Origin of the sequence: Bradyrhizobium sp. 33ap4, from assembly GCF_032654765.1 — a bacterium.
GTDB lineage: Bacteria > Pseudomonadota > Alphaproteobacteria > Rhizobiales > Xanthobacteraceae > Bradyrhizobium > Bradyrhizobium australafricanum.
Map to the genome: position 1 here is coordinate 57,672 of NZ_JAUMTJ010000025.1, position 57,671 is coordinate 115,342.

The 57,671-nt window shown below is 58.0% G+C and carries 52 protein-coding genes and 2 pseudogenes; 43 read left to right on the forward strand and 11 right to left on the reverse strand.

Features of this window, described 5'->3' with window-relative positions:
* Window positions 1–359 precede the first annotated feature (359 nt).
* The 16 genes and pseudogenes from Q2M23_RS20525 to Q2M23_RS20600 all read left to right on the forward strand — a co-directional run bounded on the left by Q2M23_RS20525 (window position 360) and on the right by Q2M23_RS20600 (window position 16,354).
* Complete coding sequence (locus Q2M23_RS20525) at window positions 360–554, forward strand: 4Fe-4S binding protein (protein WP_057018034.1); 195 nt, start codon at window positions 360–362, stop codon at window positions 552–554.
* 190 nt (window positions 555–744) lie between these two features.
* Window positions 745–2,241 (forward strand): Fe-S cluster assembly protein SufB, encoded by a 1,497-nt coding sequence (gene sufB, locus Q2M23_RS20530; RefSeq protein ID WP_316396813.1) that lies wholly within the window; start codon window positions 745–747, stop codon window positions 2,239–2,241.
* A gap of 69 nt (window positions 2,242–2,310) precedes the next feature.
* Window positions 2,311–3,063: a Fe-S cluster assembly ATPase SufC gene (gene sufC / locus Q2M23_RS20535; protein WP_057018191.1), complete on the forward strand. Its 753-nt coding sequence runs from the start codon at window positions 2,311–2,313 to the stop codon at window positions 3,061–3,063.
* Window positions 3,064–3,082: 19 nt separating this feature from the next.
* On the forward strand, window positions 3,083–4,402 hold the full coding sequence (gene sufD, locus Q2M23_RS20540) for a Fe-S cluster assembly protein SufD (RefSeq protein ID WP_316396814.1): 1,320 nt from the start codon (window positions 3,083–3,085) through the stop codon (window positions 4,400–4,402).
* Entirely contained in the window at window positions 4,402–5,649 is a 1,248-nt protein-coding gene (locus Q2M23_RS20545) for a cysteine desulfurase (RefSeq protein ID WP_316396815.1), read from the forward strand. The genes sufD and Q2M23_RS20545 overlap by 1 nt, the downstream gene beginning before the upstream one ends.
* A gap of 62 nt (window positions 5,650–5,711) precedes the next feature.
* Complete coding sequence (locus tag Q2M23_RS20550; RefSeq protein WP_316396816.1) at window positions 5,712–5,849, forward strand: hypothetical protein; 138 nt, start codon at window positions 5,712–5,714, stop codon at window positions 5,847–5,849.
* Between the two features lie 273 nt (window positions 5,850–6,122).
* The gene (gene nifD / locus Q2M23_RS20555) at window positions 6,123–7,625 is read left to right on the forward strand and encodes a nitrogenase molybdenum-iron protein alpha chain (RefSeq protein WP_092084247.1); all 1,503 of its coding nucleotides are present in this window, start codon (window positions 6,123–6,125) and stop codon (window positions 7,623–7,625) included.
* Between the two features lie 89 nt (window positions 7,626–7,714).
* Window positions 7,715–9,271: a nitrogenase molybdenum-iron protein subunit beta gene (gene nifK, locus Q2M23_RS20560; protein WP_316396817.1), complete on the forward strand. Its 1,557-nt coding sequence runs from the start codon at window positions 7,715–7,717 to the stop codon at window positions 9,269–9,271.
* Window positions 9,272–9,378: 107 nt separating this feature from the next.
* Complete coding sequence (gene nifE / locus Q2M23_RS20565; protein ID WP_316396818.1) at window positions 9,379–11,025, forward strand: nitrogenase iron-molybdenum cofactor biosynthesis protein NifE; 1,647 nt, start codon at window positions 9,379–9,381, stop codon at window positions 11,023–11,025.
* A 9-nt stretch (window positions 11,026–11,034) separates the two neighbouring features.
* A complete protein-coding gene (gene nifN / locus Q2M23_RS20570) occupies window positions 11,035–12,444 on the forward strand; it encodes a nitrogenase iron-molybdenum cofactor biosynthesis protein NifN (RefSeq protein ID WP_316396819.1) in 1,410 nt (469 codons plus the stop codon).
* Window positions 12,441–12,836 carry a nitrogen fixation protein NifX gene (gene nifX, locus Q2M23_RS20575; RefSeq protein ID WP_057018197.1) on the forward strand — a complete coding sequence of 132 codons (396 nt, stop codon included), beginning with the start codon at window positions 12,441–12,443 and terminating at the stop codon, window positions 12,834–12,836. Before nifN ends, nifX begins: the two co-directional genes overlap by 4 nt.
* A 6-nt stretch (window positions 12,837–12,842) precedes the next feature.
* Window positions 12,843–13,313, forward strand: coding sequence for a NifX-associated nitrogen fixation protein (locus Q2M23_RS20580; RefSeq protein WP_253588065.1), 471 nt, complete (start codon window positions 12,843–12,845; stop codon window positions 13,311–13,313).
* Between the two features lie 8 nt (window positions 13,314–13,321).
* The gene (locus Q2M23_RS20585) at window positions 13,322–13,522 is read left to right on the forward strand and encodes a CCE_0567 family metalloprotein (RefSeq protein ID WP_316396820.1); all 201 of its coding nucleotides are present in this window, start codon (window positions 13,322–13,324) and stop codon (window positions 13,520–13,522) included.
* Between the two features lie 13 nt (window positions 13,523–13,535).
* Window positions 13,536–13,835, forward strand: a complete 300-nt coding sequence (gene fdxB / locus Q2M23_RS20590) for a ferredoxin III, nif-specific (RefSeq protein ID WP_092084232.1) — start codon at window positions 13,536–13,538, stop codon at window positions 13,833–13,835.
* Window positions 13,836–14,456: 621 nt separating this feature from the next.
* Window positions 14,457–15,296 (forward strand): host specificity protein, encoded by an 840-nt coding sequence (locus tag Q2M23_RS20595; protein ID WP_316396821.1) that lies wholly within the window; start codon window positions 14,457–14,459, stop codon window positions 15,294–15,296.
* 663 nt (window positions 15,297–15,959) lie between these two features.
* Window positions 15,960–16,354, forward strand: a pseudogene (locus Q2M23_RS20600) (Rieske (2Fe-2S) protein).
* A gap of 7 nt (window positions 16,355–16,361) precedes the next feature.
* Here the strand turns inward: Q2M23_RS20600 and Q2M23_RS20605 are convergent.
* Window positions 16,362–16,952 carry a hypothetical protein gene (locus Q2M23_RS20605; protein ID WP_316396822.1) on the reverse strand — a complete coding sequence of 197 codons (591 nt, stop codon included), beginning with the start codon at window positions 16,950–16,952 and terminating at the stop codon, window positions 16,362–16,364.
* 273 nt (window positions 16,953–17,225) lie between these two features.
* Between Q2M23_RS20605 and Q2M23_RS20610 the strand changes: the two genes are divergently transcribed.
* The 15 genes from Q2M23_RS20610 (at window position 17,226) to Q2M23_RS20680 (ending at window position 27,497) form a co-directional block, all read left to right on the forward strand.
* A complete protein-coding gene (locus tag Q2M23_RS20610; protein WP_069277623.1) occupies window positions 17,226–17,546 on the forward strand; it encodes a HesB/IscA family protein in 321 nt (106 codons plus the stop codon).
* Between the two features lie 319 nt (window positions 17,547–17,865).
* A complete protein-coding gene (nifS, locus tag Q2M23_RS20615) occupies window positions 17,866–19,059 on the forward strand; it encodes a cysteine desulfurase NifS (RefSeq protein ID WP_092084227.1) in 1,194 nt (397 codons plus the stop codon).
* Entirely contained in the window at window positions 19,056–19,280 is a 225-nt protein-coding gene (gene nifT, locus Q2M23_RS20620; RefSeq protein WP_069277625.1) for a putative nitrogen fixation protein NifT, read from the forward strand. Before nifS ends, nifT begins: the two co-directional genes overlap by 4 nt.
* Window positions 19,277–20,140: an SIR2 family protein gene (locus tag Q2M23_RS20625; protein ID WP_316396823.1), complete on the forward strand. Its 864-nt coding sequence runs from the start codon at window positions 19,277–19,279 to the stop codon at window positions 20,138–20,140. The genes nifT and Q2M23_RS20625 overlap by 4 nt, the downstream gene beginning before the upstream one ends.
* A gap of 345 nt (window positions 20,141–20,485) precedes the next feature.
* Complete coding sequence (gene nifB, locus Q2M23_RS20630; RefSeq protein ID WP_316396824.1) at window positions 20,486–22,045, forward strand: nitrogenase cofactor biosynthesis protein NifB; 1,560 nt, start codon at window positions 20,486–20,488, stop codon at window positions 22,043–22,045.
* Between the two features lie 9 nt (window positions 22,046–22,054).
* Window positions 22,055–22,279 (forward strand): 4Fe-4S binding protein, encoded by a 225-nt coding sequence (locus Q2M23_RS20635; RefSeq protein ID WP_316396825.1) that lies wholly within the window; start codon window positions 22,055–22,057, stop codon window positions 22,277–22,279.
* A 158-nt stretch (window positions 22,280–22,437) separates the two neighbouring features.
* Window positions 22,438–22,821, forward strand: coding sequence for a hypothetical protein (locus Q2M23_RS20640; RefSeq protein WP_316396826.1), 384 nt, complete (start codon window positions 22,438–22,440; stop codon window positions 22,819–22,821).
* On the forward strand, window positions 22,814–23,137 hold the full coding sequence (locus tag Q2M23_RS20645) for a nitrogen fixation protein NifZ (RefSeq protein ID WP_057018208.1): 324 nt from the start codon (window positions 22,814–22,816) through the stop codon (window positions 23,135–23,137). Before Q2M23_RS20640 ends, Q2M23_RS20645 begins: the two co-directional genes overlap by 8 nt.
* Complete coding sequence (locus tag Q2M23_RS20650; protein ID WP_057018209.1) at window positions 23,130–23,369, forward strand: nitrogen fixation protein NifZ; 240 nt, start codon at window positions 23,130–23,132, stop codon at window positions 23,367–23,369. The genes Q2M23_RS20645 and Q2M23_RS20650 overlap by 8 nt, the downstream gene beginning before the upstream one ends.
* 13 nt (window positions 23,370–23,382) lie before the next feature.
* The gene (locus tag Q2M23_RS20655) at window positions 23,383–23,742 is read left to right on the forward strand and encodes a DUF3024 domain-containing protein (protein WP_316396827.1); all 360 of its coding nucleotides are present in this window, start codon (window positions 23,383–23,385) and stop codon (window positions 23,740–23,742) included.
* 34 nt (window positions 23,743–23,776) lie between these two features.
* Window positions 23,777–24,046 carry a hypothetical protein gene (locus tag Q2M23_RS20660; protein ID WP_316396828.1) on the forward strand — a complete coding sequence of 90 codons (270 nt, stop codon included), beginning with the start codon at window positions 23,777–23,779 and terminating at the stop codon, window positions 24,044–24,046.
* Between the two features lie 5 nt (window positions 24,047–24,051).
* A complete protein-coding gene (locus tag Q2M23_RS20665; RefSeq protein ID WP_316396850.1) occupies window positions 24,052–25,245 on the forward strand; it encodes a DegT/DnrJ/EryC1/StrS family aminotransferase in 1,194 nt (397 codons plus the stop codon).
* A gap of 248 nt (window positions 25,246–25,493) precedes the next feature.
* Complete coding sequence (locus tag Q2M23_RS20670; protein ID WP_057018212.1) at window positions 25,494–25,715, forward strand: hypothetical protein; 222 nt, start codon at window positions 25,494–25,496, stop codon at window positions 25,713–25,715.
* Window positions 25,712–26,185: a Rieske (2Fe-2S) protein gene (locus Q2M23_RS20675; RefSeq protein WP_316396829.1), complete on the forward strand. Its 474-nt coding sequence runs from the start codon at window positions 25,712–25,714 to the stop codon at window positions 26,183–26,185. Before Q2M23_RS20670 ends, Q2M23_RS20675 begins: the two co-directional genes overlap by 4 nt.
* A gap of 964 nt (window positions 26,186–27,149) precedes the next feature.
* Entirely contained in the window at window positions 27,150–27,497 is a 348-nt protein-coding gene (locus tag Q2M23_RS20680) for a (2Fe-2S) ferredoxin domain-containing protein (RefSeq protein WP_316396830.1), read from the forward strand.
* A gap of 561 nt (window positions 27,498–28,058) precedes the next feature.
* Here Q2M23_RS20680 and Q2M23_RS20685 read toward each other — a convergent pair.
* Together Q2M23_RS20685 and Q2M23_RS20690 are read right to left on the reverse strand one after the other, a co-directional pair.
* Window positions 28,059–28,790, reverse strand: coding sequence for an OmpW family protein (locus Q2M23_RS20685; RefSeq protein ID WP_316396831.1), 732 nt, complete (start codon window positions 28,788–28,790; stop codon window positions 28,059–28,061).
* A 473-nt stretch (window positions 28,791–29,263) separates the two neighbouring features.
* Complete coding sequence (locus tag Q2M23_RS20690; RefSeq protein WP_316396832.1) at window positions 29,264–29,677, reverse strand: ArsC/Spx/MgsR family protein; 414 nt, start codon at window positions 29,675–29,677, stop codon at window positions 29,264–29,266.
* An 842-nt stretch (window positions 29,678–30,519) separates the two neighbouring features.
* On the opposite strand from Q2M23_RS20690, the gene nifH reads away from it, so the two are divergent.
* From nifH to Q2M23_RS20725, 7 genes are all read left to right on the forward strand, one after another.
* On the forward strand, window positions 30,520–31,404 hold the full coding sequence (gene nifH / locus Q2M23_RS20695) for a nitrogenase iron protein (protein WP_057018216.1): 885 nt from the start codon (window positions 30,520–30,522) through the stop codon (window positions 31,402–31,404).
* A 141-nt stretch (window positions 31,405–31,545) separates the two neighbouring features.
* Window positions 31,546–32,262, forward strand: a complete 717-nt coding sequence (locus Q2M23_RS20700; RefSeq protein ID WP_316396833.1) for a nitrogen fixation protein NifQ — start codon at window positions 31,546–31,548, stop codon at window positions 32,260–32,262.
* A gap of 376 nt (window positions 32,263–32,638) precedes the next feature.
* Window positions 32,639–33,826 carry a homocitrate synthase gene (nifV, locus tag Q2M23_RS20705; RefSeq protein WP_316396834.1) on the forward strand — a complete coding sequence of 396 codons (1,188 nt, stop codon included), beginning with the start codon at window positions 32,639–32,641 and terminating at the stop codon, window positions 33,824–33,826.
* A 152-nt stretch (window positions 33,827–33,978) separates the two neighbouring features.
* The gene (nifW, locus tag Q2M23_RS20710; protein WP_092084212.1) at window positions 33,979–34,320 is read left to right on the forward strand and encodes a nitrogenase stabilizing/protective protein NifW; all 342 of its coding nucleotides are present in this window, start codon (window positions 33,979–33,981) and stop codon (window positions 34,318–34,320) included.
* A 958-nt stretch (window positions 34,321–35,278) separates the two neighbouring features.
* Window positions 35,279–36,388, forward strand: coding sequence for an electron transfer flavoprotein subunit alpha/FixB family protein (locus tag Q2M23_RS20715; protein WP_057018220.1), 1,110 nt, complete (start codon window positions 35,279–35,281; stop codon window positions 36,386–36,388).
* A gap of 13 nt (window positions 36,389–36,401) precedes the next feature.
* Window positions 36,402–37,709 carry an FAD-dependent oxidoreductase gene (locus Q2M23_RS20720; RefSeq protein WP_092084210.1) on the forward strand — a complete coding sequence of 436 codons (1,308 nt, stop codon included), beginning with the start codon at window positions 36,402–36,404 and terminating at the stop codon, window positions 37,707–37,709.
* A 39-nt stretch (window positions 37,710–37,748) separates the two neighbouring features.
* Complete coding sequence (locus Q2M23_RS20725; RefSeq protein WP_316396835.1) at window positions 37,749–38,045, forward strand: ferredoxin family protein; 297 nt, start codon at window positions 37,749–37,751, stop codon at window positions 38,043–38,045.
* 225 nt (window positions 38,046–38,270) lie between these two features.
* On the opposite strand, the gene Q2M23_RS20730 is transcribed toward Q2M23_RS20725, so the two are convergent.
* From Q2M23_RS20730 to Q2M23_RS20750, 5 genes are all read right to left on the reverse strand, one after another.
* Window positions 38,271–38,819 (reverse strand): carboxymuconolactone decarboxylase family protein, encoded by a 549-nt coding sequence (locus Q2M23_RS20730; protein WP_316396836.1) that lies wholly within the window; start codon window positions 38,817–38,819, stop codon window positions 38,271–38,273.
* A gap of 6 nt (window positions 38,820–38,825) precedes the next feature.
* On the reverse strand, window positions 38,826–39,380 hold the full coding sequence (locus Q2M23_RS20735) for a peroxiredoxin (RefSeq protein WP_057018224.1): 555 nt from the start codon (window positions 39,378–39,380) through the stop codon (window positions 38,826–38,828).
* A gap of 361 nt (window positions 39,381–39,741) precedes the next feature.
* Window positions 39,742–40,419, reverse strand: a complete 678-nt coding sequence (locus Q2M23_RS20740) for a DUF2478 domain-containing protein (RefSeq protein ID WP_316396837.1) — start codon at window positions 40,417–40,419, stop codon at window positions 39,742–39,744.
* Window positions 40,420–40,451: 32 nt separating this feature from the next.
* Complete coding sequence (gene modC, locus Q2M23_RS20745) at window positions 40,452–41,600, reverse strand: molybdenum ABC transporter ATP-binding protein (protein ID WP_410469744.1); 1,149 nt, start codon at window positions 41,598–41,600, stop codon at window positions 40,452–40,454.
* A 28-nt stretch (window positions 41,601–41,628) separates the two neighbouring features.
* Complete coding sequence (locus Q2M23_RS20750; RefSeq protein WP_316396839.1) at window positions 41,629–42,240, reverse strand: hypothetical protein; 612 nt, start codon at window positions 42,238–42,240, stop codon at window positions 41,629–41,631.
* Window positions 42,241–43,569: 1,329 nt separating this feature from the next.
* Between Q2M23_RS20750 and Q2M23_RS20755 the strand changes: the two genes are divergently transcribed.
* Window positions 43,570–45,903: a S9 family peptidase gene (locus Q2M23_RS20755; protein WP_316396851.1), complete on the forward strand. Its 2,334-nt coding sequence runs from the start codon at window positions 43,570–43,572 to the stop codon at window positions 45,901–45,903.
* A 469-nt stretch (window positions 45,904–46,372) separates the two neighbouring features.
* Here Q2M23_RS20755 and Q2M23_RS20760 read toward each other — a convergent pair whose 3' ends face one another.
* Window positions 46,373–47,443 (reverse strand): cytochrome-c peroxidase, encoded by a 1,071-nt coding sequence (locus Q2M23_RS20760; protein ID WP_316396840.1) that lies wholly within the window; start codon window positions 47,441–47,443, stop codon window positions 46,373–46,375.
* A 2,667-nt stretch (window positions 47,444–50,110) separates the two neighbouring features.
* Between Q2M23_RS20760 and Q2M23_RS20765 the strand changes: the two genes are divergently transcribed.
* From Q2M23_RS20765 to Q2M23_RS20780, 4 genes and pseudogenes are all read left to right on the forward strand, one after another.
* The gene (locus Q2M23_RS20765; RefSeq protein WP_316396841.1) at window positions 50,111–51,772 is read left to right on the forward strand and encodes a hypothetical protein; all 1,662 of its coding nucleotides are present in this window, start codon (window positions 50,111–50,113) and stop codon (window positions 51,770–51,772) included.
* Between the two features lie 124 nt (window positions 51,773–51,896).
* Window positions 51,897–52,142 carry a hypothetical protein gene (locus Q2M23_RS20770; RefSeq protein WP_225648923.1) on the forward strand — a complete coding sequence of 82 codons (246 nt, stop codon included), beginning with the start codon at window positions 51,897–51,899 and terminating at the stop codon, window positions 52,140–52,142.
* Between the two features lie 830 nt (window positions 52,143–52,972).
* Complete coding sequence (locus Q2M23_RS20775) at window positions 52,973–54,811, forward strand: NEL-type E3 ubiquitin ligase domain-containing protein (protein WP_316396842.1); 1,839 nt, start codon at window positions 52,973–52,975, stop codon at window positions 54,809–54,811.
* 195 nt (window positions 54,812–55,006) lie between these two features.
* Window positions 55,007–55,727: pseudogene (locus Q2M23_RS20780) on the forward strand (IS5/IS1182 family transposase); the annotation flags it as partial.
* Window positions 55,728–55,906: 179 nt separating this feature from the next.
* On the opposite strand, the gene Q2M23_RS20785 reads toward Q2M23_RS20780, so the two are convergent.
* Together Q2M23_RS20785 and Q2M23_RS20790 are read right to left on the reverse strand one after the other, a co-directional pair.
* Entirely contained in the window at window positions 55,907–56,626 is a 720-nt protein-coding gene (locus Q2M23_RS20785; protein ID WP_316396843.1) for a hypothetical protein, read from the reverse strand.
* Between the two features lie 60 nt (window positions 56,627–56,686).
* Window positions 56,687–57,436, reverse strand: a complete 750-nt coding sequence (locus Q2M23_RS20790; protein ID WP_057018235.1) for a hypothetical protein — start codon at window positions 57,434–57,436, stop codon at window positions 56,687–56,689.
* Window positions 57,437–57,671 lie beyond the last annotated feature (235 nt).

The window sequence follows — 57,671 nt, forward strand, 5'->3', positions numbered from 1 at the left end:
TAGCGCGCTGTCGCTAAATCCGCCGCCGTCCGTCAGCAGAACCGATATGATTGGCACTGGCGAACCTGACGCAGTAGCGGAGCACTCGGAGGGGACGGTGCCGATCTGTAGCTGCGCTACCGCGGCCATCTGAAAGATCAGCCGGTGGACGCGGTTGACCTCGTTGGTCGACTGCCGCCGGATCGACCATGGGCTCAAGCTAAGGCGTCCTGCCGTCATGCACATTGTCGCATTTGCGACAACCGTTGAGGCGGCGACAAGTGCTTTGGAAAATAACCGAGACAAATCAAGCCCAGGCTCTTTGGCATAAGACTTGAACGCAAGAAGCGGTCCCTCACTTTTGCTATGGAATCGCAGTGATGCCCTACAAGATAATCGCGTCTCAGTGCACTGTCTGCGGCGCGTGTGAGTTCGAATGTCCCAACGCCGCGATCAGCCTGAAGAACGACATATACGTGATCAATCCGGCCCAGTGCACCCAATGTGAGGGGCATTTTGAGGCGCCGCAATGCGCTGTCGTTTGCCCAGTGCCCGACACCTGCGTGCCGGCATAAGAGACTAGCCGATGAGTGGGGCTCCGGCACACATGATGAAGACACCAGCGAAGGCGGTGTCTATCTGGATCGGTCACCCGGTTTTCTCACTCGCTGGTCCCCCGTTGGCTGTGACTTGCGCGATCGGCTCGGAGGGGACGCAGGCGGACCGTCGTCGGCCGGAGTTGTTCGTGCGCGAGCGGAGGGGGCAATGGTAGCTGTACAAGAGACGGTCGAGCGCGTCCGGCGCATCGACGTTGACCAGTATCGATATGGGTTTGAGACGCTGATCGAGTCCGACAAGGCCCCGAAGGGGCTGTCGGAAGACACCGTCCGCTTCATCTCCGCAAAGAAGAATGAACCGGCCTGGATGCTGGAATGGCGCCTGGAGGCGTATCGCCGCTGGCTGACCATGACCGAGCCGACCTGGGCGCGCGTCGACTATCCGAAGATCGACTACCAGGACATCTACTACTATGCGGCGCCGAAGCCGAAGAAGACGCTGTCCTCGATCGACGAGATCGATCCGGAAATCCTCAAGACCTACGAGAAGCTCGGCATCCCGCTGCGCGAGGTCGCTATCCTCGAGGGCGTCCAGCCGCCGCCCGGTGGTGAGCAGACGCCGAACCGCAAGATCGCGGTCGACGCCGTGTTCGATTCGGTTTCTGTTGCGACTACCTTCCAGAAGGAGCTGAAGGCGGCCGGCGTGATCTTCATGCCGATCTCGGAGGCGATCCGCGAGCATCCCGAGCTGGTGCAGAAATATCTCGGCACCGTGGTGCCGACCTCGGACAATTACTTCGCGACATTGAATTCGGCTGTGTTCTCCGACGGCTCGTTCGTCTACGTGCCGCCGGGCGTGCGCTGTCCGATGGAGCTGTCGACCTATTTCCGCATCAACGAGCGCAACACCGGCCAGTTCGAGCGCACGCTGATCATCGCCGACAAGGCCTCCTACGTCTCCTATCTCGAGGGCTGCACCGCACCGCAGCGCGACGAGAACCAGCTGCACGCCGCCGTGGTCGAGCTCGTCACGCTCGACGATGCCGAGATCAAGTATTCGACGGTGCAGAACTGGTACCCGGGCAATTCGGAAGGCAAGGGCGGCATCTACAATTTCGTCACCAAGCGTGGCGACTGCCGTGGTCGCAATTCGAAGATCTCCTGGACCCAGGTCGAGACCGGTTCGGCGATCACCTGGAAATATCCGAGCTGCATCCTGCGCGGCGACAATTCGAGCGGCGAGTTCTACTCGATCGCGATCTCGAACGGCTTCCAGCAGGTCGACAGCGGCACCAAGATGATCCATCTCGGCAAGAACACGTCGAGCCGGATCATCTCCAAGGGCATCGCCGCCGGCAAGTCGCAAAACACCTATCGCGGTCTCGTCAGCGCCCATCGCAAGGCCACCGGCGCACGCAACTACACCGCCTGCGACTCGCTTCTGATCGGCGACAAATGCGGCGCGCACACCGTGCCCTATGTCGAGGCCAAGAATTCCTCGGCGATACTCGAGCATGAAGCGACAACGTCGAAGATCTCAGAAGACATCCTGTTCTTTTGCGCGCAAAGAGGCTTGAGCGAGCAACACGCCATTGGCCTCGTGGTCAACGGTTTCGCGAAAGACGTGCTGCAAAAATTGCCGATGGAATTTGCGGTGGAGGCGCAGAAGTTGATCTCGATCTCGCTCGAGGGATCCGTCGGATAATTAATCGTTCCGCGAGCCCTCCTGATCGCGGCGCGCGTTCCGGATCACGCATTTCAGGATCAGATCACAATGGCGCTACTTGAAGTCCGAGATTTGCATGCCGGTATCGAGGGCTGCGAAATTCTTCGCGGCCTCGATCTTACGGTCAATGCGGGTGAAGTGCATGCTATCATGGGGCCGAACGGCTCCGGAAAGTCTACGCTTAGCCACGTTATCTCCGGCAAACCCGGCTATCAGGTGATCGCTGGCCAAATCCTGTTCAAGGATGACGACCTGCTCGCGATGGAAGCAGACGAGCGCGCTGCCAAGGGCGTATTTCTTGCCTTCCAGTATCCGGTGGAAATCCCTGGCGTAACCACCATGAACTTCCTGCGCGCGGCGCTAAACGCCCAGCGCAAGGCGCGCGCACAAAAGGAATTCTCCACTCCCGATTTTACGAAACGAGTCCGCGAGGTCGCTAAGTCGCTCAACATCCCGCAAGGCATGCTCAAGCGCGGCCTAAATGTCGGATTTTCTGGCGGTGAGAAGAAGCGCAACGAGATTTTGCAGATGGCGCTGTTCGACCCGAGCCTGTGCATCCTGGACGAGATCGATTCCGGTCTCGACATCGATGCACTGCGGATTGTCGCGGGCGGCATCAACGCGTTGCGTTCGCCGCAACGAGCGATGATCGTGATCACTCACTATCGGCGGCTGCTCGACTACATCGTGCCGGACGTTGTCCACGTGATGTCGAAAGGGCGGGTAAGAAAGAGCGGCGGCAAGGAACTCGCACTGGAGCTTGAGGCTTCTGGCTATGCCCAATTCGAGGACGTGGCGTGACGGCTCAAAGGGTTTCCAGATGAATCAGGTTGTAGTCAAAGCCGCCGCTGGGCGCACAATGGACAATGTCTTCGCCGCGGCGCATGGACGGCTGCCTGGCTCTGGGCCCGTCGCTCATATCCGTGCAAGGGCATTTGAGGCCTACAAGTGCGCCGGCCTCCCGCATCGGCGCGTTGAGGCTTGGAAATACACCGATCTGCGCGCCCTGATTGGCGAGGTCCAGCCACTCGCTCCGCAACCGAATGCGGCTGCACTGGTGCACGCAAGGACGTCAGTTAAGCGAGCGGCAGTCGAGCAGGCGGTCAAGCTCGTCTTGGTGGATGGCATATTCGCCCCCGAGCTATCCGACGTAGGTAGGCTGGAAAATGGGGTCGATGTGCGGTCGCTCCGAGAGGTCCTGGAGAATTCCGCCGACAGCGCGATGGCCGGGCTGATACTCTCGACGACGACTGATGCGATGATTTCGCTCAACGCGGCAATGGCGACCGATGGCTTGGTGATTACGATCGCTGAGGGCAAAGCGGTAAAGCGTCCGATACAGATCGTTCACGTCGCGACCGGATCGTGGGCGTCCAACTTCACGCGTTCCTATCTGCATCTCGGCCAAGGCGCAGAAGCGGTCGTGCTGGAAAGCTTCGTCTCGAACGAAGGCGCGAGCGGCTATCAGACTAACGATGCGACAATCGCCCTGATTAGTGAGGAGGCGCGCTTTTCGCATATCCGACTGGCAGCCGATGCCGCTGACGCGGTGAATATCTCGTCGGGGATCATCGCGGTCGGCGCCAGGGCGAGGCTTGATCTCTTCGGCATGATCTGCGGAGGCTCGGTCAGTCGCTATCAGGGATTCATCACGCTAGCCGGCGAGGGATCCAAGCTCTCGGCGAACGGGGTCAATCTCATCAGGCACAAGCAGCACGTCGACACGACAATCGTCGTCGAGCACGCTGTGCCCCACTGCGCCAGCCGGGAGAAGTTCCGTGCGGTTATAGATGATTGCGGCCATTCGGTGTTCCAAGGCCGGATTGTCGTGCGCCCTGCCGCGCAGAAGACGGACGCCACGCTGACGATGCGAGCGCTGCTTCTGTCTGACGAGGCCGGCGCCGACAACAAGCCCGAACTTGAAATCTTGGCCGACGACGTGACTTGCGGCCACGGATCGACATCAGGCGCGCTGGATGACACTCTCGTATTTTATCTGCGCGCTCGCGGTCTATCCGAGAAGGAGGCGCAGGCGTTGCTGATCAGAGCGTTCCTGGGTGAGGCGATTGAGGAAATCGGTATCGAGGATCTGCGCGATTTTGTGACCGCGCAAGCTGAACACTGGTTGCAGGCGCGGTGATGAGCGTGCATCCCGCGATGAAGAATGGCCGGTACGAGGTTGACCGTCTGCGTACGGACTTTCCTGCGCTGAGCATGACAGTTTATGGAAGACCGCTGGTCTATCTCGACAATGCCGCCTCGGCGCAGAAGCCTAAGGCGGTACTTGACCGTATGATGCAGGCGTACTCCAGCGAATATGCCAACGTGCATCGCGGTTTGCACTACCTCGCTAACGCGGCGACCGAGGCGTATGAAGGTGCCCGTGCCAAGCTGGCGCGATTTGTAAACGCCCGTCTAAACGAAGAGATCATCTTCACCCGCAGCGCTACCGAAGCAATCAATCTGGTCGCCCAGACCTTCGGCCGTGAACGCGTCACTCCAGGGGATGAGATCATTCTCTCGATGATGGAACACCATTCCAACATCGTGCCGTGGCACTTTCTCAGGGAACGGAACGGTGCAGTGATCAAATGGGCGCCAGTCGATGATGACGGCAACTTCCTGCTCGATGCATTCGAGCAGCTCCTGACGCGACGCACCAAGATGGTTGCCATCACGCAGATGTCGAACGTGCTCGGGACCGTTGTGCCGGTGAAGGATGTGGTGAGTATCGCGCACGCGCGTGGTATCCCGGTGCTGATCGATGGTTCGCAAGGAGGCGTCCATCTGAACGCCGACGTCTGCGATATCGATTGCGATTTCTATGTGATGACGGGCCACAAACTCTATGGTCCGACGGGTATCGGACTGCTTTACGGCAAATCTGAGCATCTGGCGTTGATGCCACCCTTCAATGGCGGCGGCGAGATGATCCGTGAGGTGTCACGTGCCGGCGTCATCTATGGTGATCCGCCGCACCGGTTCGAGGCGGGTACGCCACCGATCGTTGAGGCGGTCGGTTTCGGGGCGGCTGTGGATTACATCAATTCCATAGGCAAGGAGCAGATCCGCGAGCACGAGAGTGCGTTGCTTGCCTACGCACAGCAGCAGCTGGGGGACATCAACTCCCTGCGCATGATCGGGACACCGGCCGATAAGGGGCCAATTATCTCCTTTGATATGAAGGGTGCGCATGCGCATGATATTGCCACCGTTGTCGACCGCGCAGGTGTAGCGGTGCGGGCGGGGGCCCATTGCGCGATGCCGCTGCTCAAGCGCTTCGGCGTTCTGGCGACGTGCCGTGCGTCCTTCGGCCTCTATAACACATACGAAGAGATTGATACGCTCGTAAGCGCGCTCACCAAGGCGCGGCAGCTATTATCGTGAACCGGCGAGCTTGCCACGTCTAGGCGTAGGCAGCTTGCGTCGATCTCGGGGGCGATGACGTCATGCACAAGGACGTCATCGTCATTGCTGAGGGTAAAGCTTCTGCAGTCTCTGCAGACATGGATGGTATTGGCAAGCCGGAGCCGCTCAGCCTGCCTGTTTTCCGTGTTAGCGGCTGTCCCGGCGAGCGTGATCGCTAGGTACTGCAATCGGCGGCACTTCGTGCCGTCCAGAATTGTGCGACGCAATTTCGCGCATAACCGGCACTTGTTCCATTTCGAACAGGGCTAACGAAGAAGTCCCCGTGCAAAGTGCGATGTCGCGTTCGCAACAACAATCAGCCCCACGGGGCGAAGTGCGCTAACCGCTTTTATTTACTCCAGTTTTTGCGCACGCGACGGGCTGGCATGCTCGTTGCAAAAGTCTTGGACAGCAAGCCGCTCTCCAACAGCTAACCCTTGAAGGACATAAGCATGAGTCTCGCTACGACCCAGAGCATTGCAGAAATCAAGGCTCGCAACAAAGAGCTGATCGAGGAGGTGCTGAAAGTCTATCCGGAGAAGACCGCGAAACGGCGTGCCAAGCACCTCAACGTTCACCAAGCCGGCAAGTCCGACTGCGGGGTCAAGTCCAACATCAAATCAATACCCGGTGTGATGACGATCAGAGGTTGTGCCTATGCAGGATCCAAGGGGGTGGTCTGGGGACCGATCAAGGATATGGTCCATATCAGCCATGGCCCGGTTGGCTGCGGCCAGTATTCGTGGGGCTCGCGTCGTAACTATTACGTTGGCACAACGGGCGTCGATAGTTTCGTGACCCTGCAATTCACCTCCGACTTCCAGGAAAAGGACATCGTATTTGGTGGCGACAAGAAACTGATCAAAATCCTTGACGAAATCCAAGAGCTGTTTCCGCTCAACAACGGCATCACAATCCAATCGGAATGCCCAATCGGACTGATCGGGGACGACATCGAGGCCGTATCGAGAGCAAAATCCAAGGAATACGGCGGCAAGACCATCGTGCCCGTCCGCTGTGAGGGCTTTCGCGGCGTGTCGCAATCGCTTGGCCACCACATTGCCAACGACGCGGTGCGCGATTGGATTTTCGACAAGCTCGAGACCGACGACAAACCAAAGTTCGAATCGACCCCCTACGATGTTGCGATCATCGGAGACTACAATATCGGCGGCGACGCCTGGTCGTCGCGAATTCTGCTGGAGGAAATGGGCCTGAGGGTGATTGCGCAGTGGTCCGGCGATGGTTCACTCGCTGAGCTCGAAGCGACGCCGAAGGCAAAGCTCAATATTCTGCATTGCTACCGTTCCATGAACTACATCTCCCGCCACATGGAAGAGAAATTCGGTATTCCCTGGTGCGAGTATAACTTCTTCGGACCGTCAAAGATCGCAGAATCGCTGCGCAAGATTGCGGGCTATTTCGACGACAGGATCAAGGAAGGCGCCGAGCGGGTGATTGAAAAATACCAACCGCTGGTGAACGCTGTGATCGCGAAATATCGCCCCCGCCTAGAGGGCAAGACGGTGATGCTGTACGTCGGCGGGCTTCGGCCGCGTCATGTGATTGGCGCGTACGAGGATCTCGGCATGGAAGTCGTGGGCACCGGATACGAGTTCGGCCACAACGACGACTATCAGCGCACCGCTCAGCATTACGTCAAGGACAGCACGCTCATCTACGACGACGTCAATGGCTATGAGTTCGAGCGCTTCGTCGAAAAGCTCCAGCCCGATCTGGTTGGATCGGGCATCAAGGAGAAATACGTTTTCCAAAAGATGGGTGTCCCGTTCCGGCAGATGCATTCCTGGGACTATTCTGGCCCATACCACGGCTATGACGGCTTTGCGATCTTCGCGCGGGACATGGACATGGCGGTCAACTCGCCGATCTGGAAGAAGATGAAGGCTCCTTGGAAGGAAGCTGCGAAGCCGAAGCTCTTGGCTGCAGAATAACAAGCACTTGGTTCCAGAGTAGAGCAACCGATCCCGCTCTCTGGGGAGAGTTGGGGCGACATCAATTTCGATAGTAAAGGATCTTAACAATGGCGCAGAGTGCAGAACATGTGCTCGATCATGTCGAACTGTTCCGTGGTCCAGAGTACCAAAAAATGCTGGCCGACAAGAAGATGTTCGAAAATCCCCGCGATCCTGCCGAGGTCGAACGTATCAAGGAATGGACCAAGACGGCTGAATACCGCGAAAAGAATTTTGCGCGGGAGGCGCTCACGGTAAATCCGGCCAAGGCCTGCCAGCCGCTTGGGGCCGTATTCGTCTCGGTTGGTTTTGAGGGTACGCTGCCTTTCGTCCACGGTTCGCAAGGCTGCGTGGCGTACTACCGCAGCCATCTGTCGCGGCACTTCAAGGAGCCGAGCTCCTGCGTGTCTTCATCTATGACGGAAGACGCCGCTGTATTCGGCGGGCTGAATAACATGATCGACGGGCTCGCCAACAGCTACAACATGTACAAGCCCAAGATGATTGCGGTCTCGACGACATGCATGGCGGAGGTGATCGGCGATGACCTCAACGCCTTCATCAAGACATCGAAGGAAAAGGGCTCGGTTCCGGCAGAGTTCGACGTGCCGTTCGCTCACACGCCGGCGTTCGTCGGCAGCCACGTCACTGGCTATGACAATGCGCTCAAGGGCATCCTGGAGCATTTTTGGGACGGAAAGGCAGGAACAGCGCCGAAGCTGGAGCGCGAGCCAAACGAGGCAATCAACATCATCGGCGGTTTCGATGGCAATACCGTTGGAAACCTTCGCGAGATCAAGCGAATCTTGGCATTGATGGACATCAAGCACACGATTCTCGCCGATAACTCTGAAGTTTTCGATACCCCGACCGACGGCGAGTTCCGAATGTATGACGGCGGTACCACGCTGGAAGATGCGGCTAACGCGGTTCACGCCAAGGCGACAATCTCCATGCAGCAATGGTGTACGGAAAAAACGCTGCCGTTCGTATCCCAGCATGGCCAGGACGTTGTGTCTTTCAATTACCCGGTCGGGGTATCTGCAACCGATGATTTTCTCGTGGCGTTATCGCGCATCAGTGGCAAGGAGATCCCGGAGGAACTTGCGCGAGAGCGTGGCCGCCTGGTTGATGCCATCGCGGACTCCAGCGCGCATATCCATGGCAAGAAGTTCGCGATCTACGGCGACCCGGATCTCTGCTATGGGTTGGCTGCCTTTCTGCTCGAACTCGGTGCCGAACCGACTCATGTGCTGTCCACCAACGGCAACAAGGCGTGGCAGGAAAAAATGGAGGTGCTGTTTGCAAGCTCGCCATTTGGACAGGCTTGCCAAGCCTATCCGGGGCGGGACCTCTGGCACATGCGTTCGCTCTTGTTTACCGATCCGGTTGACTTTCTGATTGGCAACACCCACGGCAAGTATCTGGAGCGCGACACAGGAACGCCATTGCTTCGCATCGGATTTCCGATTTTCGATCGACATCACCATCACCGCTCCCCTGTATGGGGCTATCAGGGCGGCTTGAATGTGCTGGTGAAGATCCTCGACAAGATCTTCGACGAAATCGACAAGAAAACAAATGTTCTAGGCAAAACCGACTACAGCTTCGACATCATTCGTTGATGGCAGACAATGCGCTGCGACATCGCCGAGGACTTCGGCGATGTCGCAAGGGGCATGTGGTTGGCCATGATGGCCTTGCATTTGATTTCGATCGAAAGGAAAAACGAATGAGCTCGCTAGCGGCCAGGGTCCAGAGTATTTTCAACGAACCGGGCTGCGCCAAGAATGGTAGTAAGTCGGAGGCTGAGCGCAAAAAGGGCTGCACCAAACAGCTGCAGCCTGGCAGCGCTGCGGGCGGCTGTGCGTTCGACGGCGCAAAAATTGCGCTGCAGCCCTTTACCGACGTCGCTCACCTCGTACATGGTCCGATCGCGTGCGAAGGCAATTCGTGGGACAATCGCGGCGCGGCGTCTTCCGGCTCTAGTCTGTGGCGCACCGCATTCACGACCGATATGAGCGAAACCGATATCGTATTTGGAGGCGAGAAGCGGCTCTGCAAAGCGATCAAGGAGATCATCGACAAGCACGACCCGCCCGCCGTCTTCGTCTATCAGACCTGCATCCCGGCCATGATCGGCGACGATATCGACGCGGTCTGTAAGGCGGCGTCTCAAAGGTTCGGCAAGCCGGTGATCCCGATCAATTCCCCGGGGTTCGTTGGTTCGAAGAACCTCGGTAACAAACTCGCCGGCGAGGCCTTGCTCGACTATGTGATCGGAACGCAAGAGCCGGACTACACCACACCGTACGATGTCAACCTCATCGGAGAATACAATCTCTCCGGAGAGCTCTGGCAAGTGAAGCCTCTGTTGGATGAGCTTGGAGTACGGATACTCTCCTGCATCTCGGGCGATGCCAGATATCGCGAAGTCGCTTCATCCCATCGGGCACGAGCGGCGATGTTGGTGTGCTCGAAAGCCATGATCAACGTCGCACGCAAGATGGAGGAACGCTACGGCATTCCGTTCTTCGAAGGCTCGTTCTACGGTATCCAGGATTCGAGCGAATCGCTGCGCCAGATTGCCCGCTTGTTGGTTGAGCGCGGCGCGCCGATGGATTTGCTTGGACGCACCGAAGCTGTGATCGCCCGCGAGGAAGCGAGAGCATGGGCCGCGATCGGACCGTACAAGCCACGATTCAAAGGCAAGAAGGCTTTGTTGATCACCGGCGGCGTCAAGTCCTGGTCGGTTGTTGCGGCACTCCAGCAGGCCGGTCTCGAACTGGTCGGAACCAGTGTGAAGAAATCGACGAGGGAGGACAAGGAACGCATCAAGCAGCTGATGGGGCAGGATGCCCACATGATCGAGGATATGACGCCGCGCGAAATGTACAAGATGTTGAAGGACGCCAAAGCGGACATCATGCTTTCGGGCGGCAAATCGCAGTTCGTTGCGTTGAAGGCGGCGATGCCTTGGCTGGATATCAACCAGGAGCGGTGCCACGCCTATATGGGCTATGTCGGAATGGTCAAGCTGGTGGAGGAGATCGACAAGTCGCTCTCCAACCCGATGTGGGAGCAGCTACGTCGACCGGCGCCATGGCAGGCCTTGGCCAAGGCGATGGTGCAGATGCAATCGCCGGTGGCCGCGATCGCCTGCGATCCGGCAGTCACGGAGCGGGCGCGGCGCGCGAGGAAGATCTGCTTCTGCAACACAGTCGATCTCGGCACAATTGAGGATGCGATCTACGCTCATGGCTTAAGCAGCGTCGATGCAGTCAGAGACCACACCAATGCAGTCGGTGGTTGCTGCAAGCAACGCATCGAGGACGTTCTGTCGTCTTCGCCGCCTGCCGGGCTGCAAGCCGCCGAATAGGGACGTGTCATGGCCATTGCCACGGTGCCGACAAAAGCATGCGCGGTTAACCCGTTGAAGATGAGTCAGCCGATCGGCGCCGCTTTTGCCTTCATGGGGCTAAGTGGAGCGATGCCGCTTCTGCACGGCTCACAAGGTTGCACCTCCTTCGGGCTCACCCTCTTTGTGCGGCATTTCAAGGAAGCTGTACCACTGCAGACCACCGCGATGAGCGAGGTCGCGACCGTGCTCGGCGGCTACGAGAATCTCGAGCAGGCGATACTCAATATCTATAACCGGACCAAGCCAAAAATCATCGGAATCTGCTCGACGGGCGTCACCGAGACCAACGGCGACGATGTGGATGCCTACCTCAAGCTGATCCGCGACAAGCATCCGCAGCTCGCGAAATTACCGCTGGTCTATGTCTCCACGCCTGATTTCAAAGGTGCGTTCCAGGACGGCTGGGAGAAGGCTGTGACGCGCATTGTGGATTTGCTGGTGGAAAGGCCAAACGTCAGCGGCCTGCGCGATCCATCGAGGGTGAATGTTCTTCCAGGATGTCACCTCACGCCCGGTGACCTTGATGAACTCCGCACGATCCTGGAGGATTTTGGGTTGCGGCCGTCGTTCCTGCCTGATCTGGCGAGGTCGCTCGATGGGCATATTCCCGACGAGTTTACGGCAACGACCATCGGCGGCATAGGCGTCGACGAAATCGCGAGCATGGGGCGTGCCGGATGGACCATCGCGGTCGGCGGGCAAATGCGGCGAGCAGCGGAGGTCATGCAGGCCAAAACGGGCGTGCCCATTCGCTTGTTCGAACGGCTGTGCGGTCTCGATCCGAACGACGACTTGATGACTTTCTTGAGCGAGATCAGCGGTCGCCCGGTCCCGTCGAAGTATCGGCGCCAGCGTGGCCAGCTGGCCGATGCAATGCTGGATACGCACTTCCATATCGGCGGTCGCAAACTTGCGATCGCGGCGGAGCCCGACCTGCTGTTCGACCTGTCCAGTATGCTGCACGACATGGGGGCGGAGGTGGCCGCGGCGGTGACGACTACGCAGTCGGCCGTGATCGAGCGGATCAAGACCGAAGAGGTGCTGATTGGCGATCTCGAGGATCTGGAAGAGCTTGCCAAAACCAGGCGTTGCGACCTGTTGATCACGCATTCGCATGGTAGGCAAGCGGCGGCCCGGCTGAAAATTCCGTTCTATCGAGCCGGCTTTCCGATGTTCGATCGGCTTGGCGCAGGACACCAATTATCCATCGGGTATCGTGGTACGCGCGATCTGATCTTCGACATCGCCAATCTCCTGATCGCGGACCGCGAGGAGAATCATCAGCCCACGCCCGATAGCTGGCGGGGTCGGGCCGCACTGCCCGCGGCGGCCGCCAACCGCAGCTCCAAGGGAGCGACTGAGAGGTCGATTGCATGAAGGTCGCGTTCGCCACACAAGACCTAAGACAGGTCGATGCCCATTTTGGTTGGGCAAAGAATATCGCTATCTACGATGTCGCGCCAAGCGGACACGTGTTTCTCAAGGCGGTTGAGTTTGAGGGAGATCTCAAGGAAGACGGCAACGACGATAAGTTAGCGCCGAAGATCGAAGCGATTAAGGATTGTGCAATCCTGTACGTTGCCGCAATCGGCGGTGCTGGCGCCGCGCGGGTGGTAGCCAACAACATCCATCCCATCAAAGTGAACAAGCCAGAGAACATCCTTGTGCTGCTCGAAAAGCTCGAGCACGTCCTGAAGGGCACGCCGCCGCCTTGGCTCCGCAAGGCCTTGGCGAAGGACCAACGCCGCACATTCGAGTTCGACGAATGAGGTGAGATGACCGAGGCCGTAGAAATGGAGCAGCCGCGTGGCGACCTTGATGCGCCGTTTCTCAAGGAACTCGTCAAGATATGGCGCGCTCAGGATGCCAATGGAGCGTGGGAGGCAAAGAGCGATTTCGACCTGCTCGAACCCTATATCTTGGACAAGGAGAAGCGGCGTGCGCTGCCGATCGTCGGCGATCCTGATCCCGATACGCTGTGGCGGCTGGAGCTGTTCTTCAATGCGGTTGCACTCTCGATTGAGAAGGCCACCGGCGTGATGATCCAGCCGATGCTGAAGATGCATCATGAAGGCTTTGGCCGCATGGTGCTGATCGGAGGTCGGCTGATTGCGGTGAACAAACAGCTGCGCGATGTGCATCGCTTTGGTTTCGACAACCTCGCAATGCTCGCACAGGAGGGAGACAAATATGTCAGGAGCGGGATCGATTTGATTCGTAAATTTCCGGACGTGGCGAACTATTGAGGGCACTCATGAGCGATCGTGAAACACTGAAGGCAGAACTAAAGAAACTGTCGGCTAAAGCGTTACAAGCGAAAATGGATCTGCACGATCTTTCGGAAGAGCTTCCTATCAACTGGGCATCAATCATGGCGGTGGCAGAGAAGGCGCACCGTGCCTACGCCGAACTCGAACGCAAGAGTCTGGATTTGAAGGCGCTGGAAAATATCTAGAGGGTTTCGACTCATGTCGTTTGCAACGCGCGATGGCCGCGACTGGACGCCGGACTACCTGATCTCGATCGATGCCAAGAAGTGCATCGGCTGTGGCCGCTGTTTCAAAGTGTGCGGTCGGGACGTCATGACGTTGAAAGGAATCAACGAGGAGGGCGAACTTGTCGATCTCGACGATGACGAGGACGATGAGATCGAAAAAAAAGTCATGGTTCTGAGTGATCAGGGCGCCTGCATCGGCTGCGGCGCCTGCAGCAGGGTTTGTCCGGCCAACTGCCAAACCCACGTTCCGGCCGAAGCTGAAGCTGTCTGACCCGCCGCCGTATCCCTCCCCCGCAGGGCGTTACGGTCAAAAATACAGCCATCGTTGAACTTCCTGAGCAGTGACCGCAACAAAGATCGGACCGGAACGTGGCTGTAACGCGAACCGTTTTAGGTCGTAACGAATTACGAAATGCTGTTTCCGATGCAGCGGCACGCTTGTTCGGTTGGGGATCAGGAGGAGCGTACGTTTGGTCATGGTATGACCGTGGACAGATCCCCTTCCGTCCCCGACCGACTTGCGCTTCATTTGGTCTCTAGCTTTAGTCTCTAGCTCCGAACCGACGTGATCACGGCCAAAGCCTCGGCCGTTGGTGGCTGACAATAACCCTTGCTAGGAACGGTGCCAGCGGTCGGATCAGACCTGCAGGACGCAGAGAGCCAGCTCAGGCGCGACCAGTCTAGCGCAATAGGAGTGCAGTTCCTCAACAGGAGAAAACATATCGTCGAATCGCAATGCGCTGCTGATGGCTTAGCGTTCGCGTGAAAGTTTCGGACAGGCGCCTTGCCTGTGCGTCAGGTTGTGGTCAGCTGGTCTGGATATCCTCACCCGCAGAGCTTGCGCGGCACGAGCTCAACAACATGCAATTTTGCCGATAGGAGAGCGAAGCTGATGTATGGCAGAATCGTTGGTGCGTCCGATCAGTCGGCAAGCGGTAGCCAGGCCGAATGGGAAGAGGCGGGAGACAGCTCCCGCTTTTCGGAGGCGGTGGCGGGTATGGATCCGGGTGAGTCCTCATCAATGACGCGATACACTCTCACTTCCAGTCCTCCGATCATCGAGATTAACCGATCTTCCTTCATGGATGGAGTAAGAAGATATTTGGGTAGCGACATCATGCAAATCGCAAGTAACCCAGAAGAGTACTCGGATTTCGTATCCGAGAAAGCGGAGCGCGCGGCAACGGTTGCTGGAAGCTATGCCAGCACTTACGATGATCCGAACAAACAGGCAAAATTCTACAGCTATCAACTGGGTGACGAAAGTGTCGGGCTTCTAAGGGCAGGTGGCCCCGCCACGATCAAAGGAGAACGTTTTCTGCGGCAGTTTGGGCGTAGCGACGTCACGTCCGTGGTAGATCTCCGCATTACTCATCCGCTGGTCGAGAATGCTGGGGATATTTTGCTGGAGCATCAGTTGCGAATGGACGGCAAATATCCGCTGGTCTTGTCACGTCCTGCCGTAGAAGGCATGGAACCACGTCTGGCGGAAATGGGTTTTGTCCACTTCGGCCGGAATTACTGGGTGCTTGATCCTCACGAGCATCCCGAGGTGTGGACGAAGAACGAGAACGATCAGTGGCAGCGAACGGACAAGCCTACAAAGTATCTTTCCAATTCTGATGGTAATGATGTCGGCAATTTCGAGACGGTATCCTCCGACGATGATCCTGCGTTCTATTTGGAGCGCGCCATGGAAAGAATGGGTTTGGCGCAAGACGATTCGGAATGACGAGACTGGCTCGAAAATGACTGGTCCTTCCTCATTGCTAGCGCAAAAGTATTAACCTCCAGAAGGGAGCGCATGCTCGCTCGCGCTCCCTCTCGTCTGGATCTCGGGCTTGCGGTCCTTGCCGGAAGTAGCCTAGCGTTGTGCTTCGCCGAATCGGCAGGACCTAGATACCCGGCCGGTGGACCGAAAGGAGCGGGCACCCGCGAGCTGCGATCGTAAGTTGTTGCAACATGCTTGGCGGTCGCAACCGTGAAGTTTGAGCCGGAACAACTCGAATACCACCGGCGACGGCTAAGTGTGGTTTCGCGGTTGCAATCCTGCCCCCAATCGCATCAGCGTGTCTTGGCATAAACACCAAAATCCAGACGCTTCACTCATTCAAAAGTATGCCAAGATCACTTGTCGTGGCATTCACGTGCGCAATCTGGCTTATTCGGTGCTGTCGGAAGGCATTGATGTTCTGCGAGCGACAGTGCGTTTGATGGGCCGGCAAGTAGTTCCAGAACGGTGGCGAAGGCTGTGCCGCGTAGTGATGTCGCAGCGCAAAGCCAAATGTTCGCGTGGATTGGCCTTGACCCGTAGAACCGTGTCAACAAGGATCTTGCACTGTATGGTTGATTGCACAGCGACAGTAAAAGACGTCTAACATTAAGCGAGCAGCGAATGCAGCCAGATGCCGTCTACGCGATTTGCGGCTTTAAAGATATTCCAAGCTGCCGAGCCATGGGATTCCATCTTATGGTCATAGATGACGAGGGTAATCGACGGCCGTGGTCCATCGTTGTGATCCGATGGGGAGGAGCGTGCTTGGCTATGTCAATAAATGCCCGCACAACGGCGTCAATCTGGACTGGGAGCGGAACGAATTCCTCGATCCATACGGCGTTCGACTGATGTGCGGCAAGCACGGATCGACATTCGAGCTCGGCACCGGCCAATGCGTCGAAGGTCCTTGTAAGGGTGGAACGCTCACGCCGATCGCGTTGATAGTCCTGGATGGAGATATCTGCGCCGTCGGCGTGAGTCTTGTCGAAGACGATGCTTCCCGCAGCGAATGAAGCTTGTTCAGACGGGCCGGTTTTCGTTGCGGTTTTTCACGGGGGCCATCCTCTTAAGTCCATCTTCGTACGAGATCTCGTCATCGGACAGATCGAGATCCTTTGCCGCATCGAGCAGGTAATCGAGCTTGCCACCTGAATCGAGTTTCTTGATGTCATCCTTGTTGACCCCGACCAGGTCCATCATCTCCTTCCAAACCGTGGATTCATCGCACGGCAGGACGTGAAAGATAACGTCACCCAGCTTGATTCGGTATTTCGCGAGCAGGTCTATGTTGTTGCAGAACATGAAGTAGCTGCCGTCTGGGCTTAACGCGCCGTCCAGCACGCCTGCAACGTCGGCCAGATACGCGAATGAATGCAGATAGCCGGCCAGCACCGGAATGACCCGTTCTCCGCTCTGCGCAATCGTCAAAACCTGCTCGATCGAATAGTCCGGCGGCCGTTTCTCGTCCGCGACCTGGGTCTGGAATTTCAGTGCGATGTCGCCGCGAAAGCCGAACCGGCCAGGCTTAATGGTCCCGCCTTTGAATACGGCATTGAGCAGGCGGCCCTCCCTCTCAAGTCTGCCGAGCGCGGTGTTCTCGATTGTAGTCATAAAAATCGTCCTCGATCTAAGCGTTTCACCGACGCCTTGGCCGGTGTGAGACGCACTGCAAATTGCTTGCCGTCCACGCACAGCAGTCTTCGACGTAGCTTGGAAGGAAAAGGCGTAAATGGGCTCAGGCCGCCTCAAGCAGTCTTGTCGGAAATTCGACGCGAGTGCCAAAGCCAACAGGCACGATCCGAAAAGGCAAACATCATCAATCCTCTGCACGCTGGCACATGACTTGCCATAAGCAAGTGGTCCGAAGCAGATGAAGGATAAGCCATGATCAACCTGACGGATAGCGCGGTGAATGCGGTCAAGAGCGCGATTTCATCATCGGCCCAGCCAGCAAGCGGGCTGCGCATTATGGTCGAGGCAGGCGGCTGCAACGGGTTCAAATACATGATGGGTCTTGAAGAGCAACCGAAGCCCGACGACAAAGTGATCGAGTGCGGCGGCCTGAGGGTGTTTGTCGACAACAAGAGCCATGAGCATCTGGTCGGCACAACCATCGATTTCGTGATGGCGCTGGAGAGCCCAGGCTTCACCTTTCATAACCCGAACGCCACTTCGAGCTGCTCGTGCGGAAAATCGTTCAGCTAACAAAAAAGAGACGTCAAGCATGCTGACCGAATCAGAGCAAATGAGGCAATTACCGGCCGCCACGACCGACCGGCCGAGAACTATCCATTCGTGTCGTAATCGAAGATGTCCGACCCATTCTGCAACGAGGCAGCGACAGTCGGCTGCACCGGATCGATCGCAGCAGTGTCGTGGTCAGCCTTGGTGCCTGCGCGTTCTGCAAGCTTTCAAGGGGGCGCTTGAAGACATTCAGGGGTGGCTTGTCAATAGGCTCTGCGAATTCGTCCGCTTATTCCCGGTAGCTGCCGCAGCCAAGGCGTGAGATTAAGCGAGGGATCAAGTGCCGATTTATCTCGACAACAACGCGACGACGCGGACCGATCCGTCCGTTGTGCAAGCCATGTTGCCATTCTTCACCGAACAATTCGGCAATGCGTCATCCAGCCATACGTTTGGCGGCGAGGTCGCAGTCGCGCTGAAGCAGGCGCGCCGTAGCTTGCAGGATCTGTTGGGCAATGCCCACGATCATGAGATCGTTTTTACCTCCGGTGGGACCGAGGCGAATAATGCCGCCATCCTCTCGGCGCTTGCGATCCAAGAGGACCGCGACGAGATCGTCACCACATCGGTTGAGCACTCCGCCATCCTTTCCCTGGTTGAGCAGTTGGCGACGCGAGGCGTCAAGGCGCATATCGTACCGGTAGATTCCCGCGGCCGGCTGGACATCGAGGCGTTTCGCTGCGCGCTCGGGCCCCGTACGGCGGTCGCCTCGATCATGTGGGCCAACAACGAGACCGGTACGATTTTTCCGGTGGAATTTCTGGCCGGATTGACCCGTGAGGCAGGCGCCCTGTTCCACACAGATGCGGTCCAAGCCGTTGGAAAGGTACGTGTCGACTTACAGGACAGTGCGATCGACATGTTGTCGCTTTCAGCACATAAACTACATGGCCCAAAAGGGATCGGTGCGCTCTATCTGCGCAAAGGAACAAAATTCCGGCCGCTGATCTGGGGCGGATTACAGGAACGTCGGCGCCGCGGCGGAACTGAGAATATTCCCGGCATCGTCGGTCTTGGAAAAGCGGCAGAGCTGGCGCTGGAGCGGCTCGAGCCGGAACGAGTTCGCATTGGTGCGTTGCGAGACCGCCTGGAGCAGGGGATTTTGCATAATGGCGAGTGCGCGGTGCTCGGCGATGTCAGCAACCGGCTAACGAACACGGCTAATATCGCTTTCGATGATCTCGACGGCGAGGCAATCGTCCATCATCTCAATCGCGCGGGCATTGCCGTGTCGCTGGGATCAGCTTGCAACTCCGGCTCAATGGAGCCATCGCATGTTCTGCGCGCCATGCAGGTACCGGAGCGGAGCATGCGCGGCGCGGTGCGCTTCTCTCTGTCGCGTGAAACCTCCTTCGCCGAGGTCGATGAGGTCGTGTGCGTACTGTCAGAAATCGTGGCTCGATTGCGCGCCAACTTGCGGGAGTCTGCCAGTCTGGCCAACTATGCGCCGCAATCGAGGGAGTTGAACTCTTGAAGATCATGATCCGCCGCTCTCCGGACGCGGGCCTATCGATCTATGTGCCGAAAAAGGATCTCGAAGAACCGATCGTGGAATCCGAGCACGAAACGCTGTGGGGCGGCTGGATCAAAATAGCGAATGGCTGGGTGCTCGACTTGCCGGAGATGGCAAGCGATACACGATTGCCGGTGACAATCAACGCCAAAAAACGGGGCGAGAACGGTGACGATCCGTGAAGGCGACTCCACAGATCGATTTTGTCAATGGGACCGATGCCAAGGCCATTCTCGCGGACGTCGCTGCCGGGCTCAGGGCCGCGCGCGTCGTTCCTTATCTTGGTCCTGGCCTCGTCGAATTGTCCAGACCCGATGTGCCGACGACACCTGAGGCGTTATCTGAGTTCTTCGCCAGCAAGGTTGCGCTGCCGCGGCGGGCAAAGGGCAATGCATGGGCCGCGGCACAGCACATCGAGATCAGCAAACATCGCTCCACCGTGACGGCATTGATGGCGCAGGCCTTCGCTCGGCCGGTCGAGCCGACCAGGTTGCACGATCATCTTGCGTCTCTGTCGCTGCCCATCATAATCGACACATGGTATGATGGGGCGATGCGCGCGGCGCTGGATAAGCGCGATGGATGGGGCGAAGTGCAGGGTATCAGCCGCGTCGGCATTGGTGAGAATCGCTGGTATCGCTTTTATGACTCGGTTGGCCGAGAGGTCCACAGTGTCGTGGCGGACAGCTGGGCGACGGTATTGTACAAGCCGCACGGCGGCGTGCAGCCGGCAAATAACTTCCTGATTGCCGATGCCGACTATGTCGAGGTGCTGACCGAAATCGACATCCAGACACCGATTCCGGACATCATCAAGGAAAGGCGGATCGGACAGAGCTTTCTCTTCATCGGTTGTCGCTTTAACGATCAGCTGTTGCGTAGCTACGCCCGGCAAGTCATCAAGCGATCGGCCAATACCCATTATGCAATCGTCGATCTGGATGCGATCTCGCGCAATGAGCTCCGTTTTCTGCGCGAGCAAGGCCTGATGCCGCTTGCGATTGGTCTGCCTCGCGCGGTCGAGATACTGCTCACCCATTAGCGGCGTTGCGAAGCCGGATTCCCCAGCTCGTATTGCCCGTTGTGAGGTGGCCGCATCGCATTAAGGCCAACAGAGATGGCGCCGGGGAGAGCGCGACCTTGGTGCGTGAATGAACGCAACAGCCGTGGGGCTCTGCGCCAAAAGCACGACGTGCTTGTCGCGCTTCCTACATTCGCGCCATTGCTGGTCCTGCATGCCTGGGCGTTGATGCTCCCCCTAACCCTTTGGCGTATAGCTGCAACGTCATCGTCTCCGCGATGGCATGTGAGTTGCTACTGCTCTTCTTGCGGGTCTCTCGGGGGTAGTCCAGGGAGGCCGATGATTGCCTGCAGGGAGAACTGGAAAATGAACGCGGTCGTCGGACGCGGGAAATATGCCGAAGCTGCGGTAGGTGCCGGAAAGATGGTGCAGACGGCCGCCGAGCATAAGGGCTGCCGCACCTCGTCCAACATTGGCCAAGCGCGTTGCGGCTCGCGGGCGGGACAAGGCGATCTGCCGACCGAGATCTGGGAAAAAGTGAAGAACCATCCCTGCTACAGCGAAGAGGCGCATCATCACTACGCCCGCATGCACGTCGCTGTGGCGCCAGCCTGCAACATCCAGTGCAATTACTGCAACCGCAAATACGACTGCGCCAACGAATCGCGCCCGGGCGTAGCGAGCGAGAAGCTCACGCCTGAGCAGGCGGTCAAGAAAGTGCTTGCGGTTGCGGCCACCATTCCCCAGATGACCGTGCTTGGCATCGCCGGTCCGGGCGACCCGTTGGCCAATCCAGAGAAGACGTTCAAGACGTTCGAACTCGTCGCCAAAGCGGCTCCGGACATTAAGCTGTGTCTTTCAACCAATGGGCTGAGCCTGCCCGATTATGTTGACATCATCGCCAAGTCCAAGATTGACCATGTCACGATCACCATCAACACGATCGATCCCGAAATCGGCGCCAAGATCTATCCATGGATCTTCTTCGACCACAGGCGCCACACCGGCATCGACGCGGCAAGGATACTCACTAATCGTCAGCTGCAAGGCCTGGAGATGCTCAGCGAACGGGGGATCCTGTGCAAGGTCAACTCTGTGATGATCCCGCATATCAACGATCATCACCTGGTCGAAGTCAACAAGGCGGTGAAGTCGCGAGGCGCCTTCCTTCACAATATCATGCCGCTGATCTCCGCACCCGAGTACGGAACAGTATTTGGCTTCAACGGTCAGCGCGGGCCGACAGCGCTGGAATTGAGGGCGCTGCAGGATGCTTGTGAAGGGGAGATAAACATGATGCGCCACTGCCGTCAGTGCCGGGCCGATGCTGTGGGTCTGCTCGGAGAGGATCGCAGCGCGGAGTTTACCACTGACAAAGTCATGAAGATGGACGCCGAATATGACCTCGACGTGCGCCAGGCTTATCGCGACCAGGTAGAGGATGAGCGTGCCGCCAAAGGCAAGGCCAACAACGAGGAACTCGCGAAATTGGCTGGGGAGACGAGTGAGATCTCGCTTCTGGTGGCAGTCGCAACCAAAGGCTCGGGGATAATCAACGAGCACTTTGGACATGCAAAGGAATTCCAAATCTACGAACTTTCCACTTCCGGCACAAAATTCGTCGGCCACCGCCGTGTGGACGTCTACTGCCAGGGCGGTTATGGGGAGCAGGATAGGCTGTCCACCATCATCCAGGGCATCAATGACTGCCACGCGGTGTTCGTGGCCAAGATCGGCGGCGGCCCGAAAGGCAATCTGATCAAGGCTGGAATCGAGCCGGTCGATCAATACGCGCATGAGTTCATCGAGAAGTCGGCAATTGCCTGGTTCCGGTCCTATCTCGACCAGGTGAAGAGCGGTGAGATCCAGCACGTGACGCGCGGCGATGCTTCGATTCGACAGGGAGCCCTGAACTCTGCGGCGTGAGGAGGTTGTGTGCCATTCAAGATCATCGCCTCGCAGTGCACGAGCTGCTCAGCCTGCGAGCCATTGTGCCCGAACGTTGCAATCTCGGAGAAGGCTGGGATCTTCGTCATTGAGCCGGCAAAATGCACCGAATGCGTTGGCCATTTCGACGAGCCGCAATGTGTTGCTGCCTGTCCGGTCGACAATACCTGCGTCATTGACACGTCCTGGCCGCGCTACCACGCGCCAGCCTGAAGGGTGAGCTCCATGAACGGATTCCCGCCGCCGCTTGATGATGTGGACCAAACTGTACCCGGGAACGCGGCGCAAGGCCATGCCCTGTTTCTGCGGCGGCGGAACGAGGGCCATCGCAGCCTTGCCAGCCGAGCTGGAACTCCATTTGATGCAACCGAGTGACGCTGATGCTGGCTGACCATACCTATGAGCTTAGTCGCGCCGTGGCGCACCGCATCGCGCCGCAGCAGCTCGGCCAATTGATGAGCGACGAGGAGCTCGAGTTCCGCCACATCGTGGCACGCGGTGTCTCCAATGAGCGGCCGCTAGCCACAGCGAACGACCTAGACGCCCCTGTGCGGGTCGAGAACATACAGCGCCCGTTGCCGGGGCCGCTAACTGCTCCACAGCGTGCCCCTGGCCCACACGTCTACCATGCAGTGGCGCGCTGCATTGCCGCGGGTGAACCGGCAGATGGAGATAAGGACGAATTGATGCGGGACCTCGCATGCGCCGGTATGGCGGCGTCCCTGCGTGTCCACGAGGGAGTGGTGCATGAATAAAATCGTTCGCGATAGCGACGTCGTCGAGCTCAGTGGGCCGCCGGTCTTCAGTTTTAGCGAAAAGGTCCGCGCCAATCGCACTATCCGCAACGATGGCACATATCGCGGCAAGGAGATCGGCGAGATTTTGGTCAAGAAGGGAGATGTCGGTTACGTCGTTTCGATCGGCACGTTCTTGCAGCAATTCTACATCTACGGCGTCGAGTTCCTCGAAAGCGGCTGCCGCGTTGGCATGAAGCGCAAGGAGCTTGAGTCGGTGGACGCATGCGAGGAGATCGATGATCTGCCATTGCCGGAAGAGACTGTGTATGACTGAGGTTCGCTTTCCGAAGTATCGGCGGGGCCAGCGCGTCAAAGCTGCAGTTGACCTCATCAACGACGGCTCTTTTCCCGATACCGAGCCCGAGGGTCTCGTGCTCGGCGCCGGAGCAACCGGCGAGATCGTAAGGGTCGCTATCCATACGGAGGCGGACGTACCGATCTATACTGTCGATTTTGGCGAGCGGCGGCTCATTGGCTGTCTTGAAGAGGAAATCACCGCGCTTTGAGGGGGCTTTCGCGATGAATGCCGGGCTGATGAGGAAGGTAAAGACCGGGCTGGTCCCTCACCCGAACGAGCTGGATCGCAAGCGGATCGAGCGCGGCTTGAGCTCGCGCAATCGCTATCTCTATGTCTCGCCGAACGTGACGCCGGTGAAGGGCGGCTATCTGGTCGAAAGTCCATGCTGCTCGCGCAATATCGACACGGATGGCGGCCTCATTGATGTCGCGCTGATTCTTTATGATGCCGTGAGCGGGATCTGGAAAGTGTTTCGCAAGAACCACGCGCAAGGTATCTGGGAGTTTTACAGCCTTTACCACCGCCTGAGTTCAGCAATCGACGAATTGAACGCGGATCCCGAGCGCTTGTTCTGGCAGTGACGAATTGCCGTTGACGAATCATGGAGAAGTCACGATGGCGCTCACTGCGGAGGAACTGATCGAAATCGAGCGACTGCTTGCGGTCGATGACGCCGACACCGGTCCCTTCGTCGAGCTGCGGCGCCGCTTTCCGCGGCTTGCATGCGTTCGCTGCGATGCGTCGGATGTGACGGATCCGCCGTTTCGGCAATTTCCTAGTTTCGATCTGCATTTGCTCGATGGGTCGGATCACTGCGTGCAGATTACAGCCGATCCGAAGCGGGCGACCGCTATCGTGTTAGCGAAGAGGAATACTGTAGGGTGAACGGAATTGAACTGGCAGAGCATCGGCTTGATGGCCCGGACGGGAAGGAGGCAAATACATCCTTCATTCCACTGTCCGATCCCGATATCAGCTTCGCCGAGCTCTCCGCCGTGGAAGCGCTTCTGTGCTCGCCGCAGATCTCCAATGGGCGGATCACCGAGGCGTTCGAGCAGGCGTTTGCTGTCTATCTTGGCCGCAAATATGCGGTAGCAGTATCGAGCGGCACCATCGGGCTGCTGCTGGCGCTCAAGGCACTCGGCGTCGGGCCAGGACAGGAGGTCATTGCCTCGCCGTATTCCTTTCGCGAGACGGTCCATGCGATCGGTCTCGCAGGCGCGCGGGCGGTATTTGCCGACATCGACTATTGGTCGGGAACATTGCTCCCAGAGAAAGCCGAAGAGCGCATCACGGCCAACACGCGGGCGATTGTCGCCGGTAATCCCAACGGCCATCCCGCGCCGTGGTCAGAACTGCGTGTGATCGCGCAGCGCCATCATCTGGCACTTTTGGAGGATTCCACCGAAGCAATCGGATCGCGGTACAAGGGCGAACTCGTCGGCCGGTTTGGCGATCTGGCGGTTTTCGACTTTGCCCAACCCCTGGCCCTAAGCTGCGGCGAAGGCGCAATGGTGGTAACGGACGATATCGACCTTGCGGTTGGCGTGCGCCGCTATCGCGCCCACCGCCTGGACGAGCGCTCTTCCGTGATCGTCGGCGCCACAGCACCGTACCAGGCCGGCATGAGCGATCTCACGGCAGCCTTGGGGCTGGCGCAGCTCCAGCGTCTCGATGAAATCCTGGAGCGTCGTCGCCTGGTGGAGCAGCTCTACAGCGCGCATATGCAATCATTTGAAGGTATTAAGCCGCCTTACGTAGGCCCTCATGTGACCGAGGTTAACTGGTTGCTCTATCTCGTCCATCTGGGAACGCGCTTCACGCGATCCGGCCGCGACGCTATCGTCGAGGATCTGCGCGCCGCCCAAATTGAATCCGTCGCCTATAGCCATCCTCTGCACTTGCAACGCCATTATTTCGACCTCGGCTATCGCCGTGGCGATTTGCTGGTTACGGAAAAGATCGCCGATCGCGCCCTGGCACTGCCGTTTCACACTCATCTTTCGAACGACAAGATCGAGTTTATTGTCGAGACCATGAAAGATGCGTCGATCAACGTGGGCGCGGGTGCAGCGATCTACTGAGATGCGAATCATCCACCACACGGAAGGACGAGCATTTGAATAGCGATGATCGTAGTTGTGCTTCATCGCGCCGGATGAGCAAGGTCGAACGACCAAGGGCGGGCCCGTGAGCACGACCTGCTCGAAGGTAGCGAGGCGCGGTCTGAAATCCACGGCTCGAGGCCACGCGCGAGGCTGCTGGAAACCGAGCTATTTGAGATCCTCAGTCTCGGCTCGGGTCTTTAAAGTCGGCTAAATAGGGAATTGCAATGGACCCGCAACAAGTCATCATTCACGTCCGCTTCGGTCCGAACGGGAGGGTGATCCAAATCAGCGAGCGCCCGGCGAAGCTCACGCCGGACCAGTGGTTTGATGTGCTCAACACCCGTGTCGGTTCGAATTATCGACCGCTCGCTCGTGGCCGCGGCGCTTTCCGGCTGGCCCGGACTACGGTCGAAGCCTTCAAGCAGGAAACTGCGAGGCCCGGATGAGCAAAGGGATGATTGGCAACCCGATGAGTGACCAGATCGCGGTTTTCGCCGTCTGTCCCGCCGATGCCATCGAGCGAAGTGGCGCCAGGGGCTTCAACTTGTCGCGAGTCGACGACCGCGGCGAAAGCCGCCCGTTTCCAATTATTGTGGTTCGCACGTTCGGCGACGACTATTTAGGGTACGTCAATCGCTGTCCGCATGATAGCTTATGGCTCAACATCGGCTCCGGCGAGTTTTTCTCCTCTGACCGCTCCTTTCTCAGATGCGGCAGGCACGGTGCCAGATTTGAGATCGACACTGGGCTATGCATCGATGGTCCCTGCAATGGACAAGCGCTTGAACCGGTCGCGCTCGCCATCATCGACGGTGACGTCTGCCTGTGCGGCGTCAGGTTACTGGAGGACGATCGGTTGTGCGACTCGTTTGAGGACAGCGACGAAACCATGGATATTACGATTCATCCTGATTAACAGGCGTATCACTTGGCCGCTAATCAAGTCGCTTTAGCGCGCATCGCCGAATAGAGCCATCGGACTCACGAGTACTGTCCCGGACCCGCGTCAATACGTGTGAACTGAGAGTGAAAGCTGGCGGGTCTTGCCGGAGTCCGAACAGCAACCGCGATCTTGGCGGCACCAACGAGGTTTCTGGCGCTAGCTCACCGAACGGAGCGAGCAAGGCCATTAGTTGCCGGTGGATAGAATTTTCGAGAAGGAAATGCCCTCGGCGGCTACAAGCTCGCCGAGGGCACCGTCTGGGCTGTATGAAATGGGGAGGCCCAGACTGACAGGACCGTTTGGTCTGGAGGAATGACGATCCTGTGTCCCGATTTTCCTATGTTCCGATTTTTTGGCCGACCGCTGAAGCGGGCGTAGCAATTGCAATGCCAAGCCTCCGTTCATGCGATGGCCTAGCGGTCGCCGCCATCTCGTCAGCCGACGGCGTCGGCCAAGGTCGATGCATTAACGGGGACATGGGCGCGCTACGTACGAACTGCGAATGGCTGAGGCGGAAGAGTGTCGAACGCGATGCAACATTTGTCATGCACGAAACAGAGGCGGGCGACATTGTCGCGAGCTCGGCATAATTGTCGGTCGTCTCGGAGCGAAGAATGAGATTGTTGGAGAAACAAGCGCTGCGCAATCTGGTGCGGAACTTGCTTTGGGGAGTTGGATGGTCGCGTAAGTGATGAGGGAAAAGAAGATCACGACGCTGAAATTGATCATGGCGGGTTGTTTCATATGGCAAGCATCTGTGGCTGATCGGTCAGCGATGATCATCAATATGTCGCCCGCTCATTTCGCCTGCCTTCGCAAGCACGAGTGTAAATTGGTTATGGCCGATACGGCGTTCGAATGAAGAGAAGACGTTTTGGGCGGATGCGCCCGGATCTTGTCTCTTCTCAGATGAAGCCGTTGATTGCAGGATAGACGCATGAACGCAGAAACCGAATTCGAGCTTCCTCAACTTTATCGGCATCACGTCTTTGCCTGCCACACGCAGCGTCCGCCCGATCATCCGCACGGCAGCTGCGGCGCTTCTGGGGCGCAGGCCCTCTGGGATCGGATGGGTAAGGCAGTCGAAGCCCAAGGCCTCACCGATGTCGGTTTCACCGTGGCGGGCTGCCTTGGCTTTTGTAACTCCGGTCCTTTGATGGTCGTCTATCCAGACGGGATCTGGTATCGCGCCACCACGCCCGAAGACGTTGATGAAATCGTAGACTCCCATCTCAAGCAGGGCAAACGTGTCGACCGCCTCGTGATGGTGCTGAGGCGAAGCTAAAGGCTCCGTTTTAGCGCCGCTTGCCCGGGCGTCGTCTATATGGGCAGCTTATACGCCCAGCCAGCTGGCATCTCGGCATGTTTCCGATGATCGGGGCGCCCTAACGCTTCCAGTACGTGCGCAGCGGCGGACTACTGAACCGTCGTTATGGCCCTGGATCCGGATCATCTGGTGAGAGGGAAGCCTCGACCGGAGTCCTGCTCATGATCGGGGCCGATGAGCCCTGAACTCAAGTCTGTTGCAGGCGCGATCGTTCTCACACGGTGGCGTTCGGGCTTGAATTCTCGGCTCCGATAAGCAGGGTGACCGCTTCTGCTTCCGCCGAGAAGGAAACACGATTAGGATTTTATTGACCGCTATTGGCTCGATCTGTTTGTGCTCCGTCATTTACCGCCACGTCCAAAGCTCGCAGCGAGAGTAAGCTGCGAATGGCTCCCGGCCTTCGGCGAGACGACGTGTCGTTTTACACATCATCCCGCTCGCCTTTGTACTGCACTACAGCGGGAAGACGCGCCAGACGAGGCGGCGCGTCCGAGAGCTCACTGAAGCGAGTTCTTAGCGTCAGAACTTGTAAGTGATGCCGCCGCTGACGAGCCATGGGTCGATATTCGCGCGGCCGGTGACAGCAATTGCATTGTTTACGGTCGCCGAATAATTCGGTCGCAACCACAACTTCTTCACGTCGAAGTTGAGACCCCAATGACGGTCAAGCATATAGTCGAAGCCGAATTGGACCGCGGCACCAAACTGGTTGCTGATGTGCAAATCCGTCACTGCAGGGCCAGTGAGTGACGTATTGGCTGCGGATTGGTTGAAGAATACGGTGTAGTTGATGCCCGCGCCGATGTAGGGCTTGAACGGGCCGAAATCGGTGAAGTGATATTGCAGAGTCAGGGTTGGCGGCAACAGCCAAGCTTTGCCGACATCTAGACCAGTTAGCGTGCCCGTGCCGCTGATGTGATGACGGGTCACGCCGAGAATGAGTTCGGCGGCAACATTGTTTGTGAAGAAATAGGTGATGTCGAGCTCCGGTACCACTTGGTCGCTGATCGATAGTCCGGAAGCGGGCGAGGACAGCGCCGGCGCCCCTGCAACATTGACTGAGCTTCCGGCGGTATCCGGCAAAACGCCAAGCACGCGCAAGCGGATCATCCACGGATTGAAGGGCTCAATCTGAGGCGCTTTGTAGTAGATCGGGGCCCGCGCCAGGTCCGCGGCCTTTACCGGGATGCTGGCCAGCGGGGTGGCGAGCGCAAGCAGCGATGCCGTTGTCAGAATTGTCGTTGTCCTCATCGAATTCTCCATTCCAAAGTTCGCGCGAAGAGTCGCGCGAGACTTCTGTCACACATGGCAGACGGCGAAGGATTTGATGCTGATCAAATGGCGGCGGACGTAGCGCAATTCTGCAGCCACGTTGCATAAGGATCACGGCCGCGAGCTTCGCGTTCTCTGTCTAGATCGTTATTCAGTTCAATGTTCTGTCTGAGCCGAATCTATTCAATAAGCCGCGTCTCGGCGTAAAGCGCCGGCAAATTCAGACTGAAGACATCATGTGCGATAAGCGCGATCGAGCTGCGGCGGTTTCACGCAAGCGGGCGATGGAAAGGTCGTATTCAAGCCGAGCAGCCTGGGCGCTGCTGGTTACGAAGAGCCACGCACGCCGGCATTCTCAGCGAAGTACCGTCAGCCATTCTAAAAATGGACGGGAGTGGGAGGATCGTTGTTCGGATTGGTTGGCGGCAATAGTAGTATGATCGATCGTTTCCTCACAACGATGGACAGTGCGTGTCCTGTCGTTCCTGGGAGCGCCCCTCAAGATCATCTTGCGTATCCCGACCAAGAAGCGACAGCACGAGTTCATGATCGAAACCGGCGCATCTTGCACCGTCGGCGTTGATCAGCGGTCGTCTGATCAGAAGCGGATCTGCCAGCATCGCCGCGAGCGCACTCGCGGCGTCGATTGTGTCAGGATCGATGTGCCCCGACTTGATACGAGGGGCGGCTCGGTTGAACCAGGATGCGATCGGCATACTGCCGAAGAAGCGTCGCAAGTCCTCCGCAGCCCATGGCTCCTTCAATATATCCTTGGCTATCAGGTCGTGGCCAGCGGCCTTCAGCGCCAGCATCTGACGCGCATTGGCGACGCAGCCGGGCTTCCGATAAAAAAGGATTGTCGCCATGGTGTACCTCATGTGGCTGCGCCGAGCTGAACGGTCGGCGGCAGTTCCGCTACGTCCGAAAGCGCATTTTGACACCGTTGCGCACCATCGCCCGTCAGTGGCGTAAGCACCGTACCGTGCGTGCGCTGGCGTTAGTGCGATCGACGGCCGTGATCTCCCGGGGTGGCTCGCAAACGAGCAAGATCCGAGCCAGCTAGAAATTGAGCCGCCAACTTATCAACGAGCATCGGCCTTTTATGTCTCATAGCGAATCTCGAAACAGGACCCAGTTAGCTTCGATCCGTAGGCGGCCGCGTGCTTCTTGCTGCCGTAAGGTCATGCGTCGATCTGATCAGCTGGATCGCGAGTTATGCCGCACAATTGATTTCGTCATCCGCGATCCACGAACACCCTCGCCAGGCCACTTAGAGGTTCCGACTTCGACCTGCATTTCACTCTTCGCAAATTGCCGACCACCGGCTTGCAAGAAAGGGAGCAAGTCCCGTTCCATTTAAGGGCATTGGATCAGGTCATGCCAAGCTGCGGCTTTTCGGTTGATGGGTATTGCCGTTGTTCGTTTTCTGACAGGGGCGAAGATCCTGTCCGTCCAAAACGTCTTGGGGCTACTCAACGGACAGTTGGTTTTTTAGAACCTAATCAGAAGCTTAATGAGCCTGGATAGCGTTGGCACGGCAGTTGCTATTCACCGGCAGCAACACTGAGTGAGGGGCTGGGTGCACGCCGACGCGTAAGACGAGCGATGCGCTCCTTCCCTTGAACCCGTGTGCCCCGTTTCTGAAAGAGAAACAAGCTCGCGTGTAGGAAGCACGCAACTTTTGGCAAATCGGTTGATGGAGAACTAAATGTCTTCACTGAGACAAATCGCGTTCTACGGAAAGGGCGGCATCGGCAAGTCGACCACTTCCCAGAACACGTTGGCGGCACTGGCCGAAATGGGCCAGAAAATCCTGATTGTGGGATGCGATCCTAAGGCGGATTCGACCCGCCTGATCCTGCATGCCAAGGCGCAGGACACGATCTTGAGTCTTGCAGCGAGCGCCGGCAGCGTGGAGGATCTCGAACTCGAGGATGTGATGAAGGTCGGCTACAAGGACATCCGCTGCGTGGAGTCCGGTGGCCCTGAGCCGGGTGTCGGCTGCGCCGGCCGCGGTGTCATCACCTCGATCAATTTCCTGGAGGAGAACGGCGCCTACGAGAACATTGACTATGTCTCCTACGATGTGCTCGGCGACGTCGTTTGCGGGGGCTTCGCGATGCCAATCCGCGAGAACAAGGCGCAGGAAATCTATATCGTCATGTCGGGTGAAATGATGGCGATGTATGCCGCAAACAACATCTCCAAGGGCATCCTGAAATACGCCAACTCGGGTGGCGTGCGGCTGGGTGGCCTGGTCTGTAATGAGCGGCAGACCGATAAGGAGCTGGAGCTGGCGGAGGCGCTGGCGAAGAAGTTAGGCACTCAGCTGATCTACTTCGTGCCGCGCGACAATGTGGTGCAGCATGCCGAGCTGCGGCGCATGACGGTGCTCGAGTATGCGCCCGAGTCGCAGCAGGCCGATCACTATCGCAATCTTGCAACCAAAATCCACAACAATGGCGGCAAGGGCATCATTCCCACCCCGATCTCTATGGACGAGCTCGAGGACATGCTGATGGAGCATGGCATAATGAAGGCCGTCGACGAATCCATCATCGGCAAGACCGCCGCCGAACTCGCGGCCTCATAAGGGTCGCGGGTCGCGGCCTGTTGAAGGCGCGCGACGGATGCCGGTCTCCCTCACCCCCCATCCGGGGAGACCGGCACTCTAACAGCACTCGACCAGCCAGAACGGGGCGGGGCAAACGTGACTGCTTAGCCCAAAAACATCATGCCCGAAACGCACCTCCTTACGTTTATGGCTGCTTGCGCCGTCGATGCGAGCAGCGATGTGCAGCGAGGAATTGAAACCTACCGAGCGCTTATTGGCGTGCCTCCTGAAGATGCCGACATTGTCACCGACAGCAATTTCGATTGCCATGTCCTGGCGTCGATCCTGGCGGCCGCCTCGATGGATGGTGGTGCGCTTCCCGAGAAGGCCGGCCTGTCGGGCCACGAGCTGGCGGCCCTGCTGGGGCTCTATTTTCCGTCGGTTGAGGTCAAGATCTCGGGGCAGCTCCTGGCGTCTAAGTGCGATGAAAATGACGAAATCTCGATGGTGCGCGATCTCTTACTCAAGCAACGCTCGACGGAAGGGCATATCGGCGCCTGGCTGGCCGCCATGATCGCCCGCCGCTCCATAGAGCCAGATCACCTGTGGGAAGATCTCGGGTTGCGCAATCGTGGCGAACTCTCGCGGCTACTAAGCCGCCACTTCGCGCCCCTCGCCGCGCGCAATATCAACAATATGCGCTGGAAGCGCTTCTTCTACCGCTCGCTATGCGAGGACGAAGGCCTCGTCATGTGCACAACGCCCGTGTGCACACAATGTAACGACTTCAATCTCTGCTTCGGCGAAGAAAGCGGCGAGAGTCGGATGGCCGAGCGCCGGCGCGACCTTCTGTTGCAGGCAGCTCGCCCGGAAGTCAGTGGCGACTGGCCTATTTGAGTTGCCACAAGGTTCCTCGATCTCCCGGTCATCTGATAACGCATCGCGGGCTTTGGCGAACTTCGCAGGAGCTGAAGGGCGAGGCTAACGCCATTCGATGCGGACGCGACTATGAGGTCCAAGGCAATGCCGAGCCACAGGGGCTTCGCAACGTTTTCCGCATCCCATAGTGCAATCGCGTCAACATTCGAGTTCAGCGAGGCAAGAGGCAAGGTGAGGCGTCCGCTTCGTGCACCTGTCGCGTTTGCGACAATCCAATTGCGAAGGTCAGCCGAGGAGAAGAGCGTATCATTTTCAACGGGTTGTCAACGATGGCGGGCTGGCATGCGGGTTGCTGAAGCGCTCTAGGTCGAAAACAATGAGGAGCCCTTTCGTGATGGCCGCCACCACCACAGCCAAACCGCCTTGGTCCGAGCAGGCGCACGTCAGGCCGACCGTGCTCAACGACACGACATTACGCGACGGCGAGCAGGCGCCTGGTGTTGCGTTCACCACAGAGGAAAAGCTGGCGATCGCGCAGGCTTTGGCGCGGGCCGGCGTGACGGAGATCGAGGCGGGAACGCCCGCGATGGGCAACGAGGAGATCGCCGCCATCCGCGCAATCGTCGAAGCGGAGCTTCCGCTGACCACCATAGGCTGGTGCCGGATGCGGCAAGCGGACATCGATGCCGCGATCGAAGCGAAGGTGTCCATGGTCAATATGTCGATCCCAAGTTCCGATGTGCAGATCGCGGCCAAACTTGGCGGTTGTCGCGACCTGGCGCTGGAGCAAGTGAAGCGAGTAGTAGGTTACGCCCGCGAGCAGGGACTTGAGGTCGCCGTCGGCGGCGAGGACTCCTCCCGCGCCGACATCGATTTTCTCATCAGACTGGTAGCAGCCGCAAAAGAGGCGGGAGCGCGGAGATTTCGTATTGCCGATACGCTCAGTGTGCTCGACCCGGATACAACCTTCGCGCTGGTTGGAAATTTGCGTGCGACCACGGATCTCGAACTCGAGTTTCATGGTCACGATGATCTTGGTCTCGCAACCGCCAATACGCTCTCCGCCATCAAGGCCGGCGCGAGCCACGCCTCGGTAACCGTTATCGGCCTCGGCGAGCGGGCCGGAAATGCACCGCTCGAGGAGGTCGCGGTCGCACTCAAGCAGCTCTATAGCCGCGAGACTGGCATCATACTGTCGGAGCTCGAGAACGTCGCTGCGGTGGTTGCAGCCGCAGCCGCACGTGCGATTCCTCTGAACAAGGCCATCGTCGGAGAGCATGTGTTTACGCATGAATCGGGCATTCATGTGGATGGCCTTTTGAAGGATCAACGCACCTACCAGTCGCTTGACCCGGTTCTGCTTGGGCGCCGCAACCGTTTTGTGATCGGCAAGCATTCCGGGCTGTCGGCGATCACCGCGTTGCTCAAAGAATTACAGCTCGTCGCCAGCACCGATCAGGCCAGACAGATCCTGTCGCAAGCACGCAAACATGCCGTCGAGCACAAGCTGCCGGTCGAGCGCGAAACCTTGGTGGCGATCTGGCGTGATGTGTGCGGATGCTTGGCGACCCACCCGGCGTGACCAGCCCCGCCCAGCAACGTCTGGGATACACTCAAGACGAGGAACACTGGCCTGCCTCCGCATGGTTGCACGAGGGGGCACGCACTACGATGACCCAGCCTCTGCCGCCTTTTGGCCGACCGTCCACCCGCTGATTCAAAGGGGATTTTTCGATGAGTAACTCGCACCCAACAGCCGGTATCCTGGATCGGCTCAGCAAGGCTTCGTCGGCGGAAGAGTTTTTTTCAGTGCTGGGCGTCGATTACGACCCTATGATCGTCGATGTCGCGCGCCTTCACATCCTAAAGCGCATGGGACAATATTTTGCCAATGAGCAATTCGCAGGTGTCGCAGAGCCGGACATCAGAGCTCGTTGCAAAGCGATGCTGGAGCAGGCCTATGCCGACTTCGTGGCATCGTCGCCAATCGAGCAGCGGGTGTTCAAGGTTTTGAAGGATGCCGTCGCAGACCGTGGCAAGCCGACGGCCTTTGTCCCATTGAGCGAGCTGAAATGATCTTACGCTGACGGCTCCTCGTGCAGGCTTCGTCTCCTTCCATCAACTCTCTCCGCCAGGACTCGCGCGACGCTGTCGTATTCCCGACCCTTGTCCGAACGGATCGTCTCCTGGGGATTAGCAGCCGTTCCAAGTGCCTCATAAGCCATTGAGTTCGCCCGATTTACTTGGTTCTTGCAACTGGTACGACACTTGCTGTTGTCGTGTCGATCCAGTCATCGATGCAATAAATGGTAGCCGTCCGAAATGAGATCTGAAGGAAAACCTTTCACGTTGCGCCTACTGCCTACCGAGTTGTACGGCAACATTTCGTGGCTCACGCTCGCGCAGTGCCAAGCGAGCTGGCTTTTGATGGGATTAAAGCCACTATCGAGCCCGCGAGGGCGGCCAACGGGTAAGCCGCCCGTCCACGCTTCAATTGGGAAGCGTATGCACATCTTCGTCAGCATCAGGCGGGTGCCCGCTTGTGCGCAGATCTACATCTACCCCAGGGCCGATAGCAACATGCGCCAGAAAGAGGGGACAACGGTGGCCCACGCGAGTCACCAGCGCTGGCGGCCGAGCACTCATCGCATGATAGCGCGGGGGCAAGATCACCCGGGTCGTTACTGCCGATGTGGAGCGCTAGACCGAAAGCGAGGTGCAGCTCTTGCGAAGCAAGCGGACCCGCGTACTCAAGCATGGACAGGGTCAACCAGGGTGATCGCAGCGGCCTGGCCGCCTCGCTGGCGCTTGTCGAACGGGGCCCACAGGAAGCCTGTCTCCAGGCCCTCTCGGAATCTGGCCCGCTCCGTGCGTTCGCCCCGAGCGACGCCTCTCGTTGCGCGGTCGGGCCGCACCGAGCAGGCGGAACCACCGTGCAGCCGGCCATCTGCTGAGCAAAACTGATCTTCAGCCAACCGAACTGGAAACCAATCCTGTGGCGCGGGCGCGCGCACTATTGAGGGGAATTTAAAACATGAGCAATGTCAGCAAAACGGCTGCGCCGGCGGCGGCCGGCCGCGCGGCGGCCAAAAAGGAACTGCCGGAGCACTTTAAGGCCTACAAGCATGTCTGGGTTTTCGTCGAGCAGGAGCGTGGCCAGGTGCATCCGGTCTCCTGGGAACTCATGGGGGCGGGGCGCAGACTTGCCGACAGGCTGAAGGTGAACCTCGCCGCGGTCGTTATTGGTCCGGAGGGGCAGCCGACGCGTAACGCCGCACTTGAATCCTTTTGCTATGGCGCCGATCTGGCCTATCTCGTGAGCGATAATGTTTTGTCGGATTACCGAAATGAATCCTATACCAAAGCGCTAACTGAACTCGTCAACACCTACAAGCCTGAAATCCTGCTGTTGGGCGCAACGACACTCGGTCGCGATCTTGCAGGTTCGGTGGCGACCACCTTGTCGACGGGGCTCACCGCCGACTGCACCGCGCTCGATGTCGACGCAGATGGGTCCCTTGCAGCGACGCGTCCGACCTTTGGCGGCTCGTTGCTGTGCACGATTTATACCTTGAACTACCGTCCGCAGATGGCAACCGTCCGGCCGCGCGTCATGCCGATGCCGGAGCGTGTCGTCCGCGACGCCGCTCGTATCATCATCCATCCGCTCGGTCTTGTCGAAGACGATATTGTCACGAAAGTGCTGACGTTCATTCCCGATCGCGATTCCGAAACATCAAATCTGGCTTATGCCGATGTCGTCGTCGCCGGCGGCTTGGGACTGGGATCGCCCGAGAACTTTCGGTTGGTGCGAGAGCTAGCAACTCTTCTTGGCGCCGAGTACGGTTGCTCGCGTCCTCTGGTGCAAAAAGGATGGGTGACGTCTGACCGGCAGATCGGCCAGACCGGCAAGACCATCCGGCCAAAGCTCTACATTGCCGCCGGCATTTCCGGCGCAATTCAGCACAGGGTCGGCGTGGAGGGGGCGGACCTGATCGTCGCGATCAATACCGACAAGGACGCACCGATCTTCGATTTCGCTCATGTCGCGATCGTCAGTGATGCCATGCAGTTGCTCCCGTCGCTGACGGCCGCATTTCGCGCCAGGCTCTTGCCGAATTCGCGCGCCCGGCTCGCGGTCTAGAGGAGATGATGTGATGATTGAAGAGAAGTTCGATGCGATCGTAGTCGGAGCCGGTATGGCCGGCAACGCAGCGGCGTTGACCATGGCCAAGCGCGGCATGAAGGTGCTGCAGCTCGAGCGCGGCGAATATTCCGGATCGAAGAATGTGCAGGGCGCAATCCTCTATGCCAACATGATGGAAAAGCTGATACCCGAGTTTCGCGAGGAGGCGCCGCTCGAACGCCATCTGGTCGAACAGCGGTTCTGGATGATGGACGATCGCTCCCATGTCGGCGTGCACTACCGCTCGGATGACTTCAACGAGGAGCGGCCGAACCGATACACGATCATACGCGCGCAGTTTGACAAATGGTTCTCCTCGAAGGTGCGGGAGGCCGGCGCGACCGTGCTGTGCGAGACGACAGTCACGGAGCTCGTACGGGACGACCATGAGAGGATCGTCGGAGTTCGTACGGATCGCCGCGACGGCGAAATACACGCCGACGTCGTCGTGCTGGCCGAGGGGGTCAATGGTCTCCTCGGCACGCGGGCGGGCCTGCGCCCGCGGCCGACACCCGATAATGTCGCGCTCGCTGTGAAGGAAATGCACTTTTTGCCTCGCGAGACGATCGAGGCGCGTTTCAATCTTAAGGGCGACGAAGGCGTCGTGATCGAGGCTGCCGGTACCATTTCCCGCGGCATGACCGGAATGGGTTTCATCTATGCCAACAAGGAGTGCATCTCGCTCGGCATCGGCTGCCTCGTCGCCGATTTCCAGCGCACCGGCCAGACACCCTACGGCATGCTCGATCATTTCAAGCAGCATCCCTCCGTGGCGCCGCTGATCGCAGGTTCCGAAGTCAAGGAATATGCGGCACATCTCATTCCTGAAGGCGGGTACAAAGCAATCCCGCAGCTCTACGGTGAGGGTTGGGTGGTGGTGGGGGATGCGGCACAGCTCAACAATGCCATTCATCGCGAAGGCTCCAATCTTGCGATGACCTCAGGCCGCATTGCGGCCGAAGCGATCGCCCAGGTCAAATCGCGCCGCGAGCCGATGACCGCAAAAAATCTGTTGCTCTACAAGAAGATGCTGGACGAGTCCTTCGTCATCAAAGACCTCAAGAAGTACAAAGACATGCCGACGCTGATGCACACCCATTCGCAAAACTTCTTTCTTACCTATCCGCAGCTTATCTCCAAGGCGCTTCAGAACTTTGTACGCGTCGACGGTACGCCGAAGGTTGAGAAAGAGAAGGTGACCCTGAAATCCTTCGTCAAGGCGCGGTCATGGACAGGTCTGTTCGGGGATGCGTGCCGTTTTGCCAGGGCCTGGCGCTGACCGGCAACAGTGTGAAATCGAACAATGGAAGGCCAAAGAATGAATGTTGAGCCCTCAGTGCGCGTCGAAGACAAGCTGTACTACAACCGCTATCTTGTCGATGTCGGTCGCCCTCACGTCACCGTGCGCCCGCACACCACGCCGTCGCCGCAGCTACTTGCGCTTTTGAAAGCCTGCCCTGCGCGATGCTACGAACTTAACGACAACCGCCAAGTCGAGATAACCGTCGACGGCTGCATCGAGTGCGGCACCTGCCGCGTCATCGCTGAACCCACCGGCGACATCAAATGGAGCCATCCGCGCGGCGGGTACGGCGTGCTGTTCAAGTTTGGCTGAGAGTGCAGCGAAAGGCGGCGGTGAGATCGCCATCACAAGGAGGATCTCGCCGCCTTTGTGGCGTATTCTGGCTCGTCTGCACTCAAGATGAAATTCAAACGAGGCAACCGAGGAGATGCCCGCAAGACTCAGATTGAGAATATCATGCTCGCTTGAATGCCGAGGATTGGTCGTGCCGCAATGGAGTGGCGCCGTAAGCGGTGTCGATCCGACCGCGCAAAGGAATCAGCCCGTCGGCTTGGACGGGGCGCGCCCGGCGGCCTCGATCGCAACCGCCACTGATTGCACAATCGCAGCAAAGCGCACGGCAGCCTGGATCACTCCGGAACTGACGCCCTCAGTCCGCAGCGTCTTCTCATGAGCGTCGATGCAGGCACCGCAGCCATTTATAGCCGAGACCGCCAGCGACCACAGCTCGAAATCGGATTTATCCACGCCAGGATTGCCGATCACGTTCATGCGCAATCGTGGCTGCATGGTCTTGTATTCCGGGTTGGACGCGAGGTGAACGAATCGGTAGTAGACGTTGTTCATCGCCATCACAGAGGCTGCGGATTTCGCTGCGGCGATCGCCGCGGGCGTCATCACGGCAGCTGCTGCCGCTTCGATCGCGGCGATCAAGGCTGCATTGCGAGTGGCAATCGCGCTCGCCAGCAGCAGGCCGTATTGTCGCTGCGGCGACAGCGTATCATCGGCCAGCAAGGACGCCAAATTAAGCCTGACGTCCTTGGCGAAATCGGGAATCGTCTCATTCAACTGCTCAATCGACGACATGCTGCCTCACGCAACCTTCAGCGTTTCGCCGCCGACTTCGCGGTTGCAGGGACAGAGTTCGTCGGTCTGCAGCGCGTCCAGAACGCGGAGCGTGTCCTTGGGGCTACGCCCGACGTTGAGATTTGTCGCATAGACGTGTTGGATTATGTTGCCGGGGTCGACGATAAAGGTGTAGCGATAGGCAACGCCCTCAGGTGAACGTACGCCGAGGCCGTCGACTAAGGTTCCTTTTGTGTCGGCAAACTGCCAAATCGGCAAGTTGTGCAGGTCTGCATGCGAGCGCCGCCAGGCGAGCTTGCAGAACTCATTGTCAGTCGAGCCGCCCAGTACCACAGCATCGCGATCGGCGAATTCCTTGGATAGCCGGCCGAACTCAGCAATCTCGGTCGGACAGACGAACGTAAAATCTTTGGGGTAGAAAAAGATGATCTTCCATTTTTCTGGGAAGCTCGTTTCGGTCAGCGTCTCAAACGCGCTGTGTCCTTCTTCTTCCTGCGCCTGAAAGCCGGGCTTCACGCCTGTGATTTCGAACGGCGGCAACTGACTTCCAATTCCGAGCATGCTGACCTCACAAGTGTGCTTTGCGTAAATTGTGTCGTCATCGGTGAAGCAAGCTATATGCCATCCGTTCTCGAGATCGGATTGTCGCGACTAAGATCACCAGCGGCTTGGCTGCAAGCATTTGGTCTTGAGGTCTGACGGCCCTAACATCCACCTCTAATCATGCTGTCTGGATGCGATGCTCGATTGGTTGAAACGTCGTGAACGGGTGCGTACCTGACGATTGGGCTGCCGTAGTCCAAGTTAGCAACCGAATTTCTCGACCAGCGATTGAACCGCTGGTTGAAAACGGTTACTGCCGACCGAAAATGGATTCACGGCGCCCTCGCAGAGCAGCTTACGTGTGAAACGGCTGCTGATGCTAAGGCTTTTTTTGTGGGCGGCGAAGGAGCCCCAGGGGCGATTCCGGAATCGACGCCGGCGATATTCTCGCAGCCGTCATCAGGCTGTCCGGTATCATCGTCCCCAAATAGCTCCAGCTAGGGCTGAAGGCGCGGCGTCGCCCCGGGCGCGTGGAGACAACGCGCCACCATTCTTCTACAGCTTGACGATCGCAAAGTAGCAGCGTGCCAACATCACCGGTAAAAGCTCTCCAGTCGGCAAGACATTTTCTTGGAACAGCTGTCAGGAGCGGCGTACCCCGAGTGATCGCATCAACAAATTCAGCGCGCAGGCCGCGGCCAACCGCTTCCTGTTTGGCGAATTTGCTGATCACGAGGAGATCGACTTTGTCGCGAAGCGCCTGTGAAACGACAACTGCGGCCTCGGCCAATCCGTTTGTATCGAGTTTACAGGACGCCGCCCCGCTGCCGAGTAGCTGGGAAATCGAGATCTCTCGCCCTGTGGCAACATCGATTGCGAGCATAACGTCCGTGCCGTTTGCATTCCTGAAGTGTCGCTGGACGATGCCGCCGACGCGTACGTCATGCCGCGCGAGATCCTGGACGAAATCGGCAAGGAGCTCGTCGGCGTCATCGTCTGGCTGGTAGAGAACCGCCGCCACATCTGTCGGATCGATATCATCAAGGTTGTCGATCATGGCCATGATCCTAGTTCGGTTCGTTTCGCATGTTAGCTCTTTTCTGTGGAATATCTCCTACTGGTGTCGCAGGCGTTATGAGCAGCCGCTCGGGGGGGTGAGACCGGCAAGGCGCGCGCGACCTCGGCGAATACGTCCATTCCGTTACTGAGCCCCAGCTCATCAAACGAGCGGCGAGTGATGCGCGCCAAAAGGGGAACGCCGGCACGGCCGGTTTCGAGCGCCAGAACCAACGTGATCTCAGCTTCATCAAGCGGTACGAAGGCTTTGATGCGTGCCGGAAAGACATTCAGGAAGGAGCTTGCGCGCGGAGCGTCGCGCGCGATGCTGACATCGGTGGCCGCAACGCGTAGCCGTAGCCGGGCGCCGGGTCGGAGCGGCGGCCCAGGTATCAGCAGACGCGCTCCTCTGAGGCGGACGATGATCAGGCCATAGCGCCCGTCATAGCCGCCGACTACGGTATCAACGCAAACCGCCGCTTCGTCGCGCGCGGCAAGTGCTCGGTCACTCTGAACGACATGCAGCGGCCCCGCCGCAGTCACATTGCCATGCTTCATTATGACTAGATAATCGGCAAAGCGCTCGATGTCCGCCATGTCATGGCAAATATAGATCATCGGCAACGTCAGTTCCTCACGCATACGCTCGAGAAATGGCAGAATAGCGCACTTGGCGGCACGGTCGAGCACAATGAGTGGGTCGTCCAGCAATAGTAGCCGCGGTTGGGCTAGTAGCGCGCTGCCTAGGGCAAGTCGCTGTCGCTCGGCGCCAGAAAGATGTGACGGGGATCGATCAAGCAGTGGCGCCAAGTCGAGCAATTTAACTACACCGTCAAAGTCGATCAGTGTCGCTCTCGATTTCGATGCGTTGTATAGAAGGGTGCGCTTGACAGACAAATGGGAAAAAAGAATCGGTCGCTGAAATACATATGCGACGGGACGAAGATGAGGCGGCCGAAACGTCGTCTCGTCCTGCCAAATTTCACCATCGACGCCGCAGAATCCACTCGGCAGACGCTGGATGCCGGCAATGCAGCGCGCGACTGTGGTCTTGCCGCACCCTGGAGGACCGAAGACGGCCGTGACACCTTTGGCCGGGGCGCTGAATTGCGCATCCAGCGGGATCCCTGCGATAGCGCCGTTGAAGGCGACTTCAATATAGCCCGGTTTTGCTTCTCTCACGTGCCCGCGCCTATGCTGCATCTTTCCATCAAATCACGACGAGAATGATCGCAAAGGCGATGATCACCATGCCGCCGACAATCCAGTCTGTTTCGCTCCAGCGCGGCGTGTCCGCCCCGAGGAGGCCAAAAGCTGCCGCGGCAGCATTGCAGATCGACGGTGTTACGCCGGCCGGCATCTTGAGCATCTCCCTCTCATCGAGGATCGTGGCAATCGAACGCTGCCGGAAGCGCTTACCGATCACACATGCAAGGCGGGCGTCCAGTATCGCGGCATCCTCGGCCAGCTTGGTCCGACTCAGTTTGTCCGCCGGCTGGACGGGCGCGGCTTGCGTCGTTTGGCTGTAGACACGTCGACTATCCCCAGAGCTTGATACCGCCTCATGGCCGGCGATCCGCCCGAACGGCGCCGCAGCGCTGGTGGCCGATGTGAAGTGTGCACCGACGCCCGCATTCATGGCTTCTGCGACTTCAGGAGCAAGCAGCATCAAGGCCAGGTCGAATAGAATCAATCGGAAAAGCCTCATTGGGACTCCGAAGATGGTCCGCCGCGGCCGCTTTTTCTCGCGGCTGTTCCTTGCTCCTCGCCCAGCAATCTGCGTGCCGGTTAATAGCATGGTGCGCGGGGAGACCTCGTGCATGGTGAAGCTCGCATTCGCCCCGACCCCGCGTATGAATCGCCCCATGGTGTCGTCGAGTTGCAGACATCCGCGTCGCGAACCGGCCGTCCAGGTGGGACGGGATAAAGCTGAAGATGATACTGTCGGCTCTTGCTGCGATGGGTTGGAGAGGCTGCGACCGTGACATTCACCGCTCATGCGGAGGTCGGCATTACGATTTATCGTCCGGCTGTTTTGCGCCGACGAAGGGAGGGGCGTTCATTGGCTTCATTTGGCCACTTAGCCAGAAGTTTAGTGACCTCTTGGACGGTCATTTCAAGGATGCGCCCCTATCGTGAACTCATGAGCATCACGATCTAGCCCTCGTCCACAGCCTTTGCGATCGTCCTTGCAGTTCTGAGGGCGATATCTCAATGCGAATTCACAATTGATCCCTGATCTCATCACCAGCACGTAGGGCAGTTTCATCTGCAATCAATCGCTTGCGCCAACTGCCTGGACCGCTCTACGCCGGCGTTTGTGGCGAAGGAAGAGGCGGGCGTCGCGTTGTTAGCTTCTCACGGCGCATTCATCTTGAACACGCGGTGCTAGCTCGCGGACTGGCCCGCCAGCAGTGCGGCGCCGCCCTTAGAGGTTATCAGGAAGATTCTCACGGCTGACCCAGCCAGGCGCCATTTGTGCTTCGGGCTGTTCCAACGGCGAGTCAAGCTTGTCGGGACCGGGAGCGATGGCCGACCATCTAGTCTACGATCTCGCCACATGCCGGAAAAGCTCTCAGCGCATTCATTTCGTCGGCGGACTGCGGCCAGCGTGTCGAGAGAAATCTAAGAGTAGCGTTTTACGGTTTGTATCCACCGCGCATCAGGTAGTTATCGTCGGCGGATTCACCTAAGTATCGACCGATAGATCGACTCAGTCCCGCGCTACCCGGAGTTCCAGAGTTACTTGTTGGAGTGGTTCGTCAAGGGGCGCGACAAATAGTTACCTTTGCAATGACATTCCCCGGCGTCGTCGGCCGCAGATGATCACGCGCAGCGTGCGGGTTGTGCTCGGCCTCAGATGCATGCCTTGTTTCAACACCACCGATCTCGTTGCGCTGACGGCATCGTGGTCAAGAAAGCCGCAGGGCCTGCGAGTTAGTTTGTTGGCATGGTTCCTGCTCACCACAAGCGGCGTGGAAGTGAGGCATGTCGACGAATTGTTCGTCAGAGTACCATACGGCTCTGCCCCGAGGCGGAGTGCAAAGTTTCGTGTCGCTTAACGTGCAAGAAGGTCAGCCACGTGGAGTATTGCATACCGCGAAGAAATCTCAGATCGGTGTCGGCATGCAAGACAGGAGTGTTGATCATCATGTGCAAAGTTGGTGCCCTAATCCTTGCACTGTTGGCCCAGCAGGAATGCAAAGCCGCGCACGGCCTGGTAGACGAAGTCGTGAATGCGTCGGTTGGGCGGTCCGATTACGAGCGGGCGCTCACGATCGAGAACCGATATGGCCGGCTTACCGTCAATGTCCCCGACGTGCCGTTCTGGCTCGGGGAGGGCGAGGCGTTCGTCTATCGGCGGACGACCCAAGGCAAGCACCAGTTCATGCTGGTTGATGCGGACAGAGGCTCAAAGCAGCCGGCTTTTGATCAAGCCGGTCTCGCGGCGGCGCTGAACAGGGCGAGCCACAAGAACTATAAGCCCGAGGATCTTCCGTTCGACCATTTCAAGCTGACCGATAAGGGCGGCAAGATTACCTTCAACATCGAGCATACGCATTGGAGCTGCGATCTTGTAAGTTATGCCTGTACAGGCAATGCCATGCATCCGGGCACCTATCAGCAGAGCCCCTACGACGACACGCCGCCGGCAGAGAACGATCCGGACAAGACAAGCGCATCACCTGACGGAAAATGGCTAGCCTACATTAGAAACTACAATATCTTCCTGCGCAGCCAGGACGGCTTGCAGGACATCCCGTTGACCTGGGACGGGGCTGAGAGTGACTATTATGCTCTCTCGACGCTAAGATGGTCTCCAGCTTCAACTCACCTAGCCGTCTACCGAGTCCGTCCAGGCCACCAACGGGAGGTCCATTACCTCGAATCATCGCCGGCGGACCAGCGTCAGCCCAGACATTTGACCATGGTGTATCCAAAACCGGGTGATACCCTAGCGCTGCTCCAGCCTGTGCTGTTTGAAGTCAGCAGCCGACGCGCGATCGCAATCGATAATGCCGCGTTCCAAAATCCTTACGGTCTTTCGGCGATCCAGTGGTGGGAGGATGGGCGGGGATTCACCTTCGAATACAATCAGCGTGGGCATCAGCTCTATCGTCTGGTGGAGGTCGATGCCGCCACGGGCCAAGCGCGATCGCTGATTGATGAGGCCAGCAAGACCTTTGTCGACTACCAGCCATTGGTGATGAACCGGGTGAACACTGGAAAAACGTTCCGCTACGACGTCGATGATGGGAACGAGATCATCTGGGCCTCGGAGCGCGACGGTTACGAGCACCTCTATTTGTTCAACGGCCGGACAGGCGAACTCAAGAACCAGATCACTAAAGGAGAATGGGTGGTCCGTGCGGTGTATTGTGTCGATCCGATAAAGCGTCAGATCTGGTTTGGCGCCAGCGGAATGAATCCTGGGGAGGATCCCTATTTCGTCCATGCTTATCGCATTGACTTTGATGGGAAAGGACTCACGACGCTGACGCCTGAGCCAGCTAATCACCACATCGAGTTCTCACCTAGCGGTCGCTACTATGTCGACCTGTGGTCACGCATCGGCGTTGCGCCCCGTATGGTGCTGTACCGCGCCAGTGATAATACCGAACTGATGCAGGTTGAGAGCGCCGATATTTCCGAGCTCATTGCCGCTGGCTGGCAGCCACCGCTCAGCTTCCACGCCAAAGGGCGCGACGGCGAGACGGACATCTGGGGCGTCATTCACTTGCCGATCAATTTCGATCAGCGCAAGCGATATCCCGTGGTGGAGCACATCTACGCGGGCCCCACCGGTTCCTTCGTTCCAAAGTCCTTCTCAGCTTCAATCGAGCCGCTCACACAACTCGGATTTATCGTTGTTCAGATCGACGGAATGGGTACCAACCACCGCTCGCGTGCGTTCCACGACATTGCATGGAAAAATCTGAAGGACGCTGGCCTTCCCGACCGGGTCCTATGGCACAAGGCGGCGAGCGCGAAGTATTCCTGGTATGATATATCCAACGTCGGTATTTTTGGCGCGTCCGCCGGTGGGCAGAACGCGGTGAGCGCGTTACTTTTCCATCCTGATTTCTATAAGGTCGCGGTCGCGAACAGTGGCTGCTACGACAATCGGCTAGACAAGATCTGGTGGAACGAACAGTGGATGGGGTGGCCGGTCGGCATGGAATATTCGCAATCCTCCGCCGTCGACAATGCCGACAAACTACAAGGTAAGCTGCTGCTCATAGTCGGCGAAATGGACCGCAACGTGGATCCGTCCGCCACGTTCCAGCTTGCCGATCGGCTCATCAAAGCGGGAAAATACTTCGATATGCTTTATGTGCCAGGCGCAGACCACGGAGCACCGGGCAGTTATACACAGCTCAAGCTCCTGGAGTTCTTCGTCCGTAACATTCTCGAGCAAATAACGCCAGACTGGAACGCGGAACCAATTGAGCTACCGAAGAGCAAATCAGGCCATGATGGCTGACTTCCCATCGACATCGACGCCCCGGGCCGTGGTGCTCCACGAGTGCGTTCTCGAAACTGTGGTATGCCGTTGCCATTTCCCACGAGGTGTCCCGAATTCGCCAAATGCCGGCGTGCGTAATCCATCCTGATCGGCGCACGCACCTGCCGACGCTACGATCAAGGGTGGGTTTCCGGCGGCCTCATCAATTTTACCCCTGATCAGAACGCGAACGCCGCGCGAGCCGCGATCGGCATTGCGGAAGCCTTGCGACGTCGCGCCTGGTGCTTTTGCTCCAAATGACAGGCGGAGGCGCTCAGGCAAGCGTGTGCTAAAAACCGAGAGAGTATCCGCAAAAAAGCAGAGCCGGATCCTTGATTGTGAGTTCCAGATTGAGATGATGTATCTTGACTTCGCTGCGGGAAGCACGAGTGCCCGCGCCATTCTCTTTTGGCAGTTGACGAACGCCTGGCTCAGGTAGGTGACAACCCTATTTGTCGATTGACGGCTTTGGCGTTGTATCGGTACGCGTGGGCAATATCGGATAATCGATCTTAGGCAGCTGCCCGGTGAGTGAATTTAGAAACGAGACGATGTCGTCTTGTTCTGTATCGTCGAGCTTCGCGCCGAGCTGTATCTCACTCATCACGCCAACAGCTTGCTTGAGGCTCCAAACTTGGCCTGAATGGAAGTAGGGGGGACGCAATGCAACATTGCGCAACGGCGCGGAACGGAAGACATACTCGTCGCTGGGCACCTTGGTGACGGCGAAACGACCCTTGTCGTCCCTCGGCAGCAGGTTTGCGGTTGGCCGTTCCATCACACCGAACGGGAAGTAATTCTGGCCGCCTATGTTGATACCATTGTGGCAGGATGAGCATCCTTTTTCCATGAATAGCTTTAGTCCTGCTTTCTGCTGATCACTGAGAGCATACGCATCGCCCTCGAGGTATTGATCGAACGGGGAGGCGGGTGTGATCAAGGTTGCCTCGAAAGCCTCGATAGCCTTGGCAAAATTATCGAAGGTGATGGGCGTCGCATCGGTCGGGAACGCCTTGCTGAACATGACGATATAGTCAGTCATCGAATTCAATGTGTTGAGAGCGCGAGTGGGCGTCGCATTCATTTCAGCACTGGCCTGGACGGGACCTGCGGCCTGCGCCTTGAGGTCAGCCGCGCGCCCGTCCCAGAACTGCGCCACATTGAAGACTGCGTTATACACCGTTGGCGCGCGACGTGAACCTAGCTGCCAGTGATGACCAATCGACCGCGGGCCGGCATCTGCTCCACCGGTTCCAAGGTTGTGACATGTATTGCAGCTAATGACCCCGCTCGCCGATAGCCTCGGATCGAAGAACAGGCTTTTGCCAAGTGTGACTTTTTCGTGGGTGATAGGGTTGTCCTTGACCGCAGGAATGATTGATGGAATCGGCTTGAAAATCTGTCTCGCCGCACTCATCAAATCATCATCGGCTCCTGCCCTTGACGACGTCAGAATCCCAGCCGCTAGAACGCATAACCTCCCGACGATACAAAGCTCTCGTGCGGCTGATTTCCTCATCTAAGCCTCGCTGCGTCATTTGTGAAAGTCGCGAACAGAGTACGGCGTCCCGGTTGCCAGTTGTCATGGAATGAGTCTCAGCAGCCAAAGACGAATGGCATCTTTTCGGGATGCTCACCCAGGTCTCATCAGCTGTCGCTGTTCGTAGCAACCGTCGTGCCAGTGGAGTTAATGGTGTGGGTCGTTGATTTGTCTTGAACGATTACGGAAATAGCATCTGTCGGCTCGGACGTTTTGGAATCGGCCGATCGTCCATAGTCACCACGCTCAGTCCTGCGATCCAAACCTTTGGGCCAAGTCGTATACTGTCGATCCCGCGCCTTTGAGCGGCAGGCTTGCGACCTAGGTCGGACACCGAACAAAGCGAGCTGCCTCGACGCAACCCGTTGCGCGATCGACGCGACTAAATCATGCGCCCCTGCGAAATTCTTCAACAATGCGTGCTGTCCCAGCTTAGCCGTTATGGACCAGCGTGCGATGACGTTGCTTATGCGCGACAGGCGCTAAGCATGTAATTGTCGGCAGGCTCGCCTTAGCGTCTTCCATCAGAATATGGATATGCTCATCCTGAAACGTGTTGGAACGTGCCCGGCGATTAAAATGCTTGAATCGACCGTAGCGTCAGGTTGTAGGCAGCACAAAGCAGGATCGGGCGCCTTTGCAGAAATGTCATGTTGGGAACTAACGTCGCGAATGTCACAAGAACTAACGCATTACCTAAAGTGAGCTGCGTACGCTGCAAATGCTGCCAGCCGTGTTGGCCTGGCGAGAGGGCCTGGTGCGCGCGATGCACCGACGATTCGTTAGTACCGAAACAATGATGCCGAGTGCGCAGTGGAAGACTGCTCCCGGTGATGCGGCGACTTGCTTTTCCCAGACAGATGATACTCGCGGGGAGGAACAGTGAAGGGTATGCAGCTCAAGAGAGGTTTGTTGAAACAGAAACAACGAGGGGATTGGACTTGCCGTGTGCCTCGCCATGTAATCGCCTTTGTTTCGATTGCGATCGCAGCTACGTGGTGCGCGGGATACGCTCGCGCCCGCGAACTAAGATCAGAAGAGATCTTGACGTCTTGCAGACCAGACGTGATGCGCTTCTGTGACCGCTTTACAGGACGTGGCGATGTGGACGCGGCCATGTTTTGCCTGAGGGATAATTTCAAGCTCCTACGTGTCGAATGTCGCCGGGTGATGCCAATCGCGGCGCAGAGAAAGGGCGGATCGAAAAAACGAGGGGTCAACAACGTCCCAATCGTCCTGCATCGGGAGTGAAAACGGAGGGCTTCTTGAGCACGGGAAGCCGCTTGCATTAGGCGCCGATCGTGCTTCCGAAGGAACCGGTTGGTGCCGTTGCGGGCTCCTCAACGAGCGGTTCAATGGATTCGCTAGAGCTGACGGGACTGCTTCTCGTTGAGTGCACCCCAGAACTCAAGACCAGAGGAAATGCGGTCGTCAGGAGCCTTTCGAAGGCGGAAAGCTGTTCGAGCAGACGCTTCTCAACGGCCTCACTCTCCTCGAGAGGCAGCTCCGTTTTAAGCAGCCTACGACAGCGCCAGATCTCGTTTCGCACCCATCTGATTTCACTTAATCTATCATCGATCGAAGTCATCACAAATGCAGGTTCGGTTGGCATTGGAATTACAACGCGTACGCCTCAGCACTGCGCAGTCGCTGCATCCGCGTTTATGCGATGGACTGCGTCTGAACGTGCGACTTGTCGTCATTGCCCGGCGCATGTGGCGAGCGATTCGATGTATTCAAGGCTCCTATCAAGCGATATCACTTTGCGCTAAGTGCGCGACCGGAATTTGCCGCGGATCGTTGCGGTTTTTCTGCGTTACAATCGTGCGAGTTGCGGAATTCCTGCGCTCCACAGGGGATCAGAGCGGGAGCTCGCGACTGCAAGCATAGCGATGTTGACCTCGAGCGGCGTACGCTATCTCGCAGCTTCATTGCGCTTGCCGTTCCCGCGCTTATCGGCGGACGATCGCGATCGTCTTCTCGATGGGAGGGGACGCGCGCTCACCGACATCATGGAAATGGCGTGGCGGAAGTATTGTCCCCTATAGATAAGAGGAGTTCAACCGCGATATCCTGCGCGCGAATCGATCGACGAATGCAGGAGCGAGCTTGGGATCTCAGATGGAGAATGGCAGTTTAAGTCGTTTGAGCTGAATAAGGCTTGCACTGATAGTCATTGCGATCGTCGGTCGTGCAAAGTGCAAGCCAACATTTAATGGCTTGAACCTCACGCTGCGTCAGGTTGTAGGATGTAAAGCCGTAAAGACAAAGGCAGGCTGGCGTGACCATCGAGTGAGTCAATATGATCCGGCAAGCGAGCTTCCTGTTGCCGATTGTCTCACTCGCGGGCCAGGGGCGAGTAGGTGCATCGATCGGCTGGGACGATGCCGTGTTGGCTGTTATCAGCTGCGCTGCAACACCGGAGTCGCGATATGCCACGAGGTAATGGAATGATGCGCGTAGAATTGCTGACAGCGGCTGCAATCGCATTTCTCGTCGCGCAGTGAGAGCGCCTTCGGTGAACAGCCCGGCTCTCGCAAGCAGATGCCTAAACTGCATAGGCGGTTACTATCAGCCAGAAGCGAAAACCGGCCGCATTGAGCTCGTGGCCGCACAAGGCGCTGCGGCGAAAGCTCGGAAGATCCCATGTCTGCTCAAGCCAATCTGACCGCGGCGCTAACCGAAATCGATCGTGCTCGCGACATCGTTGAATTCTCAACTGTGGTGGTTGCGCGCGATAAGCAGCTGCGCAAGACGGACCATCCGGTCTTTTTGCAAAAGGCAGCCCTTGAGTTTCAATCTAGGTTCCTGCCAAATTTCGAGGAAAGCATCCGTGCCGGGAAGTCGTGGGGCTATGCCACGACGTGCAATGCAGTTAGCCGAAAGGCCGGAGGTCAGGCCGGCCGGGACGCATGCGAGAGAATAGCTTGTCATCTGTCGCTGTTTGACCATGCGCTGATTGGGAAAATCGGAATAAGGGCGCTTTCCATATTTGCAGCATCATTCGGTCGGCACTCCAACAGAGCGGAATGTCGCAAAGGGGCAATCAGAATAGCTAAGTTTTGTCGCGACGAAAGCAGGCCGCTTCAAGAGTTGAACAACCTGAGCCTGGCGGCGCTGATAAACGGCTTCAGTAAATGGCCGGAAGAAGCAGAGTTTCGCCAGGCAGCGGTTGCAATCGCGGGCGATGTCATTCGGCGCGCAGGCCGTCATCACCAGCTCTCTGACTTTACACAGCAAGGATTGGTGAGCCTGGTCAACGGATTCAGCAAATGGCCGGATGAGGCGGCCTCATGCAAGGCGGCAGCCGTGCTTGCACGCGAAATTCTGCGTCGTTCCGGCAGGCTCTGCGAATTTCCTCAGCAGGGATTAGCCATCCTGGTGAACGGCTTCAGCAAGTGGCCGGAAGAGCTGGCCTGTGGTCAAGTCACGATTGCGATCGCGGGCGAAGTTCTTGGACGGGTCACCCGATTTCCTGAGCTTAGCGAGCAAGATCTAGCAAATTTCGTGAATGGCTTCAGTAAATGGCCGGATGAGGCAGTCTCTCGTCAGGCCACAGTCGCGATTGCAAGTGAGCTGCTGCGCCGTGCTGACCAGCTTCCTCATTATAGTCAACAGGGACTGGCGAACCTGGTGAACGGGTTTTGCAAGTGGCCTGACGATGCGACATGTCGTAAGGCGGCAGTCGCGATCGCTGGCGAGGTACTTTGGCGTGCTGCCCAACTCCCCGATCTTACTCAGCAGGGGCTGGCGAACCTGGTGAACGGTTTTAGCAAGTGGCCGGAAGAGCCGGCGTTTTGCCGCGCAGTAGTCGCACTCGCTCGTGAGGTTCTGCGCCGTGCCACTCAGCTCTGCGAGTTTTCACAACAGGGACTAGCGAACTTAGTGAACGGCTTCAGCAATTGGCCGGAGGAGCTGCCCTGTGGTCAAGTGACCGTTGTGCTCGCTGGCGAAGTCCTTCGCCGCGCCGGGCGGAGGACGGGGCTCTCAGACTTTACCGGCCAGGACCTCAGGGGCCTGGTGATCGGTTTCAACAGATGGCCGCAGGAGAGCGCGGCTCGGCAAGCCACGATCGCGATCGTTAATGAGGTCCTTGGCCGCGGTGTCCGGTTTTTTGACTTTACCAAGCCGGAATCGGAGAGTCTGTTGGATGACTTCAGCAGATGGCCGCAAGGCGCTACGGGCAATGAGGCGATAGCGAAGATCATCGGGGAGCTGCAACTCATACAAAGTGAAGCTACCCAGCCTCGTACGGGGGAGAAGTGGTCCAACCAAACGAGGCAATCGACCAAAGAAATCTCTTCCTAGCCGTGTTCAACGCGCATGATGCGGCGACGTCGCAATACGACAATCCCACGCAGCGATGCTCTCGTGATGCGTCGGCGGCGTCTACAGTTCACAGAATCGAAAGAAAATCAGGAGGATGTAGTTCTTGGTCCAGGCTGAGAAGGATGTCGTCGAGCAGATGCTCTCATCATTGACGATCAGCTTGTTGCAGAATCGTGTCGCGCCTTCCTATGAACAGGTGATGCATCATTTCGGCTTGGCCTGCGAGAGAGCGGGGCTGGTCGCGACGGAAGAGGTGGCAATCCGGATATTGAAGCGCGTCTCACGTGAGATCAACGAGGCGCATTCGGTGCTCGAGTTTGTCGGTCGCGGCGCGGATCTACTACATTGAGGTCGAGGTTAAGGACTTCCATCGCATCTGCAGATGCAGCTGTTCAATTGTTCAACCGAAAAGGCCTTCCGGCAAGTGCCAGGTCGTCAGCTTTCGTTGGCCGAAGCCTGCGGCAACGTGAGTCGATCTGGCGAGGATCGGTCCTCGCCGCCAGATGTCGGAATAGGTTGGAGTTCGTCATCCAGGAAGACATAAGCCAGCCCTTGCCGATTGCGTCGGAGCGCCCCGTCTCGCAGTGAAGCGCGAGCGATCTTACATGGGTTGCGCGCTTTCAACCTAGGGCACCGATGTGGCTGTCTGAACGAGCAGGCAGGAATTGTGGCCTCGCGCGCAACGGGGGCTGCAACTGGCCGTCTCAGCGCCGCCGTCGAGGCGCCATGAACAGCGAGCAATTTGCCAAGCTACAAACTCCGTTGATCCTCGTCCGCGTTTCGTCAGTACACCGTTGACATCTAAGCGTCGAGAGAGGCCGATGGCTAGACCTCCGCCCCTTGTTGCTCGCTCCGAAGCCCGTCAGCTTATCGACAGCTACGTCTCGTAGCAGAAGATCTTTGCTGGTTGGCGGACAGGTCCGGCTTCAGATCTGGCGGAAGAGAACTGGATCATCATCAAGCGATACCACCAAGCCTTGGTGGGGGCGTTCTGCGTCCGCTGCAGTCGCCCGGCCGAAAAGACCGGCTGGGCGTTTTTGCCGATCGCGGGTCGTGACCGCGCTTTGATCGCCGGCTTTGTCATCAGCCGGTGAGCACGCCAACCATAGTAAGGCCTGACGGCTTAAAGGTGCGGCTCCGCACGCATTCGCTTCATTTGGACAGGAAGAAACGGCGTCGATGAATACAGAACAACTTGGCTCAGGCTCTCCTTCCGAAACTTCCGATTCGGAAACGTCCGAGCCGGGGGCTCCGGCCACGACGCTGTGGCGCGAAGCGCTGACGGATGCGCTGGCATTCGCCGGTGAGGCATCCAGCCGGCAGCATGAGACCTTGGCGGACTGGGCTGCCGAAGACGGGCAGGGGCAACATGAGAATCGTCAACAGGCGGTAAGTCGAACGATGGATTGGCGGCAGACGGGCGACCTCAATGAGGCCCTAGATCTGTCATCGCTGTCCCTGACCGCCTTGTCTGGACCGATCCTGGCCGGGCTGCGTCGCCTGAACGTCGATGACAATCAACTGGACAGCCTTCCCGCGGACCTTCCGGCTGGTCTCCGGCGGCTCTATGCCAGCAATAATCACTTGACCAACCTGCCTGAGCTGCCTGCTGGCCTGCGACGGCTATATGTCATCAGCAACGGGCTCACCAACCTGCCGGCACAGTTACCGCCCGGGTTGCGGCGCCTGAACGTCGATAACAATCAGCTGGCCAGTCTGCCTGATCGCCTTCCGGCGACGCTTGAGGAACTGGACGCCAGCGGCAACCGCCTGAGCAGTCTGCCCGACCTTCCAGCCGGGCTCCAGCGCCTGAACGTCGATTACAATCAGTTGACGGCTCTGCCCGAGCCTCTTCCCCCCGGGCTCGAATGGCTCAGCGCTAGCCATAACGAGCTGACCAGTCTGCCCGAAACGGTGCCTCCCGAACTGCTATGGCTCGGCGCCAGCAACAACCAGCTAACCAGCGTACCCGAGACCCTGCTGACACAGCTAAGTCATGACTCCAGTGTTGATCTGGAGAATAACCCGCTCCCCGATTGGGTGCAGGCCGGCCTGGCGACAGCGATACATGCCGCAGGTTATGCGGGTCCGCAGGTCTTTTTCTCGATCGCCGAAGGAGCTGTGGAAGTCCAGCCGCGGTCTCTGCAAGAGGTTGTCGCGGACTGGCTCGAGGCCGAGCCATCGGTAATGGCCACCTGGCAGTGCTTCGAACAAGAAAGGGGAGCCCCGGAATACGCGCGGTTCCTCGAGCGGCTGTCGAGAACAGTGAGCTCTAGCGATCAGGAGTTCCGGCGGACGGTGATTAATGATCTGCGGCAGGCCGCGGCGAACAGCAACTTGCGCGAGCAGTATTTCGACCTGGCCCTTGACGCCAGTGAAACGTGCGAAGATCGGGTCACGTTGACCTGGAACGCGATGCAAAACGCACGCATGATCGAGGACGTCAAGAATGGCGTCTATGATAATGACGGTCGCCTTGCCGATCTCATCGATCTGGGCCGGGTCATGTTCCGCCTGGACGCGCTGGAGGGGATTGCCCGCGAGAAGGTCGAATCGCTGCAAGCCGACGGTCGCATCGGCGATGTCGACGATATCGAGGTCTACCTTGCCTATCAGACGAAGCTGCGGGAGCGCCTGGGACTGGAGCACATCGCTCCAGCTATGCGCTTTTTCGACGTCTCGGAAGTCACCGACGCTGATATCGACAGGGCAGAAACGGTCGTGCGGGACAAGGAGGCGACGGAATTCGCTAACTATTTGGCGACGCGCTGGGAACCTTGGGAGGTGGTGGTGAAGCGCATTGCACCGGAAGCCCATAACGTGATGGAGACCCGGCTCCACGAAGCAATGGGAGACGAGTTCAAGCACCGACTGAATCACCGGCTCGCGGGTCTTCAACTGATCGGCGACGAGGACGCCGAGCGGTTGCTCGGACCCGAGATCTCAAATGAGATCGCCAGCGAGATCAAGGGCGGGCTAATGCGCCAGGTGCTTACTGAGCGCGGCCTCCAACTGTGAAGCCGCATTCAATTCCAGGGCCTGCCAGTCCGATGCTTCCTATCGGCGGGTCACTACGGCGGGGTAATCTGGGTAGGCGGGGCCAGGCAATCAGGGGTCTTCCGCATACTTGGTGCCGTATGAGCGATCAGGATTAGATAGGTTGTCCGGTCGTTCTCAAGCAGCCAAGAGCGCGCGACGACGCATGCGGGTGGCGCCAAGCACATTTGTGTGCTGTTGCGCCAGACCTATCTACGCCTCGCTAAGCGCGCAGCCATCATGATCGACCGCTATACTCACGCTCATCAGTTCAAGCGCGCCCGGTGCCTCCTTCGGACACGGCTTGGCCGGATCATTCCTGATATCCGCCGCAAGATCGGTGACGATACAATGCTGGAAGCTCGCTTCGGCCCACTGCTCCGGTTTAGCGCAGCCGGTTGCGCAGCCAGGATCAGCATCAGCGCGGTCCAAAGATCGATGCGTTACATGCGCCGGAGGTCGAGCGCAACGGCAAGGGCAAAGCCCGCGCTCCTTACGAGTTCGGCTGCAGGGTCAGTATCGCCACCCTTTGACGTCTCCGAAAGGGCAGACAGTTCCTCCTCCTTGCCAAGGCATTGCATGGCAATCTCTTCGACGGGCACACGCTCGGCCTTGTCATTGCCTACATGGAGAAGCTCACCGGCGTGGAGCCTCGCCGCATCCACGCGACAAAGAGGCATCATGGTCACAACCACCCGCATCGGTTCAGGGTCTGGATCTCGGGCCAGTCAGCCGCGTCACCGCTCCATCCGTCGCGAGATGAAGCGTCGCGCGGCTATCGAGCCCGTTATCAGCTACGTCAAGGGCGAACATCGCACGCAACCATCTCAAGGGCCGCCTCGACGACCGCATCAAAGTCGTCCTTGCCGCCGCCGGCTACAACTTCGGACTGCTCCTCCCATGACTGGCAGAGTTTTTGCGCGTCATCCGCGCCTTCGTCGAAACCGTCCGTTCACAACATTGCTTGAGCCGGGCGCTGCACCGGATCTTCACGGACGAGTGCATAATCGAGATGGAATCCTTATCGCAATTGCATTCGATCACGCACCCTATCGAGATAGATGGCGAGCCGGAACTTCAAGTTACCCTGGTGCGCCGCAGGCTCTCGATATTCGTCGCCCGAGATCGATAAGGCCCCCGCAGCATCACGCTCGATTCCAAATCGCGAAACATGGTGTAATTTCGTCGGATCCACTGATGCAGTTCGGAGGACCAGTCCTTCTCGTTGCGCAGATATCCGGTAAAGGAAAAGCTAAGTCGGTCTATATATCTCTTTAGAAACAGGGGCAGCGCGGGAATTCGAAGCACCCGCTCTGTATCCATCGCTTCAGGTAATCCTCCGCACAGCACGAATTCATTGTGGACGGTGACCAGCGACGCCGGAGGAATCTGCCGCCGCAGCATTTCATAGCCACGAAAGGAGATTCGGTCAGCGCCCGCAACGAAGAGGATGATAGGCGCGACATGGCAGCGCGCAGTCTCTTTCATAAAACCGATCTCCTCGCACATCTTGAAAAATTCATCGAAGGCGTGGAAGCCGAGGTCGATCACCTTGGCTACCCGATCGTGAATGATCAGCGGGTCCATCAGCTGCATCTTGCCATAAGTATCGAGCACATCTGCGGTCTCCGTAATGTTGGGAAGGTAATCGAGCAATGACGGCTCCTTCAGATTGACATCGAAGGAGAGCGCCGTGCCATTTTTCAGCAGCAAGTACTCGCTCACGAGGCGAGCGACGAGGGTTTTGCCGACCTGCGGGCTAGGAGAGCAGATGATATAGATGGGTGTCGCTAACATAGCCAGCAGATCAATCTCGCTTCGTGCTTGGGCTCAACCCGTCGCTCGTCGATAATGCGATTACTTCTCGGCACTCCGGACTGCTGACTTGGCGCCGGCCAATTCCGTCAGGTTGATGCGATCAAATTCGCTCCAGACATTTGCCAACCAGTGCCGTACATAGCCGCGCAGCACGAAGGAGTTGTTCGCCGGCTCATCATTCCGCCCCTTATTGGCGACGAAGTCTACGAAAGGGACAGAAGCGACTTCGACCTGCTCATAGGCCATCTCGTTGAGCTTCGGTATGGTCAATTCGGTCGCATGCTTGATACGGTGAAAATAGGAACTATAGGTCGATTGGTCCCACTGGAAGAACTGAGTGTCGTTGATGAAGTTCTTGACCAGATAGTACTTTGCGCCGCCCATGAAAGTTGCGGTCTCGGCGATCTCGTCCAGCGAAGCGATGGATGATCCCAGGATATGGAATACGGCGAAGGTGATCTGGCCGGACCGGGCCGAATCCAAAAAGCCGATGTCGCGCAAGGAGGCCAACGCTGTGGATAGTAAGCCGGCCCGAGCGTCGATGACAGTGACGGACAGTCCTGAATTTAGGGTATCGAAGATCTTCATCTGGTCCGCAGTCGTCGTCATATCGACGATCTCGGTGATTGCGGGATAGAAGCGCTTCAGCGTTCCCCGCGGCGATTCCGTGTCGAATGCGCGTGTTTGCACGTTATTGACATTGAAGTAGTCAAGGAGCGTCCGTGACACGGTCGTCTTGCCAACTCCTCCTTTGTCTGCGCCCACCACAATCACAACTGGCTTCACCATGGAATTCTCCTGAGACACTCGCTATCGCCGCGCGAACTGCGCAAACGGCGAGTCTCTGCTTTGGGTGTGAACATGGCAGAAAGAAGGGGCAATCGAGTCTTCGATCCGAGAGCGGCGCAACTGATGAGGTTTTCCAACGTCAAGCCATCAGAGCTTTTTTGATTGCAGCGGCGATGCAGTCGAGAACAGCAGCTAATCACCCGTGATCGTGCTTCACGTGAGGTTTGTGAGGAGC

Coding starts and splice junctions, on each gene's coding strand:
- Q2M23_RS20610 (WP_069277623.1), top strand. CDS start 17,226: ATGATCAACCTGACGGATAGCGCGGTGAATGCGGTCAAGAGCGCGATT.
- Q2M23_RS20690 (WP_316396832.1), bottom strand. CDS start 29,677: ATGGCGACAATCCTTTTTTATCGGAAGCCCGGCTGCGTCGCCAATGCG.
- Q2M23_RS20525 (WP_057018034.1), top strand. CDS start 360: ATGCCCTACAAGATAATCGCGTCTCAGTGCACTGTCTGCGGCGCGTGT.
- Q2M23_RS20725 (WP_316396835.1), top strand. CDS start 37,749: ATGAATGTTGAGCCCTCAGTGCGCGTCGAAGACAAGCTGTACTACAAC.
- Q2M23_RS20685 (WP_316396831.1), bottom strand. CDS start 28,790: ATGAGGACAACGACAATTCTGACAACGGCATCGCTGCTTGCGCTCGCC.
- Q2M23_RS20740 (WP_316396837.1), bottom strand. CDS start 40,419: ATGATCGACAACCTTGATGATATCGATCCGACAGATGTGGCGGCGGTT.
- Q2M23_RS20775 (WP_316396842.1), top strand. CDS start 52,973: ATGAATACAGAACAACTTGGCTCAGGCTCTCCTTCCGAAACTTCCGAT.
- Q2M23_RS20645 (WP_057018208.1), top strand. CDS start 22,814: ATGAATAAAATCGTTCGCGATAGCGACGTCGTCGAGCTCAGTGGGCCG.
- nifB (WP_316396824.1), top strand. CDS start 20,486: ATGAACGCGGTCGTCGGACGCGGGAAATATGCCGAAGCTGCGGTAGGT.
- Q2M23_RS20675 (WP_316396829.1), top strand. CDS start 25,712: ATGAGCAAAGGGATGATTGGCAACCCGATGAGTGACCAGATCGCGGTT.
- Q2M23_RS20755 (WP_316396851.1), top strand. CDS start 43,570: ATGTGCAAAGTTGGTGCCCTAATCCTTGCACTGTTGGCCCAGCAGGAA.
- sufD (WP_316396814.1), top strand. CDS start 3,083: ATGAATCAGGTTGTAGTCAAAGCCGCCGCTGGGCGCACAATGGACAAT.
- Q2M23_RS20700 (WP_316396833.1), top strand. CDS start 31,546: ATGCCCGAAACGCACCTCCTTACGTTTATGGCTGCTTGCGCCGTCGAT.
- Q2M23_RS20545 (WP_316396815.1), top strand. CDS start 4,402: ATGAGCGTGCATCCCGCGATGAAGAATGGCCGGTACGAGGTTGACCGT.
- nifW (WP_092084212.1), top strand. CDS start 33,979: ATGAGTAACTCGCACCCAACAGCCGGTATCCTGGATCGGCTCAGCAAG.
- Q2M23_RS20785 (WP_316396843.1), bottom strand. CDS start 56,626: ATGTTAGCGACACCCATCTATATCATCTGCTCTCCTAGCCCGCAGGTC.
- nifX (WP_057018197.1), top strand. CDS start 12,441: ATGAAGGTCGCGTTCGCCACACAAGACCTAAGACAGGTCGATGCCCAT.
- Q2M23_RS20760 (WP_316396840.1), bottom strand. CDS start 47,443: ATGAGGAAATCAGCCGCACGAGAGCTTTGTATCGTCGGGAGGTTATGC.
- Q2M23_RS20720 (WP_092084210.1), top strand. CDS start 36,402: ATGATTGAAGAGAAGTTCGATGCGATCGTAGTCGGAGCCGGTATGGCC.
- Q2M23_RS20595 (WP_316396821.1), top strand. CDS start 14,457: ATGTATGGCAGAATCGTTGGTGCGTCCGATCAGTCGGCAAGCGGTAGC.
- Q2M23_RS20715 (WP_057018220.1), top strand. CDS start 35,279: ATGAGCAATGTCAGCAAAACGGCTGCGCCGGCGGCGGCCGGCCGCGCG.
- Q2M23_RS20580 (WP_253588065.1), top strand. CDS start 12,843: ATGACCGAGGCCGTAGAAATGGAGCAGCCGCGTGGCGACCTTGATGCG.
- sufB (WP_316396813.1), top strand. CDS start 745: ATGGTAGCTGTACAAGAGACGGTCGAGCGCGTCCGGCGCATCGACGTT.
- Q2M23_RS20650 (WP_057018209.1), top strand. CDS start 23,130: ATGACTGAGGTTCGCTTTCCGAAGTATCGGCGGGGCCAGCGCGTCAAA.
- nifH (WP_057018216.1), top strand. CDS start 30,520: ATGTCTTCACTGAGACAAATCGCGTTCTACGGAAAGGGCGGCATCGGC.
- nifD (WP_092084247.1), top strand. CDS start 6,123: ATGAGTCTCGCTACGACCCAGAGCATTGCAGAAATCAAGGCTCGCAAC.
- Q2M23_RS20550 (WP_316396816.1), top strand. CDS start 5,712: ATGCACAAGGACGTCATCGTCATTGCTGAGGGTAAAGCTTCTGCAGTC.
- Q2M23_RS20605 (WP_316396822.1), bottom strand. CDS start 16,952: ATGACTACAATCGAGAACACCGCGCTCGGCAGACTTGAGAGGGAGGGC.
- nifE (WP_316396818.1), top strand. CDS start 9,379: ATGAGCTCGCTAGCGGCCAGGGTCCAGAGTATTTTCAACGAACCGGGC.
- Q2M23_RS20660 (WP_316396828.1), top strand. CDS start 23,777: ATGGCGCTCACTGCGGAGGAACTGATCGAAATCGAGCGACTGCTTGCG.
- Q2M23_RS20670 (WP_057018212.1), top strand. CDS start 25,494: ATGGACCCGCAACAAGTCATCATTCACGTCCGCTTCGGTCCGAACGGG.
- Q2M23_RS20585 (WP_316396820.1), top strand. CDS start 13,322: ATGAGCGATCGTGAAACACTGAAGGCAGAACTAAAGAAACTGTCGGCT.
- Q2M23_RS20680 (WP_316396830.1), top strand. CDS start 27,150: ATGAACGCAGAAACCGAATTCGAGCTTCCTCAACTTTATCGGCATCAC.
- nifN (WP_316396819.1), top strand. CDS start 11,035: ATGGCCATTGCCACGGTGCCGACAAAAGCATGCGCGGTTAACCCGTTG.
- fdxB (WP_092084232.1), top strand. CDS start 13,536: ATGTCGTTTGCAACGCGCGATGGCCGCGACTGGACGCCGGACTACCTG.
- Q2M23_RS20730 (WP_316396836.1), bottom strand. CDS start 38,819: ATGTCGTCGATTGAGCAGTTGAATGAGACGATTCCCGATTTCGCCAAG.
- nifV (WP_316396834.1), top strand. CDS start 32,639: ATGGCCGCCACCACCACAGCCAAACCGCCTTGGTCCGAGCAGGCGCAC.
- Q2M23_RS20735 (WP_057018224.1), bottom strand. CDS start 39,380: ATGCTCGGAATTGGAAGTCAGTTGCCGCCGTTCGAAATCACAGGCGTG.
- Q2M23_RS20750 (WP_316396839.1), bottom strand. CDS start 42,240: ATGCACGAGGTCTCCCCGCGCACCATGCTATTAACCGGCACGCAGATT.
- Q2M23_RS20765 (WP_316396841.1), top strand. CDS start 50,111: ATGTCTGCTCAAGCCAATCTGACCGCGGCGCTAACCGAAATCGATCGT.
- Q2M23_RS20655 (WP_316396827.1), top strand. CDS start 23,383: ATGAATGCCGGGCTGATGAGGAAGGTAAAGACCGGGCTGGTCCCTCAC.
- Q2M23_RS20790 (WP_057018235.1), bottom strand. CDS start 57,436: ATGGTGAAGCCAGTTGTGATTGTGGTGGGCGCAGACAAAGGAGGAGTT.
- sufC (WP_057018191.1), top strand. CDS start 2,311: ATGGCGCTACTTGAAGTCCGAGATTTGCATGCCGGTATCGAGGGCTGC.
- nifK (WP_316396817.1), top strand. CDS start 7,715: ATGGCGCAGAGTGCAGAACATGTGCTCGATCATGTCGAACTGTTCCGT.